This window comes from Providencia manganoxydans (assembly GCF_016618195.1).
GTDB lineage: Bacteria > Pseudomonadota > Gammaproteobacteria > Enterobacterales > Enterobacteriaceae > Providencia > Providencia manganoxydans.
The window spans coordinates 1,903,158-1,960,828 of the sequence record NZ_CP067099.1 but is presented as its reverse complement, the minus strand read 5'-3'; the positions used below and the strand labels follow the sequence as shown (position 1 = coordinate 1,960,828).

At 38.8% G+C, this 57,671-nt stretch carries 56 protein-coding genes and 1 tRNA gene (2 of these 57 cut by a window edge); 35 read left to right on the top strand and 22 right to left on the bottom strand.

Translation table 11 applies throughout. The features are described 5' to 3' along the window. Together JI723_RS08685 and JI723_RS08680 are read right to left on the bottom strand one after the other, a co-directional pair. On the bottom strand, positions 1 to 754 hold the 5' portion of the coding sequence (locus JI723_RS08685; protein ID WP_070927192.1) for an MFS transporter. It extends 497 nt beyond the left edge of the window; 754 of the gene's 1,251 nt are visible here — the first part of the coding sequence; it begins with the start codon at positions 752 to 754; its stop codon lies beyond the left edge, outside the window. An 83-nt stretch (positions 755 to 837) separates the two neighbouring features. Then, a complete protein-coding gene (locus JI723_RS08680; protein WP_272580007.1) occupies positions 838 to 1,755 on the bottom strand; it encodes a GNAT family N-acetyltransferase in 918 nt (305 codons plus the stop codon). A 412-nt stretch (positions 1,756 to 2,167) separates the two neighbouring features. Between JI723_RS08680 and JI723_RS08675 the strand changes: the two genes are divergently transcribed. The 5 genes from JI723_RS08675 to JI723_RS08655 all read left to right on the top strand — a co-directional run bounded on the left by JI723_RS08675 (position 2,168) and on the right by JI723_RS08655 (position 5,918). Beyond that, complete coding sequence (locus JI723_RS08675; protein ID WP_272580006.1) at positions 2,168 to 3,148, top strand: LacI family DNA-binding transcriptional regulator; 981 nt, start codon at positions 2,168 to 2,170, stop codon at positions 3,146 to 3,148. Positions 3,149 to 3,326: 178 nt separating this feature from the next. Continuing rightward, positions 3,327 to 3,887 carry a LemA family protein gene (locus JI723_RS08670; protein WP_070927923.1) on the top strand — a complete coding sequence of 187 codons (561 nt, stop codon included), beginning with the start codon at positions 3,327 to 3,329 and terminating at the stop codon, positions 3,885 to 3,887. Between the two features lie 21 nt (positions 3,888 to 3,908). Next, positions 3,909 to 4,952: a hypothetical protein gene (locus JI723_RS08665; RefSeq protein ID WP_337979926.1), complete on the top strand. Its 1,044-nt coding sequence runs from the start codon at positions 3,909 to 3,911 to the stop codon at positions 4,950 to 4,952. Position 4,953: 1 nt separating this feature from the next. Further along, a complete protein-coding gene (locus tag JI723_RS08660; protein ID WP_272580003.1) occupies positions 4,954 to 5,496 on the top strand; it encodes a LemA family protein in 543 nt (180 codons plus the stop codon). After that, complete coding sequence (locus JI723_RS08655) at positions 5,493 to 5,918, top strand: hypothetical protein (protein ID WP_337979925.1); 426 nt, start codon at positions 5,493 to 5,495, stop codon at positions 5,916 to 5,918. Before JI723_RS08660 ends, JI723_RS08655 begins: the two co-directional genes overlap by 4 nt. A 67-nt stretch (positions 5,919 to 5,985) precedes the next feature. On the opposite strand, the gene JI723_RS08650 is transcribed toward JI723_RS08655, so the two are convergent. Beyond that, positions 5,986 to 7,476 (bottom strand): amino acid permease, encoded by a 1,491-nt coding sequence (locus tag JI723_RS08650; RefSeq protein ID WP_319066550.1) that lies wholly within the window; start codon positions 7,474 to 7,476, stop codon positions 5,986 to 5,988. A gap of 720 nt (positions 7,477 to 8,196) precedes the next feature. Between JI723_RS08650 and JI723_RS08645 the strand changes: the two genes are divergently transcribed. Next, positions 8,197 to 8,772: a LemA family protein gene (locus tag JI723_RS08645; RefSeq protein WP_318705326.1), complete on the top strand. Its 576-nt coding sequence runs from the start codon at positions 8,197 to 8,199 to the stop codon at positions 8,770 to 8,772. Positions 8,773 to 8,924: 152 nt separating this feature from the next. Then, the gene (locus tag JI723_RS08640) at positions 8,925 to 9,902 is read left to right on the top strand and encodes a hypothetical protein (protein ID WP_337979924.1); all 978 of its coding nucleotides are present in this window, start codon (positions 8,925 to 8,927) and stop codon (positions 9,900 to 9,902) included. A 116-nt stretch (positions 9,903 to 10,018) separates the two neighbouring features. On the opposite strand, the gene yieE is transcribed toward JI723_RS08640, so the two are convergent. Further along, the gene (gene yieE / locus JI723_RS08635; protein ID WP_140178484.1) at positions 10,019 to 10,882 is read right to left on the bottom strand and encodes a DNA-binding transcriptional regulator YeiE; all 864 of its coding nucleotides are present in this window, start codon (positions 10,880 to 10,882) and stop codon (positions 10,019 to 10,021) included. Positions 10,883 to 11,109: 227 nt separating this feature from the next. Here yieE and JI723_RS08630 point away from each other — a divergent pair, with 227 nt between their 5' ends. Both JI723_RS08630 and nfo read left to right on the top strand, forming a co-directional pair. Then, a complete protein-coding gene (locus tag JI723_RS08630) occupies positions 11,110 to 12,189 on the top strand; it encodes a YeiH family protein (protein WP_319066553.1) in 1,080 nt (359 codons plus the stop codon). Between the two features lie 108 nt (positions 12,190 to 12,297). Next, complete coding sequence (gene nfo / locus JI723_RS08625) at positions 12,298 to 13,140, top strand: deoxyribonuclease IV (RefSeq protein WP_337979923.1); 843 nt, start codon at positions 12,298 to 12,300, stop codon at positions 13,138 to 13,140. 40 nt (positions 13,141 to 13,180) lie between these two features. Here the strand turns inward: nfo and fruK are convergent, their stop codons facing one another. Beyond that, on the bottom strand, positions 13,181 to 14,116 hold the full coding sequence (gene fruK, locus JI723_RS08620) for a 1-phosphofructokinase (protein WP_140178486.1): 936 nt from the start codon (positions 14,114 to 14,116) through the stop codon (positions 13,181 to 13,183). 211 nt (positions 14,117 to 14,327) lie between these two features. Between fruK and JI723_RS08615 the strand changes: the two genes are divergently transcribed. The 3 genes from JI723_RS08615 (at position 14,328) to yeiP (ending at position 16,999) form a co-directional block, all read left to right on the top strand. Continuing rightward, the gene (locus tag JI723_RS08615) at positions 14,328 to 14,765 is read left to right on the top strand and encodes a nucleotide triphosphate diphosphatase NUDT15 (protein ID WP_337979922.1); all 438 of its coding nucleotides are present in this window, start codon (positions 14,328 to 14,330) and stop codon (positions 14,763 to 14,765) included. A 165-nt stretch (positions 14,766 to 14,930) separates the two neighbouring features. Continuing rightward, entirely contained in the window at positions 14,931 to 16,175 is a 1,245-nt protein-coding gene (gene mtr, locus JI723_RS08610) for a tryptophan permease (RefSeq protein WP_319066554.1), read from the top strand. A 251-nt stretch (positions 16,176 to 16,426) separates the two neighbouring features. Continuing rightward, positions 16,427 to 16,999: an elongation factor P-like protein YeiP gene (gene yeiP, locus JI723_RS08605; protein ID WP_070927903.1), complete on the top strand. Its 573-nt coding sequence runs from the start codon at positions 16,427 to 16,429 to the stop codon at positions 16,997 to 16,999. 88 nt (positions 17,000 to 17,087) lie between these two features. On the opposite strand, the gene JI723_RS08600 is transcribed toward yeiP, so the two are convergent. After that, positions 17,088 to 17,432: a hypothetical protein gene (locus JI723_RS08600; protein WP_140178492.1), complete on the bottom strand. Its 345-nt coding sequence runs from the start codon at positions 17,430 to 17,432 to the stop codon at positions 17,088 to 17,090. 369 nt (positions 17,433 to 17,801) lie between these two features. Here JI723_RS08600 and JI723_RS08595 point away from each other — a divergent pair, with 369 nt between their 5' ends. Together JI723_RS08595 and mepS are read left to right on the top strand one after the other, a co-directional pair. Next, positions 17,802 to 18,386 (top strand): YrbL family protein, encoded by a 585-nt coding sequence (locus JI723_RS08595; RefSeq protein ID WP_337979921.1) that lies wholly within the window; start codon positions 17,802 to 17,804, stop codon positions 18,384 to 18,386. A 565-nt stretch (positions 18,387 to 18,951) separates the two neighbouring features. Next, entirely contained in the window at positions 18,952 to 19,533 is a 582-nt protein-coding gene (gene mepS, locus JI723_RS08590; RefSeq protein WP_070927900.1) for a bifunctional murein DD-endopeptidase/murein LD-carboxypeptidase, read from the top strand. An 87-nt stretch (positions 19,534 to 19,620) separates the two neighbouring features. On the opposite strand, the gene JI723_RS08585 is transcribed toward mepS, so the two are convergent. From JI723_RS08585 to rsuA, 3 genes are all read right to left on the bottom strand, one after another. Then, a complete protein-coding gene (locus JI723_RS08585; RefSeq protein WP_070927898.1) occupies positions 19,621 to 19,962 on the bottom strand; it encodes a YejG family protein in 342 nt (113 codons plus the stop codon). A gap of 658 nt (positions 19,963 to 20,620) precedes the next feature. Then, entirely contained in the window at positions 20,621 to 21,751 is a 1,131-nt protein-coding gene (locus JI723_RS08580; RefSeq protein WP_233445649.1) for a Bcr/CflA family multidrug efflux MFS transporter, read from the bottom strand. 123 nt (positions 21,752 to 21,874) lie between these two features. Further along, positions 21,875 to 22,579 (bottom strand): 16S rRNA pseudouridine(516) synthase RsuA, encoded by a 705-nt coding sequence (rsuA, locus tag JI723_RS08575; protein ID WP_070927894.1) that lies wholly within the window; start codon positions 22,577 to 22,579, stop codon positions 21,875 to 21,877. Positions 22,580 to 22,803: 224 nt separating this feature from the next. Here rsuA and radD point away from each other — a divergent pair, with 224 nt between their 5' ends. Next, complete coding sequence (gene radD / locus JI723_RS08570) at positions 22,804 to 24,564, top strand: DNA repair helicase RadD (protein WP_272579998.1); 1,761 nt, start codon at positions 22,804 to 22,806, stop codon at positions 24,562 to 24,564. Between the two features lie 378 nt (positions 24,565 to 24,942). Then, positions 24,943 to 25,224, top strand: coding sequence for a 50S ribosomal protein L25 (gene rplY / locus JI723_RS08565; protein WP_070927890.1), 282 nt, complete (start codon positions 24,943 to 24,945; stop codon positions 25,222 to 25,224). 87 nt (positions 25,225 to 25,311) lie between these two features. Here the strand turns inward: rplY and yejK are convergent, their stop codons facing one another. Then, a complete protein-coding gene (gene yejK / locus JI723_RS08560; RefSeq protein ID WP_272579997.1) occupies positions 25,312 to 26,310 on the bottom strand; it encodes a nucleoid-associated protein YejK in 999 nt (332 codons plus the stop codon). Between the two features lie 242 nt (positions 26,311 to 26,552). On the opposite strand from yejK, the gene JI723_RS08555 reads away from it, so the two are divergent. The 3 genes from JI723_RS08555 to JI723_RS08545 all read left to right on the top strand — a co-directional run bounded on the left by JI723_RS08555 (position 26,553) and on the right by JI723_RS08545 (position 28,664). Continuing rightward, entirely contained in the window at positions 26,553 to 26,780 is a 228-nt protein-coding gene (locus JI723_RS08555; protein WP_070927927.1) for a YejL family protein, read from the top strand. Between the two features lie 21 nt (positions 26,781 to 26,801). After that, complete coding sequence (gene yejM, locus JI723_RS08550) at positions 26,802 to 28,514, top strand: LPS biosynthesis-modulating metalloenzyme YejM (protein ID WP_272579996.1); 1,713 nt, start codon at positions 26,802 to 26,804, stop codon at positions 28,512 to 28,514. 73 nt (positions 28,515 to 28,587) lie between these two features. Further along, positions 28,588 to 28,664, top strand: a tRNA-Pro gene (locus JI723_RS08545). Between the two features lie 333 nt (positions 28,665 to 28,997). On the opposite strand, the gene JI723_RS08540 is transcribed toward JI723_RS08545, so the two are convergent. Further along, positions 28,998 to 29,417: a hypothetical protein gene (locus tag JI723_RS08540; protein ID WP_272579995.1), complete on the bottom strand. Its 420-nt coding sequence runs from the start codon at positions 29,415 to 29,417 to the stop codon at positions 28,998 to 29,000. Between the two features lie 277 nt (positions 29,418 to 29,694). Between JI723_RS08540 and JI723_RS08535 the strand changes: the two genes are divergently transcribed. Together JI723_RS08535 and JI723_RS08530 are read left to right on the top strand one after the other, a co-directional pair. Beyond that, positions 29,695 to 30,372, top strand: a complete 678-nt coding sequence (locus JI723_RS08535) for a DUF1345 domain-containing protein (protein ID WP_070927881.1) — start codon at positions 29,695 to 29,697, stop codon at positions 30,370 to 30,372. A 15-nt stretch (positions 30,373 to 30,387) separates the two neighbouring features. Then, positions 30,388 to 30,936 (top strand): DedA family protein, encoded by a 549-nt coding sequence (locus JI723_RS08530; protein WP_319066556.1) that lies wholly within the window; start codon positions 30,388 to 30,390, stop codon positions 30,934 to 30,936. Positions 30,937 to 30,980: 44 nt separating this feature from the next. Here JI723_RS08530 and JI723_RS08525 read toward each other — a convergent pair whose 3' ends face one another. After that, entirely contained in the window at positions 30,981 to 31,715 is a 735-nt protein-coding gene (locus JI723_RS08525) for a class I SAM-dependent methyltransferase (protein ID WP_272579993.1), read from the bottom strand. Positions 31,716 to 32,055: 340 nt separating this feature from the next. Between JI723_RS08525 and JI723_RS08520 the strand changes: the two genes are divergently transcribed. Next, entirely contained in the window at positions 32,056 to 32,475 is a 420-nt protein-coding gene (locus JI723_RS08520) for a GNAT family N-acetyltransferase (protein ID WP_070927877.1), read from the top strand. Positions 32,476 to 32,500: 25 nt separating this feature from the next. Here the strand turns inward: JI723_RS08520 and JI723_RS08515 are convergent, their stop codons facing one another. Further along, positions 32,501 to 33,034, bottom strand: a complete 534-nt coding sequence (locus JI723_RS08515) for a GNAT family N-acetyltransferase (protein ID WP_140178509.1) — start codon at positions 33,032 to 33,034, stop codon at positions 32,501 to 32,503. A gap of 261 nt (positions 33,035 to 33,295) precedes the next feature. Here JI723_RS08515 and JI723_RS08510 point away from each other — a divergent pair, with 261 nt between their 5' ends. Next, positions 33,296 to 33,556, top strand: a complete 261-nt coding sequence (locus JI723_RS08510; protein ID WP_070927874.1) for a DinI-like family protein — start codon at positions 33,296 to 33,298, stop codon at positions 33,554 to 33,556. A gap of 91 nt (positions 33,557 to 33,647) precedes the next feature. On the opposite strand, the gene JI723_RS08505 is transcribed toward JI723_RS08510, so the two are convergent. Next, positions 33,648 to 34,448: a MipA/OmpV family protein gene (locus JI723_RS08505; RefSeq protein WP_272579991.1), complete on the bottom strand. Its 801-nt coding sequence runs from the start codon at positions 34,446 to 34,448 to the stop codon at positions 33,648 to 33,650. A gap of 22 nt (positions 34,449 to 34,470) precedes the next feature. After that, positions 34,471 to 34,713 (bottom strand): hypothetical protein, encoded by a 243-nt coding sequence (locus JI723_RS08500; protein ID WP_272579990.1) that lies wholly within the window; start codon positions 34,711 to 34,713, stop codon positions 34,471 to 34,473. A gap of 318 nt (positions 34,714 to 35,031) precedes the next feature. Between JI723_RS08500 and JI723_RS08495 the strand changes: the two genes are divergently transcribed. The 4 genes from JI723_RS08495 to JI723_RS08480 all read left to right on the top strand — a co-directional run bounded on the left by JI723_RS08495 (position 35,032) and on the right by JI723_RS08480 (position 38,682). Further along, on the top strand, positions 35,032 to 35,709 hold the full coding sequence (locus JI723_RS08495) for a response regulator (RefSeq protein WP_070927867.1): 678 nt from the start codon (positions 35,032 to 35,034) through the stop codon (positions 35,707 to 35,709). Continuing rightward, positions 35,699 to 37,060, top strand: coding sequence for an ATP-binding protein (locus tag JI723_RS08490; RefSeq protein ID WP_272579989.1), 1,362 nt, complete (start codon positions 35,699 to 35,701; stop codon positions 37,058 to 37,060). Before JI723_RS08495 ends, JI723_RS08490 begins: the two co-directional genes overlap by 11 nt. An 88-nt stretch (positions 37,061 to 37,148) precedes the next feature. Next, positions 37,149 to 37,730, top strand: coding sequence for a cysteine hydrolase family protein (locus tag JI723_RS08485; protein WP_140178520.1), 582 nt, complete (start codon positions 37,149 to 37,151; stop codon positions 37,728 to 37,730). Positions 37,731 to 38,106: 376 nt separating this feature from the next. Then, positions 38,107 to 38,682, top strand: coding sequence for a DUF308 domain-containing protein (locus tag JI723_RS08480; protein ID WP_140178523.1), 576 nt, complete (start codon positions 38,107 to 38,109; stop codon positions 38,680 to 38,682). 479 nt (positions 38,683 to 39,161) lie between these two features. Here JI723_RS08480 and JI723_RS08475 read toward each other — a convergent pair whose 3' ends face one another. Then, positions 39,162 to 39,674, bottom strand: coding sequence for an anti-virulence regulator CigR family protein (locus tag JI723_RS08475; RefSeq protein WP_337979920.1), 513 nt, complete (start codon positions 39,672 to 39,674; stop codon positions 39,162 to 39,164). Between the two features lie 437 nt (positions 39,675 to 40,111). On the opposite strand from JI723_RS08475, the gene JI723_RS08470 reads away from it, so the two are divergent. From JI723_RS08470 to JI723_RS08455, 4 genes are all read left to right on the top strand, one after another. Beyond that, a complete protein-coding gene (locus JI723_RS08470; RefSeq protein ID WP_070927857.1) occupies positions 40,112 to 41,377 on the top strand; it encodes a mechanosensitive ion channel family protein in 1,266 nt (421 codons plus the stop codon). A gap of 295 nt (positions 41,378 to 41,672) precedes the next feature. Continuing rightward, complete coding sequence (locus tag JI723_RS08465) at positions 41,673 to 44,102, top strand: DMSO/selenate family reductase complex A subunit (RefSeq protein WP_337979919.1); 2,430 nt, start codon at positions 41,673 to 41,675, stop codon at positions 44,100 to 44,102. Positions 44,103 to 44,113: 11 nt separating this feature from the next. Further along, positions 44,114 to 44,731, top strand: a complete 618-nt coding sequence (locus tag JI723_RS08460) for a DMSO/selenate family reductase complex B subunit (RefSeq protein WP_008910766.1) — start codon at positions 44,114 to 44,116, stop codon at positions 44,729 to 44,731. 1 nt (position 44,732) lies between these two features. Next, the gene (locus JI723_RS08455) at positions 44,733 to 45,509 is read left to right on the top strand and encodes a dimethyl sulfoxide reductase anchor subunit family protein (protein WP_140178537.1); all 777 of its coding nucleotides are present in this window, start codon (positions 44,733 to 44,735) and stop codon (positions 45,507 to 45,509) included. Positions 45,510 to 45,595: 86 nt separating this feature from the next. Here the strand turns inward: JI723_RS08455 and JI723_RS08450 are convergent, their stop codons facing one another. Further along, complete coding sequence (locus JI723_RS08450) at positions 45,596 to 46,138, bottom strand: DUF924 family protein (RefSeq protein ID WP_070929291.1); 543 nt, start codon at positions 46,136 to 46,138, stop codon at positions 45,596 to 45,598. Positions 46,139 to 46,891: 753 nt separating this feature from the next. On the opposite strand from JI723_RS08450, the gene JI723_RS08445 reads away from it, so the two are divergent. Beyond that, positions 46,892 to 47,161: a hypothetical protein gene (locus tag JI723_RS08445; RefSeq protein ID WP_070929290.1), complete on the top strand. Its 270-nt coding sequence runs from the start codon at positions 46,892 to 46,894 to the stop codon at positions 47,159 to 47,161. Between the two features lie 75 nt (positions 47,162 to 47,236). Here JI723_RS08445 and JI723_RS08440 read toward each other — a convergent pair whose 3' ends face one another. Genes JI723_RS08440 through JI723_RS08420 form a run of 5 tightly spaced genes read right to left on the bottom strand, consistent with a single transcriptional unit; the run spans position 47,237 to position 53,407 of the window. Continuing rightward, entirely contained in the window at positions 47,237 to 48,979 is a 1,743-nt protein-coding gene (locus tag JI723_RS08440; RefSeq protein WP_272579984.1) for an acetyl/propionyl/methylcrotonyl-CoA carboxylase subunit alpha, read from the bottom strand. Continuing rightward, a complete protein-coding gene (locus tag JI723_RS08435; RefSeq protein WP_337979918.1) occupies positions 48,966 to 50,567 on the bottom strand; it encodes a 5-oxoprolinase subunit B/C family protein in 1,602 nt (533 codons plus the stop codon). Before JI723_RS08435 ends, JI723_RS08440 begins: the two co-directional genes overlap by 14 nt. A gap of 9 nt (positions 50,568 to 50,576) precedes the next feature. Then, entirely contained in the window at positions 50,577 to 51,383 is an 807-nt protein-coding gene (locus tag JI723_RS08430; protein WP_070929288.1) for a putative hydro-lyase, read from the bottom strand. After that, on the bottom strand, positions 51,380 to 52,153 hold the full coding sequence (locus tag JI723_RS08425; protein ID WP_272579982.1) for a LamB/YcsF family protein: 774 nt from the start codon (positions 52,151 to 52,153) through the stop codon (positions 51,380 to 51,382). Before JI723_RS08425 ends, JI723_RS08430 begins: the two co-directional genes overlap by 4 nt. A gap of 15 nt (positions 52,154 to 52,168) precedes the next feature. Beyond that, positions 52,169 to 53,407, bottom strand: a complete 1,239-nt coding sequence (locus tag JI723_RS08420; RefSeq protein WP_272579981.1) for an NRAMP family divalent metal transporter — start codon at positions 53,405 to 53,407, stop codon at positions 52,169 to 52,171. Between the two features lie 522 nt (positions 53,408 to 53,929). Here JI723_RS08420 and JI723_RS08415 point away from each other — a divergent pair. From JI723_RS08415 to JI723_RS08405, 3 genes are all read left to right on the top strand, one after another. Further along, positions 53,930 to 54,592, top strand: a complete 663-nt coding sequence (locus tag JI723_RS08415) for a GntR family transcriptional regulator (RefSeq protein ID WP_070929286.1) — start codon at positions 53,930 to 53,932, stop codon at positions 54,590 to 54,592. Positions 54,593 to 55,071: 479 nt separating this feature from the next. After that, the gene (gene gltP / locus JI723_RS08410) at positions 55,072 to 56,379 is read left to right on the top strand and encodes a glutamate/aspartate:proton symporter GltP (protein ID WP_140178551.1); all 1,308 of its coding nucleotides are present in this window, start codon (positions 55,072 to 55,074) and stop codon (positions 56,377 to 56,379) included. 498 nt (positions 56,380 to 56,877) lie between these two features. Then, positions 56,878 to 57,671: the 5' portion of a glycoside hydrolase family 6 protein gene (locus JI723_RS08405; RefSeq protein WP_319066576.1), read on the top strand. The gene runs 106 nt beyond the window's last position; the window shows 794 of its 900 coding nt (coding positions 1–794); it begins with the start codon at positions 56,878 to 56,880; its stop codon lies off the right edge, out of view.

The following is a 57,671-nucleotide window of genomic DNA, read 5'->3' as shown; positions in this document are numbered from 1 at the left end:
TAAAACCGGTTGCCGCAACGAACGGTGCAGCATAGGCATAATAGGCAGCAAGCGGGATAGAAATTAGCATCGCACAAATAATAAACACTAAGAAATGGCGTTGCTTTAACATGGCAAATGCATCAGCACATAATAAATCGCGCATAGCAACAGGTTTACCACGCTCTGGAGCAGGTGTGTGTGGCAACGTAAAGCTGTAGATAGCCAGAACTAATGAAGCGACCGCCGCTAATGTGAAGATTTCGATACTGTCTGACAGCCCCGTTCCCCCGACAATCAGCCCTGCGACAATCCAGCCAAATGTGCCAAATGCACGCACTACTGGGAAAGCTTTTTCGCTATTCGTTAAACTATAAAATGCAACGTTATTACTTAAAGCAATAGTTGGCATGTAGCACAGCATATAGCCAAAAATCAGCCACAATAACCAGCTGTGATCCGCAGTAAAAAAGTTAGGAATGATCCATAACAACACGGCCCCTATTAGATGTAATACGCCGAGTACTTTTTGCGAAGCGAAAAAACGGTCAACCACCATTCCGAGTACAAATGGTGATAAAATAGAGGCGATTGGACCGGTTGAATAAGCATCTCCAATAATAGCGGATAAACCATATTTGCCCATGACAACACCGAGCGTCACGTACCACGCGCCCCAGACAAAAAATTGTAAAAACATCATTAATGCTAACCGCGGTACCACCCATGAATAAGCAGTGTGCTTGCCCTCTTGAGCGATGTTGTTGATACCCATAAGACCCCCAACTATAATTTTTATACTCGCTATGACGTTATCACCTAATCGCATAGCAAATTATTTAGGATATATTGTTGTTATTAACCACTTTCAGGTAAAAAAGACGGCATAATTATGCCGCTGGGTTGCTGTGCATAGCCTTTGACTTGAGCAAGATGTAATTCACAGATCTTTGCTCCCCACTTTATTAAGGTTTGAGATAGTTCCAAACTTTCAACGGGCACTAGTACAACAGGTGTTGTGCCGCGATGATGATGATTTAGCATCCAATTCACTAAATCGAGGGCAACGTCATAACGATAACTACATCCAGGCCCTAACATACGAGATGCAGGATGAGCGACTGATGCGAGATACCCTTCAATGCGTCCATTCAATTCCCAAACCGCAATACGCCATATTCCACTGGTGTTGTGCAGAAAATATTCAATATCGCGTTTGCGCGAGATCCCCAATAATTCGGATTCAAGCTGCATAATGGCAGCTAAATCTTCAATTTGAGCATCACGTATTTTTCCATTAGTCAGTCGTGGGAACGCAGTTCCCTCAATAGGAACAGGGATAACCATATCTTGATAGATGGCATAAGGTGTAAAACCAGCTCGTCGATAGAGTGAATAAGAATCTAAATTTAGGGCGCTGGACAACAAACGGATCGGTAAATCCCCTGCAAGTTCATCGGCTTTTGATAGCAAGCGACTTGCAATACCTTTACCAAAATGATCAGGATGTACATTCATGATCCCTAAACCTAAATGCGTTTCTCTTAGATGGAAAAAGCAAGAGCCGCGTATCATGTCTTGCTCATCACGAGCAATCCAGTGATAACCATCATCTAATTTGTGGTAGACCTCGATAAACAATTCACAACTTTCTGGGCCCGCAGGAAATATTTTTCCAAGTCCATGCTGTTGATACCACTGATTAGTTGAATCATGGATTAATGCTGCCACTGCTTTGCGATCAGTAGGCTGTGCTATCTGTAATTGCAAATCCATCCATCACCTCTCACATTTTTAGTTTTTAAAATGAGGTTGTTACTAAATGGCAATATACACTTATGCTAAATATACTTAAATGAAATCGATTTCAGATTGAATGTAATCGATTTCATTTTTAAAATATAATCAATTTGTTTTTTTCAGCAACTAGCAAAGTGCTTATAAAGCAAGCAAAAAGATGAATTTGTAATCTACATCACAAGTTCAGTGCAATAAAATCTTAATAATTCGAGGGGCTGTGAGACGACAAATGACAAATGAATGAGTCGCTAGGGGCTTACATAAGTAAGTGACTGTGCGAGTGAATGAAATCGACAACACTGCGACTGGAAGTATGACGAGTATAGTCGTACTTTTGATCACGATGTAGCATACTGTGCATGACAATGAATAAAAGGAAAAACAAGCTATGTCGATAGATAAAGTAGCAAAAATCGCAGGAGTATCAAAAGCGACCGTTTCGCGGGTGCTTAATAATCAACACATTGTCAAACCTGCGACACGAGAAAAGGTTCTAACGGCAATTCAGCAATGTAATTATCAACCTAACCTACTCGCCCGCCAACTGCGTACTTCGCGTAGCCGTATGCTATTAGTTCTCGTTTCAAACATTACCAACCCCTTTTGTTCTTTGGTTGTTAGAGGCATTGAAGAAGAAGCAGAACGACATGGTTATCATATTTTGTTATGTAATTCCGAATCCAATCCTACCCGCGAATCGGCTTATTTAAGCCTACTTAGCGGTAAGGTTGTCGATGGTGTGATCACCATGGATGCGATAAGTTGTCTACCGGGACTAACCGATATGATCGGTGATTTTCCATGGGTTCAATGTGGCGAAGGTGATACTGATTTTAGGGCATCATCAGTGACCATCGATAATGCACAGGCCGCTATCGCAGGGGTGTACCATCTCGCTGCGAAAGGCCGTCAACGCATTGCTTTAATCAACAGTGATATGCGTTACCTATATTCACAGCAACGTGAACAAGGCTATCGAAAAGCTTTAACAGAACTTGGGCTCAATTATTGCCGAGTAGAATATATTGAAGAGCTGGATTATACCGGTGGCGCCAAAGCGATGCAGAAGATATTACAGGACGACCAACGACCTGATGCAATATTTGCGATATCTGATGTAATAGCAGGTGGTGCAATGAGCGTGCTCCACCAGCAAGGGTTACGTATCCCTGATGATATCGCCGTGATGGGTTTCGATGGCATTCCATTTGGTGATGTCACAGTCCCGCCCCTCACAACCATTATTCAGCCAATGCATCAATTTGGTGTTCGTAGTGTTCAATTATTACTGCGTAAAATTAAAGATCCCCAATTAGACGATTGCCATGAAGTTCTTGAATGGAAATTATTAGAACGTGGGTCTGCTTAATTTAACCTCTAATCGTTGTTCCGACTTTTTCTGATTGCAGGAAACATTCTGTTTTTATATTTTATCAATACATACTCAACATCATTGAAGTGCAGCTAGCGGACAAATGAGAGAAGTCAACAATACCGCAATTTGCAGTATGATGAGTAAGCGATAATTTTAATTAAAAGGCATCAATATGACCATTATCCTCACTGTTGTATTTATTATTTTACTCTTATTTATTGTTGGCTGGGGTATTTCTATCTATAACAGCCTAATCAGTACACGTAATCAAGTTGATAACCAATTTGCGAATATTGATGTTATTTTAAAACAAAGAGCAGATCAGATCCCTCAATTAGTGACTATTACTGAAAAAGCAATGGAACACGAGAAAAGTTTATTTACTTCGTTAAGTGATGCACGACAGCGTTATCTCAATGCCCAACAAGTTGATGATAAAATTTCAGCATCAAATGAAATGGGTCGTGTGCTGAGTCGTATTGTCGCCGTTGCTGAAAATTACCCTACATTAATTTCTGGGGAGCAATTTTCTCAATTGCAAATTGCCCTTAGCGAAGTTGAAGATAAGTTAGCTCAACGCCGCGAAGGGTTTAATGATGCAACAACTGAATATAATACGGCGATTCAAATGTTCCCAAATAGCATTATTGCTGGTTTCTTTAATTTTAAATTATTACCATTACTAGATATTTCAGATGATGAAAAAAAATATAACGGTATTCAATTCAAATAATCCGTATGTGACAGGCCATAAATGAATATATACTATTTTTTAGGTGCAATTTTAGGTGCACTTATTTTCTATTTAGATAATAGATTTTCTCAAAAGAAAAAAACGAACTGGGGGATTATTCCATTTATTTCGATAGTCTGGGGCACTTGGGTATATATTTCCCCTCAAAAGGGTGACTATCTCGACATAATTTACTATGCCGTGATTTTAATCGTCGCATTTCTTATCATTAAATTTGTTAGGCGATTAAGTAACAGTGCGTATGCACATTATCAGAAATTACAAAATGAAGGCGACACTAAATTTAGTGCATCCATTAAATCAATTTATATGTTTCTTCTTGCCGGCAGTTTAATGCTAGGCTTTTTTATTGATATTCGTATTTTCTTTCTTGCCTTTGTCTTAACCATCGTCTTTTATTTGCTCGAAAACACTCCAGAAAAACGTTTTCTGAAGTATCAAAAAAACCTCGCTACCTCAAAAATTCGTTCTGTCGCCATGGGGTTAGCCGAAATTGAAGGGAAGATCACAGCGGGAACACAACTTAGGAGCCAATTAGGTGGAAAAAGTTGCTATGGCTCGTTTTACTCTGAATATGCTATTTCAAAAAATATAGAAGGCAAAAAAAGCTATCGGCTGATCAAAAGTAAAAATGTCATACATGATTTTACCCTAACCGATGATACTGGGTCGATTAAAGTTGTTTGTGACCCTGAGCACTTTGTTTGCGCAGGCTTACAACCACATAGTGATTTTGAAAGTGGTAGTATCCGCTATAAAGAATATATCATTGAAGGCAACAAAAATTATTTACTGATAGGGACTGTAGATTCTGACAACGGCACCCCAATCATTACCCGCAAGCCTCCGCATCATTTATTAGGGCTATCCCCTTCTGCATATGTCACTCGTTGGAACAAAACCGGTCCATTTCGTAGAAATTTAGTCATCACCATTTCAATTGCTTTGATATTAGTAGCGTTTGTTTTCATTACGCCAATGGAGTACCACAATGGCTTGCTCACGCTGCATTTTAATCAGATCTCATTTCTAGGTGGCAAGTAATATGGGATTAATCGTTTTTTGGATCATCATTCTTCTGTGTTGTTATATGCTCATCCGCTATTTAGTTGGTACCTACAATAGCCTCGTTTTCTTAAAAAATAACTGCTACAAGGCATTTGCCAATATTGATGTGTTACTGAAAAAACGCTTCGATTTACTGCCTGCAATAGTGCAAATAGCCGATCAAGCGATGACACATGAAAAATTCTTGATCAATATGTTAGTCAAAAGCCGAGATACCTATATCTCTACTTCAGATCTTGATACTAAAATTAATACAGTAAACCAAACCGCTGCTTATTTTCAAAAAGCCATCATCATTGCTGAAAACTATCCCCATTTAGTTAGCAAAAATACCTTGCTGGAATTACAAAGCCAAACAAAACGTATTGAAGATCAAATTGCTGATCGACGCGAATTTTTTAACCAAACTGTGACGCTGTACAATACCGGTATTCAACTGTTCCCAAATGTTATTTTTGCCTTTTTGTTTGGATTCAAAATGATTTCTTTGCTCTATGCTCAACAGGAGCCTAAACGATGATCACAATCCCTTTCTCTTTATTTGGCTTTACTAACTGGATACTTGCAAAAAATGAACCTGCTATTGTGGTGATGCTTGCAACCTTCGGCATGCTATTAGGAATTATAGTAATAATAACCTTACTTAATGTCCTTGGCTTAAAACGCTATTCAGGCTATATCACCCTTGCTTTACTCTGCTCAGTATTTATTAGTTTAGTTATCATGATCCCTATGCTATTGCTCTTTAGGATTGAGGATACAATAAAATTTATTTTGGTTTGGATAGTGATCGTCGGTAGCTGCCTCACTTTTAGCCTATCTAACCAACGTTATATCGATATGTTTACTGAAGAAGCGACTAATACTGCGAATACAAAAAATCAACCAACATCAAAGAAACCACAAAATAATAAGAAAAATAAGCGTAAAAACAAAAAATAGTTAAAATACAAAAAAAGCCAGCTGATAAAATCAGCTGGCTCAATTCACACTCAAAGCTTAGTTAGTGCTATTTGTTTAGATTTTCGCGATAAGTTGGAAAATCCATCTCTTTATAACGCACAATCGATGTTTTCTTGGCAATCTTATAACCAAACCAAATTGCTAAGAATAATGGAATACCGATATAAGTTGCAGTTACACCTACCCAATCAATCTTATCTTCTAAGAATGCCTGATAGTTTTGTCCTAATGTGATCACCAAACAAAGTACAAAGGCAAAGATTGGTCCAAGAGGGAAAAAGCCTGAACGATAAGGCAGATCATTTAAATCCTTACCTTGCGCAATATAGCCTTTACGGAAACGATAGTGACTTATAGCAATCCCTAACCAAGCAATAAAACCTGTCATACCTGAGGTATTCAATAACCATAAATACACGGTTTGGTTACCAAACATCGAACTTAAAAAGCACAGCGCAGCGATCACGGTGGTTGCCAATAATGCATAACGAGGAACACCGCCCTTAGAAAGGCGAGCAAAAATACGTGGGGCTTTACCTTCACGCGCTAAAGTATAAAGCATACGAGTTGATGCATACATTCCTGAGTTACCCGCTGATAACACCGCCGTTAAGATAACCGCATTCATCACTGCGGCAGCAGATAGTAAACCTGCATTTTCAAACACTAATGTAAACGGACTCACACTAATATCTTTAACATCGTTACGCAGCAAATTTGGATCAGTATAAGGAATGATCAAGCTGATAATTAAGATAGCAAAAATATAGAACAGCAAAATACGCCAAAATACTTTACGCACAGCTTTAGGAATGTTTTTCGCAGGATCTTGTGATTCACCGGCTGCAATACCAATCAATTCAGTCCCTTGGAAGGAGAAACCAACGATCATGGCAACGCCAATCATTGCTGAAAAACCACCAGCAAATGGCGCATCACCGATAGTCCAGTTATGCCATCCTGCATTTTCAGCACCATTCATGATCCCAAAAATCATCAATACACCGACAACGATAAAAATAATAACGGTTGTAACTTTGATTAAAGAGAACCAATATTCCGCTTCCCCAAATCCTTTTACGGAAATGTAGTTAAGTAAGAAAATAATTGCTAAGAATATTGCACTCCAAATCCAACCGGGCGTATCAGGGAACCAATAAGTCATGACTAATTGCGCTGCAACCAAGTCAACAGCAATCGTAACCGCCCAGTTATACCAATAGTTCCAGCCTAAAGCGAAACCAAAACCTTCATCAACGTATTTCGCACCATAGGTAGCAAAGGAGCCAGATACTGGCATATAAGCCGCCAGCTCCCCTAAACTAGTCATTAAAAAATAAACCATTAAGCCGATGATGGCATAAGATAAAAGTGCCCCGCCGGGGCCTGCTTGAGCAACTGTCGCACCTGATGCGACAAAAAGACCGGTACCAATTGATCCGCCAATCGCAATCATCGCAAGATGACGAGCCTTTAGCTCACGGCGCAATTTATTCTGCCCACCGCTTTGTACCGTAGTGGTATGTTGTTCTGACATCTGTTCCCTGTATTTCTTCATTTAACTAATATTGAATGAATTCTAGCAAAACATCCTGTCATAACTAAGTAACTCTTGGCTGTTATAAGATACCTTCATAATCCAAACAAAATTATTAGCAAAATATTTATGTAAACCCTATCATTTTCGTACAAAAAATAAACTCTTTTATAGCTATTGAACGTTAAAGGTCACCAGCCTCAAAATAGCGAATATATTTGTTTTAGACACATTGATATACTTAGAAACACTCTTTTTATTAATTTTTATTTACACATTAAGAAATATTTATCATTATATTACCTAAATAATTAATAAATTAATTATGGTTCAGAGAAGCAATAATAAATTTATTTATAAAATACCAAATTTAATGACAAATGATTAGTCGAAATAGGTAAAATGTGCTCCTTTGTGCTCCTTTGTGCTCCTTAACGTTTAGTGCTATCTTATAGCAGAACTTATAAAATATGCATATAAAGAGTCGTTATGGTCACTATAAGCGATGATCGTATAATATAGACTCAGTATACCCAAATATAGCTAGGCTAATAGTGGATGAAGGACTTTCTCCGATAGAAATAGCATGTCTAACACACCAACCTAGTTCGCCGACTTCAATACGAAAACTTCCTAACTTGAAATATGATGAATATAAATAGTTCGAGACGATTGTATACTCATCATCTGAATAGATTATATATAAAGGAATAAAATATCATGAGTGATCTGCTTGTATTAATGCTAATTATCGCGCTTATTACTATTTTTTCAGTAAGAATGCATAACAATATTATCAAAAAATACAATCGAATGAGACAAGCGTGGGCTGACGTCATAGTACAAGTTCGCCAAAAAGAATTAGTTATTCCTAAAATTGAAAAAATTGTGAATGAACATAAAGAATTTGAGTCGACTGTTTTAACAGAAATTACTAAGATGCGCTCTTTAGCATCTGATTTAGATAAATCCCCTGAGACTGTTAGCCCACAAACTTTAAAAAATTACAAAGATAACTTTGATACTCTATTTAAGAGTATTAAGCTCACGGTAGAAAACTATCCAGATTTAAAATCAATCAATCTTTATCGTGACTTAGCAAATCAAATCTCCGAGCAAGAAGATAATATTAGTGCCGCTATTCGTATATACAACAGTAATGTTGCAGAATTTAATACGTCAATAGAAGAGTTTCCTAACAATTATATCAACAAAACCTTTACCAAAAAGAACCCAGGACAACCCTTTGAGCATGAGCAATCCTCTATCGATATCGGGTTTACTCCAACTTTTTAATGCGCTACTGACCACTGTGCATTATGTGAAAGCGTAGTAACGACCATTTACTTACACCAGTTACTGCGTTTTCTATGCGTCTAGCGATTCACCCGCTTGTCACCTAGCTACATTTTAAATTATTTAGGTATATACAGGTTCAATGTTAAAACATGCTATCAAGTAATATTAAAACTCAACAAGTTATTGATAAAATACAAGAACAGGTCAACAATGCCAAAAGCTATAATGACCTCACTGAAGCCATATTTATCGCAAAAGCTGAGAACAAAAAATTAGAATTCAATAATCTAGTGTTTCTAACTATTTGCCTTGTTTCTCTACTAGCCGTTGCTATTCTTTGGGCTAATGCCAATGAAAATGGTGGATTCAGCTGGTTCAGCTTAACGGGTATTTATATCGTACTCATTTCTATTGTTGGTCTTTTTTCATTACTCGTCATTTGGGGAAGAGAAAGTAATATTCCTCAATTAAATAGAGATATTTATCGAATGTGGGGGCTACTTGATAATAAGCTTAATTGCCACCCTACTCATAACGGGAACGTTAAAACAATGCTTAATGATTTTGAACAGTTTAAAAGAGGCAACTGTTCAAGAGAAATTGAATGGGAGTATCGTTCTTTAGCTGAAATATCAACATCATTTTATTTCTATAACTTTATATATACTGAACGAACGCGTACTACAAAAGGGACAAAAGAACTACATTACTATCGTTATGGGCTAATTTTACCGTTCACCGGTTTCAAAGATATTCACATTATTAGCGATGGAAAAACGCCCTGCAAAACTCACTATTCATTAGCATCAGCAGAATTTAATAAACATTTTAAACTCGGTGCTAAAGATCCCTTACTATTGAGTAAATTTTTAAAACCAATGGTCATCGAAGCGCTGGTTAATGCGACAAAAGAACTTGATAGCTTAAATGTGGAAATTAATGCAAATGAGATGATGTGTATTTCTTTTAGTAACGCCGATAGACTTTACTACACTCCTAATTATGGCTTAAATTCACCCGATAAGTTCCTCAACGAGCTAAACAAACCAGACTTGAAATTACCCATGCTAACCACCGCGATACAACTTTACAATACCTTCGTAAAATACTCCGATAAAAACTTTTAATTGCAACTTAATGTAATCAAAAAAACCGAGATCAGTAATCGAATTGAGCCTATAAGCGATTAAGTTAAGCCGTAAACACCCCAAGTTTACGGCACGACTATGTTGGAGGAATTTGGCTATTTGCAATAATCTAATAGATTTTTTATCGCATTAGATAAGTGTTTTTGACGATGATAAATGAGATACAGTGTTCGATGTAGCTGCAACTCATCCACGTTTAACTCGACTAATGAACCATTCGCGAGTTGCTCATCAATCACTCTTCGTGATAAACAGCTGATCCCCATTCCAAAACGTACAGCATGCTTAATTGCTTCCGAATTGCCGAGCTCCATAAAAATATGAAAACCGGGTAGATGTGCAAATAAAAGTTGATCAAGTACATCACGTGTTCCTGAGCCTCTTTCACGTAATACCCACGGAGCATCTCTTAATTCTTTTAACGTTAACGTTTTTCCCGCTAATGGATTATCTGGGGCTGCGAATATCACTAATTCATCTTTTAGCCATGGTTCAGTAATTAATTCAGGGCTATGACAAACGCCCTCAATAAGGCCTACATCGGCTCTAAATTCCATGACCGCTTTAATGACATCTTCTGTATTACTGATATTTAATTCTAACGGAATGGAGGGATGGTCATAGCGATACTTAGCTAATAGTTGCGGCAGCATGTAATTACCAATTGTTGTACTTGCGGCTAATCGTACCGCTCCCATCTCTTTTTTAAATAATTGTTCCACTTCTAAAGCTTGTTCCAGCAGTGCTAGTGCCTTTGGATATAACAACCGGCCATGTTCATTTGTAACAAGTCGTTTACCTACACGGTCGAACAGCTGCACGCCAAGTTGCCCTTCCAGATCAGTCAGAGAAGCGCTCACCGCAGATTGCGATAATGCAAGCAATTGAGAGGCTTGAGTTGTGGAGCCACTTTTAAGTACTTCCGTAAATACCTCAAGTTGCCTAAGTGTTATTCGCATACAGGTCGCTCCAAACATTGTTCGCTTGTGTTTGTAATAATATTGTTAATATTAATGATTTATTACCAAGTTACCAGAAGAAACTTTTAACCACTTTTTTTAATTGATTATACCAAAACAATCAATTTAAATTATTAAAGATTTTGTTATATGCTTATTCCAAAATTATCTATGCCCTGTATGATCCGTTTAACAAGCAGGTATCAGCAGTAACTAAAGGTACGATTATGGATAAAAGCAATACCAAAACACTCGTTCAACACACCAGCCATCCTGCATTAAAACTCATTCCTGGTGTGATTTTAGCCGGTATATTAACGGCAATTTCGATGTATTTAGGGGAACAACAATGGTTTATTGAGATAGGCTTAGGCGCACTTACCCTCGCCATCTTATTAGGAATTATCGTCGGTAACACCATCTATCCTGTTGTCAGTAGCCGCTGCGATGATGGGATCAAATTTGCAAAACACTATTTTTTACGTGCAGGGATCATTCTTTATGGTTTTCGACTCACATTTCAACAAATCACGGATGTCGGCGCTACAGGTCTATTGATTGATGCATTAACATTAGCTTCAACTTTTTTACTGGCTTTTTGGTTGGGGAAAAAAGTCTTTGGTTTAGATGATGAGACAACCTTTTTGATCGGTGCAGGTAGTAGCATATGTGGTGCAGCTGCCGTAATGGCCACAGAGCCAGTCGTAAAAGCATCGGCGAGCAAAGTCGCCGTCGCAGTTTCCACCGTGGTTATCTTTGGTACTATCGCGATTTTTGTTTACCCATGGCTATACCAGCTGAATGCCCATTTCGGCTGGTTCACTCAAACACAAGATACTTTCGGTATCTACGTTGGCTCAACAGTGCATGAAGTTGCCCAAGTAGTTGCTATCGGTCATACCATCGGCCCTGAAGCAGAGAATGCTTCTGTGATCACAAAAATGATCCGCGTTATGATGTTAGCGCCATTTCTTATTATCTTGTCAGCTTATTTAAGCCGCCGCAGTACCGCAATTAAAGGCTCAAATACAGAAAAAAGCAAAATCACTATTCCTTGGTTTGCCGTCATTTTTATCTTAGTCGCAGGATTCAACTCTTTTAATCTACTGCCAACCGTTTTAGTGCAATATATTATTACCCTTGATACCATTTTACTGGCAATGGCAATGGTTGCACTCGGCCTCACGACTCATGCCAGCGCAATCCGCCAAGCAGGTATTAAACCAATATTAATGGCACTTATTTTGTTTGCATGGTTAATCGTTGGTGGTTTTGCAATTAATGCACTTATTCAACTCTTCTTATAATATTTTTTCACTTTAATTTATGATTGGCCGCTTTGAGTGAAGCGGCTTTTTTTGTGTATTTCATTTATTGGTCTATTAATGGCATACTTCACAAAAAAGGAGTCAATAATGAAATATGTTGGAGCACACGTTAGCGCCTCTGGTGGCGTTGATCAGGCAGTCATTCGCGCTCATGAAATTAATGCCACGGCATTTGCGTTATTCACTAAAAATCAGCGTCAGTGGAAAGCCGCACCACTGAGCGAAGATGTGATTGAAAAATTTAAAGCAAACTGTGCTAAATATGGTTACGGTAAACATCAAATTTTACCTCACGACAGCTATTTAATTAATTTAGGGCATCCAGAAATGGAAGCGCTCGAAAAATCACGAGTGGCTTTTATCGATGAAATGCAGCGTTGTGAACAATTAGGGATTGATTTACTCAATTTCCACCCGGGCAGCCACCTAAAAAAAATTGATGTCGATGACTGCTTATTGCGTATCGCCGAATCTATCAATATTGCCTTAAATGAAACAAAAGGTGTTATCGCGGTGATTGAAAATACCGCTGGGCAAGGTTCTAATTTAGGGTACCGTTTCGAACATTTGGCTAGGATCATTGAAAACGTTGATGATAAGAGCCGTGTGGGTGTATGTATTGATACTTGCCATGCTTTTGCCGCAGGCTATGATTTACGCACAGAAGAAACCTGTGAAGAAACATTTAAACAGTTTTCTGATATTGTTGGTTTCAAATACCTCAAAGGCATGCATTTAAATGATGCAAAAAGTGAATTTGCTAGCCGTGTTGACCGCCACCATAGTCTTGGCGAAGGTAATATTGGCTACACGCCTTTTAGCTATATCATGAAAGACTCACGTTTCGATGGGATCCCATTAATATTAGAGACGATCAATCCAGATATTTGGCCGCAAGAAATTGCTTGGTTAAAATCACAGCAGAATTAAAGAATAAATCAAAGGCGGCATTAGCCGCCTTCAACACACTTTACAACGATTCCATCTCAATTTTAGCCATCATATCCGCTAATTTATTACGATTCTTTAACCCAACATCAGGTTGAGAAACGGATAGCGCTGATATCGCCGTCGCCATACGCAGTGTATGTGCGCTTGATTCACCGTTTAGTAACCCGTAAGCCAACCCTGCAACCATAGAGTCACCAGCTCCCACAGTGCTAATCACTTCACAATGGGGAGGTTTCGCTAACCAAGAGCCTGATGCATTCACCCACAGTGCGCCGTCTTCACCAAGAGATATCACCACATGAGAAATGCCTTTATCACGCAGCTCGTGTGCCGCTTCAATAACGTCTTTGAGTTCAGGTAATTTACGCCCCACCCACATCTCTAATTCATAACGATTAGGTTTCACTAACCAAGGCGACGCTTTTAGTCCCGCTTTAAGGGCTTCACGGCTGCTATCAAAAATAATACATGGGCATAATTGGCGCAGCCGAGTCATCCAGCGGGTGAATTCTTCAGGTTCGATCCCATTTGGCAAACTTCCGCTAACAACGACCATGTCAAAATGACCTAGCCAATTCAGCGATTCTGTGGCAAAACGGTTCCAGTCTTCTTTACTGACATCAAACCCTGAAAAATTGAAATCAGTTGACTCACCGTTATTTTCGGTAAGTTTAACGTTGATCCTAGTACGCCCCGGAACCATACAAAAACGGTTTGCCATACCATTATCACTAAAAAAGTGTTGGAACTCTTCTTGGTTATCTTTTCCCATGAAGCCACTTACCGTGATATCTATTCCCAAATCACGTAATACTTTTGCAACATTAACACCTTTGCCTCCGGCATTGAGGCTAGCAGTCTTCACTAAGTTGACTTCACCGACTTCGATTGATGGACATAGCCCAACCAGATCATAGGCAGGATTTAATGTAATTGTAGCAACTCGGCGAGTCATAACCTCGGATCTCCCTTATCGTTATAGTCATTTATACTCTAGAACACTTGGAGCATAGTCACTGAAAGTATCTGAGTATAGCAAGATGTTTTGCCCTACTTATACCATTAAAACACAATGGCTTCAGCGATATTTGCTGTTTTTCCTGATTGTTTTTTCATAATGAGCTGGCAAAATGTCACCACCGAAAAAACAGAAAGAAGAAAAACTTATGTCTAATATTGATCATGTTGTTGTGGGCGTTGGTGTGATTATTACCAATCCGCAAGGTCAAATTTTAATGGGTAAACGCAGTAGTCAGCATGCTCCTTACTGGTCGATTTTTGGTGGACATGTCGATGCTGGGGAATCTTTTGAAGATTGCGCTATTCGAGAAATAAAAGAAGAAATTGGTATTGATATCTCAGCTCCTACCGTTTTTGGCATTAGCAATAATGTCAACACTTACCGCCAAGAAGGTAAACATACGGTTTCCATCTGTATGCATGTGGAATATCGTGGTGATAAACAACCTCAGATTATGGAGCAAGACAAATGTGAAAGTTTAATGTGGGTTTCCCCTCATGAGCTTCCTGAACCTCACTTTGAAGCAAGTCACAATGCTATTGATCTTTGGCTTAATCACCGATTTTATCACCATCCCGCTTAACGCCTGCATTATTGTACAAATGCCAAATCCGTGTTTGTACAATAAATGGCCAACTCATTATATTTACTATCAAAATTGCCTTTTTATTCATTATTTATTGTTTACATTAATATACACTGCATGTATCATCAAGCTAGTACAAAGAAACATTACTCGGGAGTTTCCATGTCTGTTGATACAGCAAAAACAATTAAACAGCCCTCCATTCTAGGAGGCGCAATGATCATCGCTGGTACCGCTGTAGGTGCTGGTATGTTTTCAATACCCATGGTTACCTCTGGTGTCTGGTTTACAGGATCTATTGTCCTTTTAATTTATACTTTTGCTTGCATGTTACTCTCTGGCTTGATGATTTTAGAAGCCAATATGAACTATCCAGCAGGGGCAAGTTTCCATACGATGGTCAAAGACTTATTAGGCCCCGTGTGGAACTCTATAAACGGTTTATCGATTACTTTTGTACTGTATATTCTCACCTATGCTTATATCTCCGCGGGTAGCTCGATTATCTCTAGCAACTTATCCGACTATATGGAAATGCCACAAGCTATCTCCGGACTTGTTTTCGCATTGATAGTCGCTTTCTTTGTATGGTTATCAACCAGAGCCGTTGATCGTTTAAGCACCATTTTGATTGGTGGTATGGTCATCACTTTTGTGATGTCAATTGGCGGTATGGTAACAACAGCATCACCATCTATTTTATTTAACCAAGTAGAGAATGGTGATACACATTATTTACCTTATGCGCTTGCCGCTCTACCTTATTTGCTAACATCCTTTGGTTATCATGGTAATGTTCCTGGTTTAGTGAAGTACTACAATAAAAACAGCCGCTCAGTCGTTCTAAGTTTGGTTTACGGTGCGATCATTACTGTTGCTATTTATATTTTGTGGCAGTATGCGATCCAAGGGAACATCCCTCGTTCTGCTTTCGTACAAATTCGCGAAGAAGGCAACAATATTGGTGCTCTACTGAATCAAATGAACTTATCCACCAACAGTAGCTTTATTTCGCAATTTCTAACGCTATTTTCCTATATGGCCCTTGCAAGCTCATTCTTAGGTGTATCTTTAGGTTTATTTGATTTTATTGCTGATTTCTTTAAGTTTAATGATAACCAGCAAGGCCGTTTAAAATCAGCCTTAATTACTTTCTTACCACCCACTGTGTTCGCTTTGGTTTTCCCAAATGGCTTTATTTATGCAATTGGTTTTGCGGGACTAGCTGCTACAGTTTGGGCAGTGATTATTCCTGCTCTGATGGCAAGGGCGAGCCGTAAACGTTTCCCTAAAAACAGTTATAAAGCTCCCGGTGGTATGGGTGTGATTTGGTTTGTGATCCTCTTTGGTGTTATTAATGCTGTCGCCCACATTCTTTCTTTGCTAGGTTTATTACCTATTTATTAAATAATGTTTCCCCTCTCCTTGCCTGCTAGCGAGAGGGGTTAACCTCAATTTTATCTTATACTCTTCTTTGAAATTGATGCTTAAATTTTTCTCGTTGATATCCCTCTACTTAACGGCAATCTTAAAAGATATTATGTTTATCGATAACTGTCGTTTTTTTTACTAAAAAATAGGCTTAGTATCTTGCCTAATCGCCTATCTGCGAGTACTTTTGTCGCACTCTTTTTTGACAATTCTAAAGAAGGTTATTTATGGCAAAGGCCAATGAAATCAAACGTGGGTTTGCAGTCAATTACAATGGCAAACTGCTGCTGGTTAAAGATATCGATATTCAATCACCAAGTGCACGTGGTGCCAGCACTTTATACAAAATGCGTTTTACGGATATAAAAACAGGTCAAAAAGTTGAGGAACGTTTTAAAGGCGATGATATCTTAGAAACCATCTCCTTAACTCGCCGTGGTGTGAGTTTTTCTTACATTGATGGTGACGAATACGTGTTTATGGATAACGAAGACTATACACCATACCTATTTAAACATGCAGATATTGAAGAGGAATTATTATTCATTCCAGAAGAAGGCTTACCTGGAATGCAAGTTCTGACAATGGATGGGCAAGTATTAGCTCTCGAATTACCACAAACGGTTGATATGGTTATCGTTGAAACAACGCCAGCTATCAAAGGTGCTTCCGCAAGTGCGCGTACTAAGCCTGCAACTATGGCAACCGGTTTAACAGTACAAGTTCCTGAGTACTTAACTAGCGGTGAAAAAATTCGTATTCATATCCCTGAACGCCGTTTTATGGGCCGCTGCGAATAAAATCAGTATAACAATCACCTATGGGCATCTGCCCATAGGCCTTTTCTTAACCACTCACACAATGAAATTAAACAACTGACAACTCAAATTAATTATAATCCAGCGTATACATACCTAATTTTTTATCTTGATCTATCCATTTAAAACTTTGTGTGCCTTTATGGTTTGGTAGTTCATGCGTTCCTGTTTTTAATTTTTTGAATGACGTTTTTACCGTTTCTACTTTGCCTCGATCACTCCAGCAAGTTGTTTCAATTTTGTCTCCCATAGTACCAACTTGGCATGGAGGTACTACGATTGCCCCCACAAATGTAATAGTGGCACTACCGATAACATTTCGCTTTTCGGCATGGGCTGTATAAGTGATGAAATAGCTTAACGTGATGACAAACAATAAAGTCATTAAAGAAGGTTTATTTGCTGTAAGTTTCATGAAAAAAGTATCCGCTTAAAATTAGGTTATCGTCATTTGGTATAATTTATTTATATTAGGAATAGTTTTTTATTATCTATTACCTGATGACGAGGATCTTAATTCGAACGAATAGAATGATATTTAACTAATGGCCGCAGTTTTTTATTTTTCTCTAAATCTAAAGACTGAAGTAAAATTAGTGATATTAATCACAAAAAAATAATAACCACACATTTTGCAATTTTATTTTTTCATTTTCTATTAAAATTAGCCTTGGTATTTAAGAATAAAAAAATCTTCTTTACTTTCATTCACTTAATTTACACTTATTTCACTAGTTAATATGAAAAGTTTACTCGCAAAAAAATTGTTCTATCACCTTCTTTAATGATAGCAAGTGGCCGCCATCGTGCGTGTTATCAACATCCAGAACATGATGGTCTCTGTATCAAAGTACACCACCCTAATAAAGACGATCGTGAAACAATACGCGAAGTAAAGTACTATAAAAGAATTTACCGAAACACATCATCAATAAACGCTATCGCTCATTATTATGGTACGCAAGAAACTAATCTTGGTACTGGGTATGTCTTTCAGTTAATCAAAGATAAAACAGGAAATGTGGCAAATATACTCGACTATTATTTAAAAAATAAACATTCTTTTTTAAAACATCAAAAAAGCATGAAAATTGCCTATGAACTTTTTAAAAAAACAGTTTATAAAGATGCGATTGTCACTATGACGTTAAAACCCTATAACATCGTCTATCAATTAGGCTATAAACCTCACGGACAATTTTTTATCATCGATAACCTTGGCTGCGCTAATTTAATCCCTATTGACTATTACTCGTCAACACTAGCTAGAACCACCCTCACTCGTCGATTTACCGACTTCGAACAGCGTATGATGAGAGAATATCATGTCAAACTTTCCACAATGCAATCTGTTGAGTCAAAGGATTAATCAAAGCAATACAAAATACTGCGGTTAACGACTATGATTGTGGTTATTTTTTATAAGAAATTTAAACTTCTTTACAATTATGGGGTTGGAATATAAACCTGACAGAAATAAGGCAAAACTACCTTAATCAAAATGTGATCTAGATCGTTATTTTAACTGTATTATTTGCAAGCACTACACTCAAATCGCTATTTTTTTAACAAAAAACTCTCAAACCGCGATTTTTATCAGTATTTAATATAATGTTTTGTAAATTATGACCTGATTAACTCGCCATTTCAGTTCTGTTTATGTATGCTCTTTATGTTTGGTGAAATAAGTATGCAACTGCCAAACTCTAACGATGAGTTTCTAACAGGTTGTGGTTATGTTCACATAACTGATTTGCGTCTAATGCAACTCTCTATCTGGTTTTACTCATATACAAAATTTAGCTGTTCTGTATTAAACACTTTCTGTGAAAAACCACAGTAGCATTTCAGAAAATGCGTTTTTCACAGGGATAAGTTTACGTTTATTGTGTGGATAAAACACAGTACAAAAAAGGCAAGGGACATTAAGAATAATGGCAACATCTGAAAAATTTAAGCGCAACATTTTGCGCATTATACCAGCAATAGCGATTGCCGCGACACTCTCAGCTTGTACTACCCCTAATTCTTCAAAGAATGCTCAACGTACTACTCATTCTGAATCTCGCATGTTAAATAATTCATCTGATTCTTTAGCAATGGCCTCTCAAGACGAATTTGAGCAATTAGTTCAAAGTGTTGATACCAAGTCTAAAATCATGGATCAATATGCGAATTGGAAAGGTGTAAGTTATCGTTTAGGTGGAACAACTAAAAGCGGTGTTGACTGTTCAAGTTTTGTGCAACGCACATTCATCGAACAATTTGGCGTTGCTTTACCACGCACGACTTCGGAGCAAGAGTCCTCCGGTAAAAGCGTTAGCCGCAATAGTTTAAAAGCCGGTGATTTGGTTTTATTTAAAACAGGTCGCCGTATGAAACACGTTGGTATCTATATTGGCGATAATAAATTTGTCCATGCATCCACCAGCAGTGGCGTGATCGTTTCAGAAATGACCAACGAGTATTGGAACAAACGATACTATGCAGGTCGCCGTATTATCAATGGTTCGTAATCATTAAAAACAGCTAAATTCCTTGCCAATAAAAAAGCTTCCAAGTTGAATAAACTGGAAGCTTTTTTATTATATTCAGATTAGTTATTACGATGAATAAAAACCTGATTCCAATTCTGCAATAGCAACACCAGAGGCTTTTAAGCGACACATCGCAGCATGCTCATCACTGGCATGAATAAAGAGACAAATTTCTTTCTGCCATTCTAAAATTGCACTTTCAATCTGCAAATCAGATAACGACTCTGACAATTGCTTCATTGCAATACAATCTGTTGCACAGTCATGACTGAGTAATTTCAGCCCCACAAGTTTATCGCTAGCGAAATCATTAGTAGGCACCACCTCAACATGAGTTCCTATCTTTCCTGATAACCAGCGGTAACTTTGCGGCAGCCTGTGCACTACCGAAAGACCTGATTTTTCCACAACAATATCCTATTGCTACCTAACCATTATATTGTTCGTTGAACTAAATTACTTACCAAACAAAAGCGCTATAGTGTCATCTGCTATTAGTTAGCAAATTTTCGCTTTTTTATTCTCCCTTCTCTACTTTCATCGTAGAGGTTGGTAAGGACTATAAACCTCGTTCAAACCGAATTCGCTACAATCACAAAAAGTAACGTGATTGTTAAAAACCATACCTAAATATAACATTAAATATTATTCATGTCGTTAAATTTTTGTGACATAAATCATTGCATGCTTATTTCTTTACTTCAAGTGTTAAATTTTAAATTTTTTTTGATCTCAAAACTCAACACCAGCACTAATAATTAGTCATTTTTTTTACATTATTAAACGATTTTCAATAATAAACCGCCTAATTTTGAACAATAGTCATTAAATTTATCTTTTAATGACTAACTACTAAATAGCTTAGCTCAACACAGAAATTTAACAAATATTCATCAATTGATAATTGATTTAGATCATTTTTATACTGGAATTCTATTTTTACTGAATATAAATTCGGTTTTGCCGAGTAGTTGATTTTTACTTAACACTATTAGAATAAATATGGTGACTGACTGAAATGAAAACAGGAGGGAGATGTTTCATCCATGAAACATAAATACCAATTCTATTTCTTTATACGCTTAGCTAGAACAACAAATAGCATAGAGAACGCAACACACGCCACCATAGAGCCAACCATTGGCCATGCTGACTTAGCAGGGATCATCGATAACAACGTCCCAACCAACGCTCCTATTGAAAAACGGATCGTTCCCGCCAAAGATGAAACGGTACCTGCTATATGTGGATAATTGTCTAAAATCACCGCCATTGCATTGGATGTGATCATCGCAATACCACTGACATAAATAGCAACACCTAAGACCAATGCCCAAAAGCCAACGCCTAGTGCCGTCGTCACTAACAACCAAATTCCCATGGTAAATTGGACAATAATACCTAAATAAAGCAAACGCTCTGCACCAAATCGCCTTACATAACGACCATTAAACGTGGTCATAATAAATAAGAAAATAATATTAATGCCAAAGAAGTAGCCAAAGTCCTGTGGGGATACCCCATTTAGGTCGATATAAACAAATGGACCCGCGTTTAAAAATGAAAACATGCCTGCGAATGAAAATGAGCTGGCTAAGATATAAAACAACACCTGCTTGGCACGAAATAAGGTTGCAAATTGCCTTAACGTGGTCCCTAAATGAAAAGGTTGGCGTTTTTCAACGGGAAGCGTCTCTCGAATAAATAAACTGACTAAAACAACCGCAATCACCGCCGCGATACTAATGCTCCAGAAGATAGCGTGCCATGAGAACCAACGCATCATTTCACCGCCTAAAATAGGCGCTAATAAAGGAGCAATGGTCATCACTAATACCACGAAAGACATACTGCGTGAAAATTCATCACGCGTGAACATATCTCGCATTAAAGCGTTGATCACCACACTTGCCGCAGCAGCTGCAAATCCATGTAAAAAACGAAACCAAATCAAGGACTCGATTGACTCAGTTAACGCGCACGCCGCCGAAGCAATTGCAAACACAATAACGCCACCTAAGATGACAGGTTTGCGACCGATGCTATCAGCCATTGGACCATAAAATAGCTGGCCAATAGCAAAACCAAAAATATAGCTATTCAGTGTCATTTGGATGCGGCCTTCATCGACACCGAAATACTCACCCATAGCAAGGAAGCTTGGCAGATACATATCAATAGCTAATGGCATCAGCATTGATAATAAACCAAGTATTAATATCAACCCTAAATAGGATGATTTTTGTTGTTGCACTCGTTAGACTCCTATACCTTACTACATAGCGATATCAGCTACATACGACTTACCCTTACGCTATATTTAGCGTGGTACTGCAATACTGTTAATTTCTTCAGCAGTCAATTCACGGTATTCACCCGGAGAAAGCTGTGGATCTAACCAAATTTCCCCTATTCTTTCACGGTGAAGACCACATACATGGTTACCAACCGCTGCAAACATACGTTTTACTTGGTGATAGCGCCCTTCGCTGATTGTCAGTCGTACTTCTTTTGGGGTGATAATTTCTAATTGAGCAGGTTTAGTCGGATATTTTTCCCCATTTAGCATCACACCTGTCTCGAACCGTTGTGCAACGTCATCAGCAATATCATTTTCTAATTCAACGCGATATGTTTTCTCACAATGATGCTTAGGTGAAGTAATTCGGTGTGACCACTGCCCATCATCGGTAAGTAATACCAATCCTGTGGTGTCAATATCAAGGCGTCCCGCTGAATGTAATTTATCAGCCAATGGTTCATCAATAAAATAGAGAATGGTCGGGTGCGTTGGGTCATCTGTTGAGCAAATATAGCCTTGCGGCTTATGCAACATAAAATAACGAGGACCTGTGACATGCGTTAACACCACTCCATCATAAGCTACCGATTGTTCAGAACTCACTTGTAATGATCCCGATTTAACTATTTCGTCGTCAACAGTCACTTTCCCTGCGCGTAGCTCACGCGCCACTAGACTCCGGCTGATCCCTAATTGCTGGGACAAAAACTTATCCAGTCGCATAAATTCTCTTAATTTGATGGAATAGCAACTTGGTGTATATGCCATCCAAGCTGTTAGAAATAAAATTGAAAGGTTATTGTGATTATGTTCACATCTTTTATTATATCAATAACGAACTATAAGTGATAGCGTCACACAGCTAAGTCCTGTTTTTAGCTCAACTCGTTGTGTTAACTTAAATTTTACATTTAGCTATGCTCTATTTTTAAATAATACTGAATAATATGCCTTTCCAACTTCGTCCATACCAACAAGAAGCTGTCGATTCAACAATACGCTATTTTCGTCAGCATCGTGATCCTGCGGTTATTGTCCTTCCCACTGGTGCGGGAAAAAGTTTAGTCATCGCTGAACTTGCACGACTAGCACGAGGTCGTGTGCTGGTTTTAGCTCACGTCAAAGAACTTGTTGAGCAAAATCATGCTAAGTACCTTGCCTATGGCCTTGAAGCCGATATTTTTGCTGCTGGGTTAAATCGTAAAGAGTCACACAATAAAGTTGTCTTTGGCAGTGTACAATCTGTTGCTCGTAATCTTGATAACTTTAATGATAACTTTTCACTGGTCATCATTGATGAATGTCATCGTATTAGCGTGAATGAAAAAAGCCAATATCAACAAGTTATCAATCGATTAAGTCAATACAATTCAACCTTAAAAGTACTTGGTTTAACGGCAACACCCTATCGCCTCGGATCAGGTTGGATATACCAATACCATTATCATGGAATGGTTAAAGGCGATGACTCATGCTTTTTTCGTGAGTGTATTTATGAGTTACCATTACATTACATGATCAAAAATCATTTTTTAGTTCCTCCTGAGCGTCTTGACATGCCAGTTCTACAGTATGATTTTAGCCAAGTGTCACTCAGTTCATCCGGTATTTTTAATCAGCATGAATTAAACCTATCAATTAAAAAACAAAAACGTATTACCCCAACAATTGTCGCGCAAATTGTTGAGTATGCTTTACCGCGCCAAGGTTGCATGATTTTCGCCGCAACAGTTGAACATGCGAAGGAAATTTTAGGTTATTTGCCTCAAGAAACAGCCGCTTTAGTCACGGCAGATACCCCTGCTGCTGAACGTGAAGCGATTATTCAGCAATTTAAAAATAAACAATTGCACTTTTTAGTTAACGTTTCTGTGCTTACCACTGGTTTTGATGCGCCGCATGTCGATGTGATCGCTATTTTACGTCCAACTGAATCCGTCAGTTTATATCAACAGATTGTTGGTCGAGGGCTACGCCTTTCGCCTAATAAACATGAATGTTTGATTTTAGATTATGCAGGCAATCCACATGATTTGTTTCGCCCTGAAGTCGGCTCCAGCAAACCAAATTCGAGTAGTGTCCCCGTTCAGGTTTTTTGTCCTCTTTGTCAATTTGCCAATACTTTCTGGGGTAAATGCACTGAAGATGGTCATATCATTGAGCACTATGGCCGTCGATGCCAAGGCTGGGAGGAAAACGAACGTGGCGAAAAACAACAATGTGAGTTTCGTTTTCGTTTTAAACAATGTCCACATTGCGGTGCAGAAAATGATATCGCCGCACGTCGCTGCCAAAAATGTGATGAAGTGTTATCCGATCCTGATGATATGTTGAAGGCAGCATTAAAACTCAAAGATGCATTAATCATACGCTGTGGTGGCATGGCACTAACAACTGGGACTGATAATAAAGGTGAATGGTTGAAAATTAGCTATTATGATGAAGATGGTACCTCTGTTTCAGAACGTTTTCGCTTACATACTCCAGCCCAACGACGTGCTTTTGAACACCATTTTTTACGTGAACACTTGCGAGCCCCCGGTGTTCCGTTTAAATGGACAACAGCTAATGACATCATTACGCAACAAGTTGTATTACGTTACCCACAATTTATTGTCGCAAGAAAAAAAGAGAGCTATTGGGAGATCCGTCAAAAAATATTCGATTATCAAGGGCGCTTTCGCGTCGCTGACCAACTCTATTCGTAAGAGCGATTGACTTTTGATGTCCCTGATTTCGAATTAAGGGTATGTTCTCTTAACCTAGCAATAAAATGAGTAAAACGTGCTGTCATTCAATCTATAGTACAAGATCCAATCACAATGTTTCACGCAAATAATCATGTTCTAAATTTATTAAGGCATAAATCTATCTTTTACACCGTTTCTTAGCCGCTTTTGCACCGTAAAAATTCGCAGTCCCTAATATTGGTTAGATTATGATTGCTGTAACCACGGTTTTTAGTTAAAATGCTGCCCGCTTCAGTGTTTTCGCAATAGCGACTTTATGTCACGAAGCCAAATATCGAACCTGCTGCTGGGTCGCCTGTAGCAGGATTTTATTTTTTCTTGTATAGAGAAATAGTAATGTTAACTATCAATGCAATTGCACGTACAGAGCAGGGTAAGGGTGCGAGCCGCCGCCTGCGCAGAGCTAACCAGTTCCCAGCTATCGTTTACGGTGGTAATCAAGAGCCTATCTCTGTAACTCTGAACCACGATGAAGTCATTAACCAAGAAGGTAAAGCAGAATTTTACGAAGTTCTGAACCTGGTTATCGATGGTAAAGAAACTAAAGTCAAAGTTCAGGCAGTTCAACGTCACCCGTTCAAGCCAAAAGTGACGCACATTGACTTCCTGCGCGTTTAATTAAAGCCACAAGCCGAGCTTTAGAAATTTTCGGGACGCCGAGTAAATAACGCCGCAATTGCGGCGTTATTTATTTCTAGTAACATATTACTTGCTGCGACGTTGCAGTTGATCGCGTAAGTTAGGTGGAGTGCCTCGAATTGTCAAAGTATCCGTCACCGGATCCCAAAAAATACGCTCCCCCATTAACATCGCATCAAAACTTATCGTGATCCCACCACCACTGCCCGAAAACTTCGTCAGTTGCTTCAGTGTTCCCCTATCGGCCGGAAAACTTTCCTCAAGTTGATAATCATTTTGACGCGCGAAGTCACCGAAAGACTGTTCTTCAACAATAGGAAGTTCTTTAGATAGCGCTTGCAGCTCAATTTCCTCACCTGACTGCAATTGCTCTGTACAGTAATTATGCACTTGTTGGCGATAAGCTTGGCGGGTATTTTTATCCATTTGCGCATTATCACAAAAGTCATCTAACGCTTGCACTAAACCTTTATTTTGTACTTTAGCGTTTAATCCTTCCGATGCTGCCAAGAAATCCATAAAGAAATCAGAAACTTTACGCCCTACTCGCCCTTTTAAAAAAGTAAGATAACGCGATGATTCAGGATTGGTTTCCCACTCAGTCAAATCGATACGTGCCACGATATCAGCATGAGGGATATCAAGGTAATGCGTGGTCGATAGGTCAAGATTGTCGGTAACAAACATGCTGTCACAACTACTTAAAACAGCAATCAATAAATACTCAACCGCCAGATAACGATATTGGCAAAATAGAACCACGCCCCCTTCTGCGAAAGGATATTTAGCAAGTTCATCTTTTAAACGTACAGTCATCGCACGACTGAAGCCAAGGAATTCTTCTTCACCTTTGCGTAATAATCTCAGCGCATCTGCCAATTCGCTTTCTTCATTGAACTCACCAAAAGCTTTACTTTTAGCGCTGTATACACGGTGTAATTCTGCCATCATGTCTTGCACAACGTTATCGGTTGACAATAAAGAGTCGCGCAGCATCACTTCAAGTGTCTGTTCATCGCGTTTAATCAACTGATGTAAAGCTATCTGAGAAATTTCCAGACTCATTGTAGGCTCCTTGTTCAAGCAGAAATATTATCGCGCGTATTCAAACACTGATGCTATTTATCTGCAACCTAAACCGTCATTTATGCACATTTTTACACACTAACAATGAACTAATACTCACTCAAATAATCTTAATAATCATGATCCTCACTTAAATATAAATTTCTTGCGAAGAATGAAGAAAAAGATCCCGCTATACGCTATCATAGGTGAGCTTTTAATAATTTAGGATGTTAGAATTTATGCCACAGTCATCTCGCTATAGTGATGAAAAAGTTGAAACTTTGCTCGCTGAGCTTGTCAGCGTGTTAGAAAAAAACCATACTCCAGTAGATCTTTCACTAATGGTGTTGGGGAACATGGTCACCAATCTACTTAATACATCTGTCGCACCAGCGCAACGTAAAATGATTGCCGACTCTTTTGCCAACGCGTTACTGTCTTCTGTCAAAGAAGATCAGTCTCACTAATCGATTAACGAAATAAACAGTATGGTCACCCATCAGCGCTACCGTGATAAAGTCTCCCAAATGATAAGTTGGGGGCACTGGTTTGCACTTTTTAATATCCTGCTCAGCCTAGGGCTAAGTAGTAGCTATCTGTTTATTTTTGATTGGCCCGACACGCTCGCCGGGCGCATTTTTGCCTTCGTCAGTTGGATTGGTCATTTTAGTTTTGTCGTTTTTGCCTGCTACTTACTGATTGTTTTTCCACTGACCTTTATTGTTATGTCTCAGCGGCTGCTGAGGCTTATTTGTGTTGCGCTCGCCACCGCGGGTACAACCTTATTAATCTTTGATATTCGAGTCTTTAGCCAATTTGGTTTACACCTGACGCCACAGGTTTGGGATCTAGTGATCAACCCTGAAAAAGGGGAGATGGCACGCGAGTGGCAATTGATGTTTATCGCGATCCCTATCATCTTTCTTATTCAAATGCTTTTTGCAACTTGGAGTTGGCAAAAGCTACGCAGTTTGAATAGACAAACCTTTGGTAAACCACTCGCAGGGCTATTTATTGCCACCTTTGTGATGTCGCACCTTATGTATGCATGGTCTGATGCTAATTTCTATCGCCCTATTACCATGCAACGTTATAATTACCCGCTATCACAACCAATGACGGCTCGAAAACTGCTGGATAGATATGGCTTATTAGACTTATCTGAACATCAAAACCGTGTCTTCCAGCAAGGTAGCCCTACCGCTTTAAAACTTCAGTATCCATTGAAACCGCTTAGCTATTATGATCAAGGCATGGGTTATAATTTACTACTAGTCGTGGTTGATAACTTGGGTGATAAAACCCAACAAAATAACATGTCATCGCTAAAAGCGTTTAAAGAGATGAGTACTGACTTTACCAACCACTACACCACAGGTTTACGTAACGATAGCGCCCTATTCGGCCTATTTTATGGTATTTCAGCCAGTTATTTCGATAATATCCTTAATGAACGTCATGCTTCTGTACTGATTGAAGCATTGCAGCATCAAGGGTATCAATTTGGCCTCTTCTCAACAGATGGCTTTAATTCTCCATTATTCCGCCAAGCCATTTTAGCGGATTACTCATTACCAACCAAAGCGGCTGATAGTGATACACAAACCATCACACAATGGAGCGCATGGTTAAGCGGGTTGAAGAGTGAGTCACCTTGGTTCTCCTTCTTAAATATCAAAGGACAACCCGGCAGTAAACAAACCAATGACCAAATCAACCAAATTGTTGAAACATTGATCCGTGATGGTCGCTTGAAAAATACCATTGTAGTTATCACTGCAAATTATAATGGCGAGTCTGAAGCTGATGATTGGTTTAGCGGTAAGCAGTTTGATCGTAAAAAGATGCAAGTTCCTTTGTTTATCTATTGGCCGAATACCCCTAGCCAGGAAATTGATAAACTCACTAGCCATCAAGATGTACTAACAACCATCATGCAACGTTTACTGCATGTGTCCAATTCACCTGACGATTATAGCCAAGGGGAAGACTTGTTCAGTCCTGACCGCAAGTACCCTTGGGTCATTACAGGCAGCAATAACGATGTGGTGATCACGACAAATGATGCAACGCTCTATATGGACAAAAATGGCCAATTTAGCATCTATGATTTGCAAGGCAATGAAGTTAAAAATCAAAAACCTGATCTTGCTCAGTTACTGAAAATTTTTACCGAACTAAAGCGGTTTAATGAAAATTAACGCTTAAAAATCAATCAGTCGAGCAAGTGAAGCCTTGCTTTCATAAGCAAAATGAGTAGTATAAATCAAAGTTCGGCATGTAGCGCAGCTTGGTAGCGCACCGTCATGGGGTGTCGGGGGTCGTAGGTTCAAATCCTATCATGCCGACCAATTTTTTATAGAGAAACCAACCTGTTAGGGTTGGTTTTTTTGTGGGTAAAATTTGAGGTGGGTAAAAGTCGGGTTGGATTACGCTGATTTTGCCTTTCTTTTAGAGCTCATATTAGGCCCCGCGCAGAAATATAGATTAGTGTACAAGCCTATTATGATTCATGAGTAAGTTATAAAGGAAACGCACTCAGATTAAATCAACATTAACCATGCTTAATCAAATGGTGTTTCTGATTGGCATAATGAAAAATAGAAATGAAGTGATACTATTATTCTATTAATAGAAAAATAGTATATTAAGTAAGTTCAATATAATATTTCAGCATACTCAGGTTACTGGATCGCTTTGGTGGCCGGTGCTTCACAATATTTAGTCCATAGACCATCCACTTGGGCTTCTGTCAACAATTCATCTATCCCATCAATAACAGGTATAGAAATATTAATGGCACCATCGGGTCGAGTATATGTTTTGACAATAAAACGCTTATCTTCTGTTTTCCTTGAAAAATCATAATGTCGTGAAACAAATCCACAAACGTAGCCAACCTCTCCACCATTATGTGAGATTTTATTAAAATGGTAACTTACATCCTTAAATGTTTCTAATTTAGGATTTTCTAAATAACCTAATACTGTACGTTCAACACGTTCAATCATGTTGATGTCATCTTTATAATTTAATGTCATACCAAATAAAAAAGCAGAACCAAGAAGAAATAAAGCAATAATGACATAAAATATTTTATTCATAAAAAGACGATCTAAATAACTCACTAATAAAAAATTCACAAAACGAGGCTATAAAATAGTTTCGCTAGTATAACAATTTATTTGAAAACTACCTCAATTTTTAGCAATATAATCTATTGTATTAACCATCAGTTATTGATTAATTGAAGTTTATATATAGCAAAAATGTAACTTTATCCAGTATATCCCATCAATAAGAGCACCAGTAAATTCTCTACAACATCACTTCAACCATTTGATATAATAAAATTATTTTGTTCATGTTAAGGAATGCATCATGTTACGTTACATCTTTCGAATAGTTCATCTTTTTCATCATGCATTTCATTCAAGGCCTCGCTTTATTATTTCTTTATTTGTTGCAGTTGCGACTTTTGTTGCATTACTTCCCTACCAAAATACCATGATGTGCTTAATTCTAAGCTGGAACGCATTTGCTTGGATCTATTTATTATTTCTTTTTGCTCGCATAATTAATCGTAAAACTAAGAACATTCGAGAAATCACTAAAGTCGAAGATGAAAGTGCTCGTATGGTGATTTTTTTCCTCGTTGCTGGTTGTTGTGTCAGTTTACTGGTACTATTTTTTGCATTAGGTGGACATGGCGACTTTCCGAAAACCGATAAATTTGTGCCCTATGCACTCACCGCTTCTACACTCATTTCTTCATGGCTATTACTCCCTGCGGGCTTTACGATGCATTATGCGCACCTATACTATAGTAATGAAAATCAGCAACAACCATGGCTACGTTTTCCTGATGAGATCCTTGCCCCAACATATTCGGACTTTATGTATTTTTCTTTTACCATTGCTGTAGCATCGCAAACTGCTGATGTGGAAATCGCCTCAAGCCCGATGCGCCGAGCAGTATTACTTCAGTCCGTTATTTCATTTGTATTTAATATGGCAATATTAGGGTTATGTATCAATATTTCAGCGAGTTTCTTTTAGACTAATTAGGTAAAAATGACAGCAGAATTCACAAATTGGATCACAGAATATGGTTATTGGGCTACCTTTTTTGGTGCCATGATAGAAGGTGAGACCGCCGCTTTTCTATCTGGCGTTGCTGCTCATAACCAATTACTTTATTACCCTTGGGTGATGTTATTTGCCGCTTTAGGGGGCATAGTCAGTGATAATGTTTTATTTTACGTTGGTTACTTTGCTGGCTCTCAGATCTTACCTAAATTTCACCGTCATCAGAAAAAAATCAATCGTGTCCAACAATTGATCCGTCAACATGAAAATTTCATTATTATCGCTATTCGCTTTGCTTATGGCTTGAGAACTGTGGGCCCAATCATTATCGGAGCGAGTAAAGTTAATCCATTTAAATTTTTTATATTAAATATTTTGGGAGGAGCCTTATGGGGGGTCATTATTGTTTCTTGCGGATATTTTATTAGTTCAGCGATACTCGCCTTACCGATACACTCTTCTTTAACGTGGTTTTTACTTATCATTATTGCCGTAGTTCTCTTTATTTTTTTACGACGTCAATGGAAAAAATAGAAGCTCAACCCCTTATATGCTAAAGCTTCTATCTGATGATCAGTTTAAAGTGGTTTACGTACACTTAATAGAAACAACATTGGCCGTTCTTGCTCTTCTTCAAGTAACGGATTTTCTGCAATTTGCGCAGCTGTAGGCCCCCACTCATCTATTTCAATGATTTCAAAACCAGTTTTAACCAACATATTTATCCAACTGGATAACTTACGATGCTGTTTTATTACCCCTTCCGCAAACCAGTCCATCCTTCTATCACCTTCTATCTGATATTGATTTACAGGCCATGATTTATATCCTTCATTGTCAACACACCAACCTTGATGGATAGCCGCAGTAAAAATAGGATGTTCAGCAGAAAATACAAACTGGCCGCCAGGTTTAAGTGACTGGAAAACAGTTGAAATTAAAGATGAAATATTTACGATATAATGTAGTGTCAGCGAGCTATATACTAAATCAAATTGTTGTTTAGCTAACGAAAGTGTTTCTAAATCGGCTTGTTGATAAACTATATTATCATCTTGAGTAAGCTCGATCGCTCTTGCTAACATTTTACTGGATAAATCAAGTCCAGTAACCGATTTTGCCTGTTGCACACCCGCCCATCGGCAAAACCACCCATAGCCACAACCAAGGTCAAGCACGTTTTTAGCTGAAAGAGAGGGGAGTAATTGTTGCATTTTTTCCCACTCTGGCGCACCTGCTAAGCCATGAATAGAGCGAGGTAACGTTGCATAACCGGCAAAGAACTGTGGATTATCATAAATATTTTGTGACATGGTTAACTCCCTCGTTTATATGGAGTTATTATATGAATAAGTATAATTAATCATCAACTGCGTTTTTAGATACGCTATTCTCTTACTTGCGTTCATCTTGTTGATTTTTATCTTCTGCTGGGAAACCAGTAAAATAGATACCAATAATGGTGATTAACCATCCTACCTTTTTACTATTAAGAACTTGGTTAAATAGATTCATAACAGCCCCAATAAATTTATTTTTATCCTATGCACACTATCATTATTCATCATACTCAAATATTCTATTTAGCTATATTTACACAAATTTCAGTCTTTGTTGGCTGATATCGCGTTACTTTATCAATAGGAACTTGTTTTGAATCACTTCCGCCTTGCAACTCCACAAGATATTGATGGCTTAATTGAGATTGACAGTATAAAAACCCACGAACGTGCACTAAAAATTGCTCAGTGGGTAGCAGATAAAAATTGTTATTTAATTGAACAAGAAACACAAATTTATGCTTATGCTGTTTTGCATTATCACTTTTTTGATTTTGGATTTATTGAGATGTTGATGGTGAGCAAGCAATTTCGGCGTCTTGGTTTAGGCGTTGAGCTGATTAATCAGCTCAAACTCATTTGCACAACTAGCAAACTATTTACCTCCACTAATCAATCTAATACAGCTATGCAAGCCTTGTTAAATCATACACAATTTTTAGCTAGTGGAGTCATTGAAAACCTTGATGACGATGATCCTGAATTAATTTATGTCTGCAAATTAATAGATTAATTCACCAATAGACCGATTATTATTGCTATAGCAATGCAGGATCCATCACCACATCGGCAAGTTTTTGATTAAATTGTTGGTAAACTTGCCAATCAATAGTGGTTGGAAAGCTCAAAACCTCTAATTGATGTGGTGCAAACTCGGTATGGTAACTTGGATGAAAATGCTGATACTCATTTTGCTTAAAACCACAGTGCTGATAAAAACGTAATCTTTTTCGGCTTATTTCATCTATAACAGGGTCGATTTCTAAAATAATATTGTTCACTTGCTTACTCAGGAGTTGCAATATTTTTTGCCCATATCCATTACCTCGTAGATTAGAAGATATGGCAAAGTGCTCAACATAATAAAAATCATTAATTTTCCAGCACTCAACAAAACCTATAAATACCTCGTTCTCAGTAAAATAGTATAAATAATAATCTTGATGATTAAGGATCAATTGCCGCCCTTGAAAACTTCTTTTTTCATAAGCTGGAAATGCTGAATCATAGAGGTGATTGATATTGGCTATTTCTAACGTATCTTTACTACTCAGTCTTTTTACTATCAACATTACGTGCTAAACCCATTCTTATTTCGTTAAATAATGATGGTTAGCATACCCAAACCCAATCAGCTAGCAACTGGTTTTTTTTAATCTCATCAACAAGCCAATATCTTAACTTACTGTTTTTAATTAAATAAATTAACAGCCCCTCCATTATATTTTAGATGCCTTTCAAATTATAAAAAATATTATCATCCAGATATTGACTTTATCCCTCACTCAATTTAAAAATACTGTATATCAATACAGTATTGAGTTGAGGTGAATATGTTACGCATTGAAATTTTATTTGATAAAAATGCACCACAAAAACCAAGTGATGTGATGCTGCAAGCTCTAGAGGCTGAAGTCGCACGGAAGCTTAGTCCGCAATATCCCGATATGGTCACTCGCGTTGGTTTTAGTTCAGGTCAACGCATTAATATTTCAGGAACTAAATTAGCGCAAGATAAAGTTCGCATTGAAGAAATATTAGAAGAAATTTGGATGGATGATGGCTGGATCCCTGAACAAAATCCAGAGGAATAGCCCACACATTCAATACCAATGAAAGGAATGTGAGGTCATTAACTCAACATTCCTTTCATTATCAATAGATGCTTTAAATTATAATGATAGTCTAAAATGTATACCTAATACCGCCTAGACCTACCCAGCCTAAACGTTGTTCAGTGAGCGAACTTTTTGCTGCATCGCCAACAAGGTAATAAGCGCCAATGCCGGTATAAAGGATCATATTTTCATTGACGTTATAATTTAAAATCGCGCCGCTATGAATATCTTTAAATCCACTACCTGCATCGTACTCATTAAAACGTGAGCGATTAGCTTGTTGTTTAGAAACACCAAAATAGGCTTGATTATATGCTTTATTTCCCCACACGGTAGCCAGCGTATATTCAACATCCCACTTATCATTTATTTGATAGTAGCCTATCCCACCTAACTCTACATTCACCGTTCGACCAATATCACGACCACCATATTTACGATCTGAGGTTGCCATATCAACAGATGCGTATAATTGGTAATCCTTTATGCTGTAATTAATTTCCGCACCGACGGTCATTGAACCATCAAGATCCCCCATTCCTTTGAGATCTTCATTTTTACTTCCCAAAATACCAATTTTTTCATCACGACCTGCGTCATAACCGATTCGGCTAGAAAAAGTCAGACTTTCTGTTATTCCTATTGCCCACTCAACCCCCTCTAAACCTATGCTGAATACACCATAATCATCAGAAATGTACCCATAATTCAAATCAATCAGCGGTGAAAACAAATATTTACTTGATCCTTCATAGGCTGGCATAAAAGAAGCTCCGCCACCTAATACCAAAACACTTTCTCCTGCCATAGAGCTACTAAGCGGCAATAGCCCTACAACAATCGTTGCTACCGTTTTCAATCTTTTCATTAATAAATCCTAGATTATTTTATTAATATATTTTTTTACGAATAAAAGTTCTAATTTCTTTTATTGGGTTAAGATCGCTTTTTATTCCACCCGTGATTTTTCCAGTGGTAATACACTGCTTCTCTCTTTTACAGGTATTAATTTCTTTCAATGAAAGCATTGATAGTGATGTTTTTGATGTATGTTCAATATTTTTCCCGACTAAAACCGACGCAATGGAAATAACCATCACAAAAATAGGGATCTCAATTAGTTTTAATTTCATTTTCTTTATTCCAATAACTGAGTAGGTGCTAAGATAATAATCTTATTCATATTTCTTACCTTAAAAATTGGTTAAACCAACCTTAAGGATTTATTAAAGACGCCATTAGTTTTGTCGGGTTAACCTCTATATAATTCGAGATGCCGCTAAGCAATAAGTTAGTGAGGCGCTGACAAGATGAAAAACTGTGTGACGGGCACGAATAGACATCGTTTCTATCCACAAATGAAAAGTACGACAAATTAAAACATGACGATTATAATCGTTAATAAATGACTACCTATTGATACCGCGCTCTAGGTCTATAGAGGTGATAAAATGAATATCTTATTAGTTGAAGATGATCTTCAACTAGGCAAAGCGCTATGCCGTGGTTTAGAGTTGGCTGGCTTTAACCCGCTATGGGTTCGATTACTTTCTGACGCAAAACATCAATTAAATACACGTAATTTCGACTTGATGTTATTAGATTTAGGCTTACCTGACGGTGATGGCAATGAAGCATTAATCGCCTGGAGAAATTCGGGCCAGTCAATTCCAATTATTATCCTAACCGCTCGTAATCAAATGGATAATTTGGTAACTAGCCTAGATTCCGGTGCGGATGATTTTTTAACTAAACCATTTGCAATGCCTGAGTTGATTTCTCGAGTCAAAGCAGTCAGCCGCCGTATGGCTGGGTTTTCCTCTGAAATTTGGCAACTGGATAACCTCCAACTAAACCCATTAAACCATCAAGTATCACTGAATGAACAATTACTATTACTTTCAGGTAAAGAATATCAATTATTATATGAATTGGTAAAAAATGCCGATAATGTGGTGCGTAAGGCCGATCTCGAACAACGCTTATTTGGGCTAGATGATAAAGTTGAAAGCAATTCTCTCGAAGTCCATATTCATAATTTACGCCGTAAAATAGGTAAAGACCGCATTATCACGATCCGCGGTATTGGTTATTTACTCAAAAAAGAAGCGCAACCAAGTGAAAGTTAAATCCTTTTTTATCTATACTTTTTTCTTACAGATAAGCTCTGTCGTTTTATTGTGGGCGCTATTTGTTGGCTGGCTACAATTTTTCTATCTACCGGATATTGACGATGACTTTAATCGCCAACAAAAAATAGTGACTCAGGGTTTTGCGGATACGCTAGGTGCGGTATCTAACAATCCTGAATATTTTGACCAAATCGCTACCTCATTACAAAAAATGTATACCGATGCGATGGAGAATGGATTAGAGGTATCTTATAAACCTTTCGTTGTCGTTCGCAATAGCAAAAGTGATGTCCTTTATCGTAATAGTGATGAGATTAATATTTCAGCTGAAACGACATTCGAACATTTAAAAAAACAATACCCTGAATGGCATTTCACTGTTGCATGGAATAATACACACACTATCCAAGTGATCTTAGGTGAATCCTATTTTGATCGCAAATCGATAATCGGCAGTCCGGCTGAAGGGACAGCCATTCCCTTATTATTTATTTTAGGTCTTATGCTGATTGCCATCATTGTTACAGCTTATTTTAGCTTACGGCCATTAAGGCAAGCGGCAACCATTATTTCCAGCCGTCAGCCCGGTAACCTAACGCCAATAGCAGTAAAAGAACAATACAAAGAAATTCGCCCTATTATTACAGCAATTAATAATTTAATGTCTCGTGTTGATTCTGCGAATCAACGTGAAAAACGCTTTATGGCTGATGCTGCCCATGAGTTAAGAACTCCGATTGCCGCGGTTATTGCTCAACTCCATTTGCTCATGCAAATACAAAATATAAAAGAAAAAGAAGAAATTATTAAAGATATGCAGGCGACATTAAATCACGCAGCATCATTGTCCCACCAGCTGATTGATTTAGCACGCTTAGAAGCTGAAGATTTTCCCTTAAACAAAGAGCTCATCGACTTACCCGCATTAATTTCCCATATCACCTCATTACATGTACCACATGCAATTAACCAGAACATTGATATTGAGTTACAAAGTCCCAATAGTGTTCTAATTACCACCGATAAACTAGCCTTAAGCACCATTTTTACTAATTTGCTAGAAAATGCGATTAAATATAGTGATAAAAAAGGTAAAATCAAAATAACCATTAAGGACTTAACCCCTTTTGGAGCCACGATCACAGTACAGGACAATGGACGAGGAATACCCGATGAAAGTCGCCAACTTATTTTCTCTCGTTTTTATCGAGTACCTGGAACAACCGAAATTGGTAGTGGACTTGGACTTTCAATCGTACAAAATTTAGCAACCAAAATTAATGCGGTGATCCGTGTAACCGACGGCTTAGAGAAAAAAGGTGTGGGTTTCATTATTGATTTACCTTAATGTTGATATACTTTATGTTTCTACGTTGATATACCTACACATTGGGTGATTAAAATTTAGATAATAAGTATTCACTGAAGGAAAACACATGTCACAAGCTCTGATTATTATTGACTTGATTGAAGAAATAGTCGGTAAAAATGGTTTATCAAATACCAGCTATCAACAAACTCAAGAACGTAATGTGATTGAAAAATCTAATCAAGCAGCTGCTTATGCCCGCGAGAACGATATTCCTATTATTTGGGTCAAAGTTGGCTTCGCGGATGATTATCATGATATCCCTGCTGGCTCGCCAATGTTTAATCGCGCAAAAGCATTGGGGGCATTAAAACTCAGTAGTGTAGGTTGTCAATGGGTCAACGAATTAGATGTCCAGTTACGTGATCTGATTATGATAAAAAAAGGTGTTAGTGCCTTTACAGGCAATAAATTAGATCATTGGTTAAAGGAAAATAATATTAACCACATCTTGTTTGGAGGAGTGAGTACATTAATGGCAATTCAGAGTAGCGCCCGCTTGGCTCATGACCTCGGTTATCAAGTAACTGTCATTGATGAACTTTGTGCCGCAGCAACCCTTGAATTACATCAACAAAGCTTACAAGCACTCCAAGGAATGGCCACAATATCTTCACTATCAGAATTTTTGCAAGGGAAGATTAAATAGCCTTCAAACTTTATATTCCTTTCTCAAAGCCAGTGAGTTAATACTTCTGGCTTTCCTACAATTGAGTTATCCATTTAAATCAAAAAACATTAACTATCTATCTCTATCTTAAACTGACCATGAATTTTGGTTTCCTTCGCAAATCAGTTCAAATCCCAACAGATAAAACTCTAAACTAGAGCAATAATTCTACAGATGCGCCATTTATTGATTCAATTAGTCATGTTTAACGATAACAGCGAGTATTAGCAATAGGTATTTTTTATTAATTTTGTGAAATAGTTATTGAATTACCTACTAATGGTCTATATTTTTAGCATTAATTCTAATCACCCTATTCAATCACTCTTTATTTGATGTAAGGGAGTAATTTATTATGCTTAATCTCAATCAGAACCAACTCAAAAATCTTGCCGAATCACAGTTAAAGGGCCATAGAACCATTATTTATCTAGTTGCCTTGCTATTGTTAGTCGGGGGCGTAGTTTGTATTACTAATCCCATCGTATCAGGTATCGCTTTTAGCTCGTTAATTGGTGTCATGTTATTAATCAGTGGCGTTGCCGTAATTTTGAATATTGTTTTCAACCGCCTGTATGCCAATGTTTCAGTATTTTTTAGCTTAATCGCAGGTATTGCCTATCTTATCTTAGGTTATGCGTTTATTACTGATCCACTACAGAGTTTGCTATTTCTTGCGGTATTTGTAGCTGTGTTATTTATTATCGGTGGGGTAATCCGTCTCTTTGTTGGTGCTAAGTTATTTAGCTCAGCGGCGGGGATGATGAATATATTGATCGGTATCTTAGACTTTATCATTGCCTACATGCTACTTAGCGGTAACGCTCAAACATCAATTACCCTATTAACATTATTTATCGGGATCGAGTTACTATTTAGCTCTTTTAACCTATTCTTGCTAGCGGGTGCACTCAAGAAAAACGCCAAATAATGTAGTCATTGACGAAGTGGGATAAAAACGAGTTTTTTCCCGCTCCGTGTGACCAGTCGAAAATCAATAAATTGATTTTCCTCGTTTATTTCAAGACCGCCGACAAACCGAATACGTTTGTCAGCGGCCTGAAAGAGTATATTGATGGCAAGTGGTATTTTAATCTCACCCACTTGCCATCAAATAATTTTTAAATATTAAAAAATTATTTAGCCACATGCTTGACTTTACACTTCTAAAAGTTAGAATGCTCTCAAGTGATCTAGATCACAATCTAACATTTGGAGCTTCCATGAATACCATCAAAGAATTTATTAGCAATGTTCAAGAAGTCATTGAATTACTTGCAAAACGTTTTATGTAAGACCACGTTTTCCTATTACCTCATCTTTAGCGTTTTTTGACTCAAATTAACTTCAGTTATGATGAGTATCTGCATTTTTTGCAATACAGCCTTAAATGACTTTAAGGCTGTTTTTTTATTCAAAAACGTCCTCAATCACTTTCACAACCACTGCGGTCCCTATCGCCATTAGCACCAAATCACGGCCACTCATACGCCATTCATAACCATCATAAACAGGTAGACGTGATTCAAAATGCCTTGGTAAACGTCGCTTAGCAATACCGGGTGGAAAAGGTCTTCCCACAATAACCTGTTTTGCAATCCCCGGAGGTAAACGTGAATAGCCTGTCATACCATAATCAACTGCTATTGGTCTTACTGAACCAAAATTTAAATTAATATTAAATCCCGGTGATACTGGTTGCTGAACAACGATAACTTCATTTGGGTAATATCTCTTTTCATGATGCTTTTTGCCGCGCTCATTGTGTTTATGGTTGTGTGAGTTCTCATAATAATTTTTCTGACGCCCATTTCCTTCACCATGATGACCTTTTGGATCAGCTTGTGCAGTATAAGGTAATAGCCCGCTACTCATCATTAGTAGAGCAGAAAGTAAATACTTGCTAATTGCTGTTTGTTTCATGATTACGTCTCCCGCGACTCATTGCGCTTAAATTAGTCGGGCTGACAACTTTCAACAATCGGAATTTATCCCATAATACGTAATTATAAGTAAATTTGGACTTGATAAGGCCACGCTATTTATAATATCCTGCCTGATGATATATCTATTTATTTATAACTTATATTTATCTATTTTTGCTTATTTTTAACTTTTATTTTTAACTACCTTAGTTTTTTTAACCATAAACAATGAAGTGTTATTAAATTTATGTTATTGTTTCTCAGTAGGTTATCGCATTAAACACTTAATACATCTACTCTAAATAATTCGAGGTGTAGCTAAACGCTAAATGATGATCGCTAGGAGCGCTAGAAAACTCAGCGATTTGTACATCTATTGACTGCTTCAACTTGAACTATGACGAGTCTATTTGATGTCAATTAGAAGGAGAAAACATGCAGCAGCAACTGCTAGACTGGGTACGCCAGTTCAATCAAGATTATGCCGATATTGCTTCACTTCTCATGGTGCTAGGTTTGATCATCGTCGTCGCGCTGATCTTGCATTTCATCTTACATAAAATCATTTTACCTCGCATAGAAAAGCAAGGTCAGAAAAAAGGCCAAGGTTGGCAACGCCAATTAACTCAATTTAGCTTATTTAACCGAATCGCCTTTGTTATTCAAGGTGTTGTGGTTAATATCCAAGCGGTATTGTGGTTGCATGCAGGCTCTACTCCTCAACAGATTTTAACTGTTGCTTCGCAAGCTTGGTGTATGCTTTTCGGTTTGCTAACTTTTTACTCTGTTCTCGATATATTGCATAGCGTATTACAACGTGCAGCGAAAACAGCTCACTTGCCATTACGTGGTATTTTTCAAAGTGTCAAACTGATTGCAACAGTACTGGTTGCGATTATGATCATTGCATTGCTGATTGGTAAATCCCCTCTGATTTTACTCAGCGGTTTAGGTGCAATGACCGCCGTCATGATGTTGGTGTTTAAGGACCCAATCATGGGGCTGGTTGCGGGGGTTCAACTGTCCGCCAACAATATGGTTAATATTGGTGATTGGCTAGAAATGCCGAAATATGGTGCAGATGGCGCGGTTGTTGATATCGGTTTAACTACCGTTAAAGTGCAGAACTGGGATAATACGGTTACAACCATACCTACCTACGCGTTAATTTCTGATTCGTTTAAAAACTGGAAAGGAATGACGGAATCAGGTGGTCGCCGTATTAAACGCAGTGTTCGTCTAGATACCACCAGTATCCATTTCCTTGGGCAAGAAGAGATCGCTTCTTTAGAAAAAGCCAATCTGCTTGAACCTTATATGGATAATAAAATCTCTGAGATCAGCGTATTCAACTCTGCTATCCCTGAAGATAAAGCGACGCCACTTAATCAACGCAGACTCACCAATATAGGGACATTCCGTGCCTATGTTGAAGCCTATATGAAGTCACATCCAAATATACATAAAGGAATGACGATTATGGTTAGGCAACTTGAGTCAGATTCCAATGGTTTACCGATTGAAATTTACGCCTTCACTAACACAACGGCATGGGTAGAATACGAACGGATCCAATCAGATATTTTTGACCATATCTTTTCGATATTGCCACAGTTTGATTTACGTGTTCATCAGTCACCAACAGGTACTGATATGCGGGCTATCGGTCAACAAGTTTCACTATCCGATACTCACCAGTAATTAGTTAGTTTAGCTTATATAATTACAACTTAAGTAGTATATCTACAGAGGGGGAAACCCCTCTTTTCCTGCCTTTAATGCCCTCCTCTATATATTTAATGATATAACGATAGATAATTTAAATGTGACTATTCAGTCTAATCACCCAAAAACTCTTTATAAATTAAAGCGATAATAATCAATAGTCTTTCATTTATCAGGGATATTGTTGATGTAGGTCATGTTACTTATTCGCGACTTTTTTTAACATGAAAAGTAAGAAAGTGATATCGATCTTTACATATAGGCAATGCCAATGCATAAAACTACTAAAAATACTCATTTAGGAGAGTTGAGCAGGCGCGAATTTATTCAAGCCTCCGCAACAGTTGCAACCGCAGCAGCGGTCGCGGGCTCAATCAGTCTCCCTTTTGCTGCTCAAGCAAAAACACCAGAAATCATGCCTGATGAAATCAGTGAGAAAATCAGTTATAGCGCCTGTTTAGTGAACTGTGGTAGTCGCTGCCCACTAAAAGTTCATGTAAAAGATGGCGTTATCAGCCGAATTTCCAACGAAACCATGTATGACGATTCTACTTTAGGCGAACATCAAATTCGTCCATGTTTGCGTGGTCGTTCAGTACGCTGGAAAACATACAATCCTGACAGATTAAAATATCCGATGGTACGTGTGGGTAAACGTGGCGAAGGTAAATTCAAAAAGATCAGTTGGGATGAAGCCACCACTATCATCGCCGAAAAACTCAAATATACGATAGATAAATACGGTAGCGATGCTATTTATTATCAATATGGTACAGGCTCAACAGGAGCTAACCTACACGGACGCGCCGCTTGTAAACGTCTGCTTAGCCTAACCGGTGGTTTTCTCGGTGACTACGGCACCTATTCCTATGCACAATTAATGGAAATCACCCCTTATGTGTACGGTAGTGTTGAAGAATCATTATTATCTGAAATTCAAAACTCTGATCTCGTGGTGATGTTTGGTCATAACCTTGCAGAAACGCGTATGTCAGGTGGTGGTCAATTTTATGAGACTTTAAATGCGCTCGATAAGAGTAAAGCAAAAGTGATCATTATTGACCCTCGTCGTACAGACAGTGTCACGACACTTGGTGCAGAGTGGATCCCTATTTATCCGGGAACTGACGCCGCATTAGTGGCTGCATTAGGTTATGTGATGATCCAAGAAGGCTTAACTGATGAAGCTTTCTTGAAAGATTACTGTGTTGGTTGGGATGAAAGCACGCTACCTGATTCCGCACCACGCAATGCCTCTTATAAAGATTATATTTTAGGTAATGGACCTGATGGCATAGCGAAAACGCCTGAATGGGCAAGTCAACTCACCGGTATTTCTGTATCACGCATTATTCAACTCGCTCGCGAAATTGGTAACTCCAATCATGCATGGATTTCACAAGGTTGGGGGCTACAGCGTACAGAAAATGGTGAGCAAGCGTGTCGTTCTATCATGATGCTCCCTATCATGTCCGGTAATATTGGTCGTCCTGGTACCAACACGGGTCTTTGGGGCAACAGTGTCGCTTACCCTGTTGCAGGTTTCGGCTTACCAAACCCCGTTAAGGCAACCTTACCTTCATTTATGTGGACAGAAGCGATTGTTCGCGGTAAAGAACTGACCGCTGAAAATGGGGGTATTAAAGGTGCCGATAAACTGAATAACGATATTAAGTTTATGTGGTGCTATTCCAGTAACGTCATTGGTAACCAGCACGCTGACTTGAATAAAACCCATGAAATCCTTTCTGATGAATCAAAATGTGAGTTTATTTTAGTCTGGGATAATCATAATACTCCATCAGCACAATACGCTGACCTATTATTACCAGACGTAACCCCGGTTGAAACTAACGACCTTATCAATAACTCTTATGCGAGTGGTGCTTATCACTATCTCGTGCGCTTACAAAATGCAATAGAGCCTCTGTGGGAAAACCGCCCTAACTATGATGTCTTAGCTGAAATCGCTGAAAAAATGGGAGTTAAAGATCAATTCACCGAAGGTCGTAGCTATGAAGAGTGGATTGAGTTTTGCTACAACAAAACGCGTGAAAAAATGCCGCATTTACCTGAGTTTAGCGAAACAGATGGCGGAGGCATTATTGATCGTCAATTTGCTGACACCTCAAAATATATTGCACTAAAAGATTTTCGTGATGACCCTGTGGCAAACCCACTCAAAACGCCATCAGGCAAAATCGAAATCTATTCAGAACAATTAGCTGAACGCGTAAAAAACTGGGAGCTACCAGAAGGACAGCGTATCCCTGCTATTCCTGAATACTGTGTCAACAAAGAAGGTGTTGAACAGCAACGTAGTCAGCAAAAATTCCCTCTGTTAATGACAGGTTTCCACGATAAAGGTCACGTTCACTCAAGTTATTTTAACGTTGAGATGCTACGAGAGGCGATCCCGCATCAGTTTTGGCTCAACCCAGTTGATGCCCAAGAGCGTGGTTTAAATAACGGTGATATTGCAGAAATTTTCAATGACCGTGGTCGTATTCAGATCCAAGTTAAAGTTACTGAGCGCGTATTACCGGGGGTGATCGCTGTGCCACAAGGCGCATGGCGTACATTAGACACAGCAGGATTAGATACAGGTGGCTGTATCAACACCCTCACCTCACAAGTTCCTTCCCCATTGGCAAAAGGAACACCACAACATACAAACCTTGTTGAAGTGAAACGCGCTTAAGGAGTTAATTTATGAAACAGTATGGCTTTTATTTTGACTCCACAAAATGTACTGGCTGTAAAACATGTCAGGTCAGTTGTAAGGATGAAAAAGATCTCGATTTAGGCCCTAAATTCCGCCGAGTTTATGAGTTTGGTGGGGGGAGTTGGCAAAAACAAGACGGTATTTGGCAGCAAAATGTGTATAGCTACTATTTATCGATCTCTTGTAACCATTGTTCAAATCCCACTTGCGTTGAAGGCTGCCCGACAGGCGCCATGCACAAACGCGCGGAAGATGGCCTTGTGGTGGTTGACCAATCTGTATGCGTAGGCTGTCGTTACTGTGAGTTACGCTGTCCATATGGTGCACCGCAGTACGATGAAAAGAAAAAATTGATGAGCAAATGTGATGGCTGTTATGAACGTGTAGCCAAAGGCATGAAACCCGTCTGTGTTGAATCATGCCCACAACGTGCATTAGATTTTGATGATATTAATGTGCTACGTGAATTGCATGGCACTGAGTGTGGTATTGCTCCAATGCCAGACCCGAGTATCACAAACCCTAATATTGTCATCAAGCCACATAAAGATGCGAAACCATCTGGCGATAAAAGTGGCGAACTGAAAAACCCTGCGGAGGTGTAAAATGCATGAACTACCACTCGTTTTTTTCACCGTGCTGGGTCAGTCCGCTGCGGGTTTATTTTTGCTGGCTTATCTAAGCAAAAAAATGGGTTCAATTGATGAAAAACAATTGAAAAATGCCAATATCCTAGCCTTCATTGTCGTTGTGATTGGTTTAGGTATTGGTGGCCTACACGTTGGGCAGCCATTGCGTTTCTTCAATATGCTGCTCGGTGTTGGTCGCTCACCAATGAGTAACGAAGCATTTTTGAGTGGTGTATTTGTTGGTTGTGCAGCAGCGACACTGTTCTTTACTCTATTTTATAAAAAGCCACTACTGCGTGAGCTAGCCAATATTGCTACCGTAGTAACTGGTGTGGCTTTTGTTTGGTCAATTCCACAAGTTTATAATATTGCTTCAATTGCTAATTGGAACACTGGTTACACAACACTTCAGATGTGGATGACGATGCTAGTTGGTGGCGGTGCTTTAGCAATTGCTATTGGTGCTCGTGGTTTGGGGATTGCTTCTTTCTTAATTGGTGCTGTGGTTATTTTCGCTAGCCGTGCGGGATATCAAGCATTTCTTTCTGAAAGTGGACCGGCCCTAAGTGCAGAACAAACTGGTTTTTGGGGATTCCAAGTCGTTGTTTTGGTTATTGCATTAGCAGGTTTTGTCGGCATGGCATTAAAACAACGTGCGCCAAAAGCCACTTTAGCCACTTGTGCCGCCGCAGTACTACTTGCTGAACTAGCAGGCCGTATTGCCTTCTATAATTTGTGGCAAATCACCATGTAACTCCTCTTTTAATTTCATGTTAAACCAAAGAGCCTGCTGTTGCAGGCTCTTTACTGTAGATACCCCATTGATTCACCTATTTACTCTTAAAAAGACGAATTGGGTTGTTGGAGAAATGCGATCTCCTCTTTGGTCGATAAACGTCCAACTATCTCATTACGATGTGGATAACGACCAAAACGATCAATAATTGCCTTATGCTGCATTTCATAATTCAAGGTATTATCATCCCCTAAACCGCGAAATAGCTCCACCGCTTGTTGATGAATAAAACTGGATTCGGAATGCATAAAAGGCATCAAAACAAATTTACGTTGTGACAACGACAATAAGTTATAATCAGGCTGTTTAATTGCTTCTTGAGCCAGTACTAATGCCATTTGGTCTTGAGCAAAAGCTTTAGGTGTATCACGCCAAATATTACGTGAGAACTGATCGAGTACAATAATTTCTGCCAATCGACCACGAATCGAAATTCGCCAATATGCCAACTCCCCTTTTGCAGCCCGATCCAAAACGCCAGCAAAGCGTTGTGTAATCACTGCATCAAATTTTGTGCTTTTTTCAAACCACTGTTTTGGTGTTGACTCCTCAAACCAAAATGTCAAAACGTTTTCCATGGTATTCATTGTTGTTAGATACCTAAGTTTGTTAGTGATAAGTTATTTTTTATCGTAAATAAAACCGTTAATCATTGTCATGAGCTATCTCTTAAAACAACAATAATTAGAGAAATATTTTGTATTTTTGCGAACCAGTTCCAAAATATTCGAGTATCGATGCACGCAAATTAATCAACAAGTGATCATTTATTCTTTAAACACTTCCATTATTAATTATAAACTGATTGATTATATTTGATGTTCAATAACCATTAATTAATGCTGCTATCTGTTGATTTGGTATTTAATGCCAATTTATAATGAATTTTCACGCCATTACATACATTTGATGAATCCAATGATAAGATTTATTCCGTAGCCATTAAGTGTATTCTTTACTCATCTTAATAAGGCTAGTTTGGTGTCACCAAATAACTGAATTTATCAACTGTCAATTCGTCCGATACTCTAACGAATTGAGAGCACAGCTCTCGGTAGCAAGTGAACAAATCGCTAGAAGCATAGAGAACGATGTAACTAGTACAAATGGGAACATAATCGATAACGCTGCAAGTTGACGTATTACGAGTATATTACCTACAGCTCAGTGTTTGACCTAATATTTGGCTTTATACTCTAAATAATTCGAGATGCAGGTAGGCGACAAGCGAAGATAGATGGGGAGCATAGATGAACTATGTGACTCGGCGAGCATAGCGCAATCAACAACCCGGCATCTTGAAGTATGACGAGTATATATGTGTTGAAGGAGCAGTTTGAATGGCAGGACATATGGTACTCATTGGGTGGGCATTGTGGGTTAGCCCTTGTGGCACTGATGCCTGTGATGCACTTCCCGTCACTGAGTCCATTTTTACAGAACAACAATGTATAACGCGTAAATCCTACCTTGAGTCTAAAAGACCCAACCTCTATTTTATGTGCGGTGAAGTCTATCGTGATAGTGAAGAGATAAAAAAAGACGATCATCACAGCGTTCCTGCACCTAATCCGCCATTACGCTCGCTCCCTGAGCGCAAATCACGTTAAACTCACTTTAGGGGCGTTGTTTTTACAACTTTAAAAGCCCCTAGAAGAAAGTAAAATCACCACTATTTCGACGACTTAGCAAATTTCAGCAATCTTATTTTCTGCATCAATGTAATCGCCTTTGCGTGCAATATATCTGAGTGTACCCGCTCGATGCGCCATAACTTGTACTTCCATCTTCATCGCCTCCATCACCCCAATCACTTCACCTTGTGATACCTGATTACCGTCAGCCACCAGCCAGTTAAATAACACTCCTGAAATAGGTGCATTAACCTCATGTTCCTGATGTTCATTATTGGCTGTGGTTGTCACGGGTTCAGAAGATGATAATGATAAACCGGCTAACAACTGTACTGGCAATCCTAACTCGCAACGTTTACCGTCGATTTCAATAAAGGTACGTGTCAACTCACTATTATTTTGTGGTAATTGACGTTTTGTCGGCGCAATATCAACGTTAAATTCTGTTTCAATCCAGCGAGTATGCACTTTGAATTGTTCACAGAAGTCAGCGTGTTGCATAACAGCACGATGGAATGGTAGTACCGAAGCGACACCTTCAATCTCGAATTCCGCCAACGCACGGCGAGCCCGTTGAATAGCCTGCTCACGACTATTACCTACAACAATCAGTTTTGCCATCAATGAGTCAAATGTACCCGGTATTACTGATCCTGAAACAACACCACTATCTAAGCGGACACCCGGCCCTGTAGGAGCATCAAAACGCAAAATTGTGCCCGGTGTCGGTAAGAAACCATTGCCTGCATCTTCCGCATTAATGCGGAACTCAAATGCATGCCCTCTCGGTTTTGGTGTTTCAGTCATGCTTAATGGCAGCCCTTGAGCAATTCGCAGTTGCTCAAGGACTAAATCAATACCTGCCGTTTCTTCTGTGACTGGATGCTCTACTTGCAAACGTGTATTGACCTCAAGAAATGATAATTTGCCATCTTGGCTTAATAAGAACTCTACCGTACCTGCGCCGACATAATTGGCTTTAGTACAGATATCCACGGAAGCTTTAATGATCTGCTGTTGCAGCTGTTCGGATAAAAATGGTGCGGGGGATTCTTCGACTAATTTTTGATTACGGCGCTGTAATGAACAATCACGCGTCCCCACAACAACTACATGACCATGTTGATCTGCAATAACTTGCGCTTCGATGTGGCGAGGGTTATGTAAAAACTGTTCAAGGAAACATTCACCACGACCAAACGCTGCGGTCGCTTCACGAACTGCTGAATGGTATAGCTCTTCCACTTCCTCCATTTGCCATGCCACTTTTAGGCCGCGGCCACCACCACCAAATGCGGCTTTGATTGCAATGGGTAAACCATTTTCATGAGCAAATTCGACGACTTCTTGTGCATTCTTAACCGGCTCTTTCGTTCCCGAAACGAGTGGTGCACCTACCTGCATGGCAAGTTGACGTGCCTTAACTTTATCGCCTAATACTTCGATCGTTTCTGGATTTGGCCCTATCCAAATTAACCCTGCTTTTTTAACCTCTCGGGCAAATTCAGCTCGCTCAGATAGAAATCCATAGCCTGGGTGGACCATTGTCGCACCTGATTTTTTGGCAATATTAATCAGCTTTTGCATATCCAAATAGCTATCTGCTGGTGTATTACCTGATAGTCCATAAGCTTCATCCGCCATTTGAACATGCAGTGCACTCATGTCCATGTCTGCATAAACCGCTACAGAACCAAAACCGATATCACGGCAGGCACGGATAATACGCACCGCTATTTCACCACGGTTCGCGATCAACACTTTATGTTGGGTATTGTTATTAATTATAGGCATAAGCGTCACGGCTCCCTTCGCTCTCTTTAAAAGCTCTAATTGGGTTAAACTGTATTTTGGCATTAACGGGTATTTGCCCCGCCAAATCTAAATGGTATTCACAAACCGCACCGATCACTGGGTAGCCGCCGGTTAAAGGATGATCATTTAAGAACAAAACAGGCTGACCATTTGCTGGGATCTGAATAGCACCAATACAGGTTCCTTCACTCGGTAATTCTTGATGTTTTTCTCGTTCAATCGCAGTGTCCCCCAGAAGCCTTAACCCGATACGGTTAGAATCCGCAGTGACTTGCCATAATTGTGAAGTTAATACTTGAATGGCTTGTGAAGTGAACCAATCCGTACGCGGCCCTAAAATAATATCAAGAGTCACCACATCATCTGCGGTTGGATAAGCCAAACTAGGTGTCTCATTTAACGCAAGCGCCGTTTGTAGCTGCACTGATTTCACTGCTAACGTTTGTCCATTAACCAATGGCGATGGACCAACCTGCGCTAATGTGTCAAATGAACGGCTACCTAATATAGGAGCAACGTCAATTCCGCCCCGTATAGCCAAATAACTACGCACTCCTGCGCTGGCTTTGCCAAGACGAATAGTGTCTCCTTGAGCTAAATGGATAGGCTGATACTGTGATGCGATGTACTTAATGTTATCAGCTGTCGTAATTTCAACCTCACAACTGGCACCTGTTACTGCCACCAGCAAAGATTTATTCGCTTGAGCCTTAAAGCCACCTTGCGTGATCTCTAATGCGGCTTCATCGATAGCATTACCCACTATACGGTTAGCGGCGCGTAAAGCGCTTTTATCCATAGCCCCCGATTCTGAAATCCCCAGTTCGGATTGCCCTTTACGTCCAAAATCTTGCAGTAATGTTTGTAATCCAGTAGCAATGATCGTCAGATCTTTCGCAGCCGTATTGCTATCAAATATCGGAGTGCGTGGCAAACTATGTGTCACCTTCGTTTTAGCCGCATCAACATAATTAACGCGATAGCCCGGTTTGAGTAACGCAGGCTCAGTGCGTTGCAAATCCCACACAGCCGTTTCAGTGATCCCAATCAACTGCCAACCACCTGGACTTGCTTGTGGGTAAACACTGCTAAACTCCCCCGCCAAAGCCACAGAGCCAGCAGGAATACGGATCCGTGGTGATGAGCGACGAGGGACATTTAGCTGCGCATGTTGCGAAACCATATAAGCAAAACCGGGGGCAAAACCACAAAAAGCCACCTGATATTCATTTTCTGTATGTCTTTCGATCACTTCTTTAACAGAAATTCCGAGGTATTGCGCAACATCGCCTAAATCTTCCCCATTATAATGAACGGGGATCGTGACTAATTGACCCAGCTTCAAATCCGCAGTAGCTACATCCAGTTGTGATATTTTGCTAACTAACGAATTTACCTCTGTTGTTAACGGATTAAAACGAACCAAGACAGTACGAGCAGCCGGTATAATTTCTTCAATTGCTAACTGTTGTGACATGTTACGCAATAAATCAGTCAAGGCCATTGTCTCTTCAAGACTTTGTAGCTCAATCATGAAAGTACTTAAATTGACAGGTAAAAATCGCATTAGCCCCTCCTAAACATGATAAGCTGCATCAGGCACATCCGTAATAAACATATGACCCGGTGCATGGCTAAGTGCAAATGGTACCCCTGATTTCATGACTGCGGCCTGTGGTGTCACACCGCAAGCCCAAAATACTGGTATCTCGCCGCTTTGAATACGTACAGGATCACCAAAATCGGGCGCCATAATATCCGTAATACCGAGTGCTTCTGGAGCACCAATATGTACCGGTGTCCCGTGGACAGAAGGGAAACGGCCAGTAATACTGACTGCATCAGCAACACGCTCAGCAGGAATAGGACGCATCGAGACCACGAGTTCCCCTTGTAAGCGGCCCGCAGGGCGACATAAACGATTGGTTTTATACATGGGCACATTGGTATTATCGCTAATATGGCGTACATCAATACCCGCTTCCATCATTGATGTTTCAAATGTAAAACTACAACCAATTAAAAAAGTCACTAAATCAGGGTGATCACGATAAATCTCTGTCGCATCAGTGATCTCAGTTTCTAGCTTTCCATTTCGCCAAACACGATAGCGTGGAATATCTGTACGTAAATCAGCACCTTCTGCTAAAACAGTCTGCCAACTCCCCGCTTCACAAACATCTAATACAGGACAACTCTTGGGGTTTCTTTGCGCATATAACAGAAAATCAAATGCCCAATCACGCGGTAAGGCAATCATATTCGCTTGTGTCATACCCGCGGCAAGACCCGCTGTTGGCTTATCAAAGCCTTGGCGGATCGCCTCTCGGGCTGATCTTGCTGCTGCAATCGCGTGTTCCGAGGCTTTAAACAGTGTTGTCATAACGCCCCTCCCGCAAAAGCAGAGATACTCACACCATTTTGTTGCAATAACTCACGCACTTGCTGTGCCATCGCCACCGCGCCTGGGCTATCGCCGTGAACACAAATAGAACCCGCTTCTATCGGGGTAAATTGACCTTCAATGGATATCACTCCACCTTCATTCACCAGTTGCAGCATGCGTTGCGCAACTTGCACAGGATCATGTAATACCGCTCCGGCTTCTTTGCGTGAAACTAACGTGCCATTGGCATGGTAAGCTCTATCCGCAAAAGCCTCTGCAACCACTGTCAAACCACGCTCTTTCGCCCATTCAATCAATGGTGAACCCGCTAAAGCGACTAATATTAATTTTTCATCAACAGCATTAATTGCATCAATCACCGCCATGGCTTGACGTTTATCATGGGCAATCGTGTTGTACAGTGCTCCATGCGGTTTCACATATTGCACTTTGCACCCTGCCGCTGAAGCTAGCCCTTTCAGCGCACCGATTTGATAAATCACATCTGCAATTAATTCATTTGCAGCGATATCCATATTGCGGCGACCAAAACCGACTAAATCGGGGTAGCCAACATGGGCACCCACTACCACGCCATTTTGCCTTGCCGCTTTTAATGTTTTTAAAATCCCTTCAGGTGATCCGGCATGAAAACCGCAAGCAATATTCGCACTGCTGACAATGTTCAACATCGCATCATCATTACCCATTTGCCACTGACCAAAGCTTTCTCCGAGGTCACTATTTAAATCGATTATTTTTTGCATCCGTTTCATTGACCTCTATTTTAAGTAATTAAAGATAGCTTCTACTGACATCACGCCCATGTACCATGTTAATGCACAAATGATGACACCAGACCACAGCAACCAACGTGGATAGTGATACCCAGACATCAAATCAGCACGTTTCCAACCGATATACACAAAAATAGTTAAGCCAATTGGTAAGATCAGCCCATTAAAACCACCAGCAAACACTAATAAAGCGGCAGGTGCCGTCCCCATCATTAAATAAACAGCTAAGGAAATCGCGATAAAAATGATGGTTGCGATATTACGCTGTCTTTCTGTGACTGATTTTTTAAACGCAGTGATAAAACTCATAGAAGTATAAGCAGCACCAATAACACTGGTCAGTGCCGCAGCCCATAAAATCAAACCAAAAATACGTAATCCGAAATTACCTGCCGCAGCTTGAAAAGCTTGAGAAGCTGGATTTGCTGATTGTCCTGAAATATCAATGGTCACCCCACTTGCAACCACACCTAAAATGGCTAAGAATAAAATGTAACGCATTAAACCAACAACTAAGATGCCCTTGGTTGCAGCACTTGAGACAACCTTAATATTTTCGATACCCACAGCACCTTTATCGAGTAAACGATGCGCACCTGCATAGCAGATATAGCCACCTACCGTTCCACCAACAATTGTCGTGATCATCGCAAAATCAACTGTGTCAGGAAGTACACTCTGACGTAATGCTTCACCAACAGGTGGGTTAGATGCAAAAGCAACAAACAGAGTTAAACCAATCATTACCAGACCTAGCACAATAATGATCCGATCGATAAAGGTACTGGCTTTACGGGAAGAGAAAATATAGATTGCCAATAATGCGCTAATTAACCCTCCCCATTTTGGATCTAAGCCAACCAACGCATTTAACCCTAAACCTGCACCCGCAATATTACCGACGTTAAAGATTAATCCACCAAAAATAACCAGTACAGCCAGCAAATAGCCACTACCCGGTATAGTTAAGTTAGCAATCTCTGACGAATGCATTTTAGTTAATGTCACAACACGCCAAATATTTTGTTGTACAACAAAATCGATGATGATGGATGCAAGGATCCCAAAAGCGAATGCTGCACCTAAGGTAACGGTAAAGGTTGCCGTTTGAGTGATAAAGCCGGGGCCAATCGCTGAGGTCGCCATTAAAAAAATGGCACCTATCAATGAAGTTCGCCTATTTTTCACAAATTCTGCGGTATTGGTACTTTCTTGAGCTGCCATGTGCATACTCCTTTCGGATTGTTTTTGTCGTTATTGATGTTGTGATCGCCATGTACTCTAAATAATTCGAGGTGCAGCTGGGCGCCAAGTGAATGAATTCGCTTGGCGCATAGAAAATACAGTGACTACCGCAAGTCATCGTAATCACCATACCAACGAAAAGCGCTGCAACTTGAAGTATACCGAGTAGGAGGCAACTTTCGTGCCATTGTTCTACCAAGAGTAATTATTGTTAATTCATCTTCACTGGATTGTTGAACAATTAATAAGGAATGGTGAATTAACAAGCAATAAAAATCGTTTTTTGGTGTTTAAAAATCAAAGACTGATCACTTTTTTAACAAATCATGCAAATAATTAACATTAATTGAAACCAACGATTCGACAATACGCACCAAGTTAGTGCAAAAATCATAAATTAGCCTTAACAATGCACCAAAACGAGCCTTGATGCCTTTTAGGTTATATGTGAAGATAATCTATTGGCTGTGTATAACTGACTCTTTATAGTACAAAATACTTATGACTAAACGACCTGTAGCACAAACATTAGCTGTCACTATTGCAGAAACTATCCGCTATAAAATTACTATTGGCGTGCTCACACCAGGTCAACGTCTGTCTGAAGCTGCCTTAAGTGATGAACTGGATATTTCACGTAATACACTACGTGAAGTGTTTAGAGTTTTAACGCAAGAAGGGTTACTTACTTATGCACCAAATAAGGGCGTGTTTGTCTCTGTTCCTGATATGGCTGCAATTATCGACATCTATCAAGTCCGCCGTTTAGTGGAATGTGACTCCTTAATGCATGCTTACGCGATGCATCCCGCAGTGCAAAAAATGAAACATGCAGTCAGTGAAGCACGCGAACAAGAAAAAGTGGAAAATTGGATTGGTGTGGGGACTGCCAATATGAAATTTCACACTGCTATTGTGGAACTCTCTGATAGTGAGCGACTAATTAAGTTATATCGCAATGTCGCGGCTGAATTGCGCTTAGCATTTGGGCATCTTAACGACCCTAAAATTCTTTATGCTCCTTATATTGATAAGAACCAATTTATTTTAGAATTACTTGATACTGGTAAAAACCACGAAGCAGCCGAAACACTCCGACAATATTTAGATCTCTCAGAGCGCACATTACTTGCTGCTTATAAACGTAGTCAATCAAGTTATTAAACACTCGGTCTATTTTTATATTTAACAAATCTATATTTATCCTTCTTGGAACTAAATTTTATTTAATAATAATATTGTGCTAATTCTCACTTCTCAAAACCCTCTTCCGAATATTTACCACTTTTATTGTATTTATTGACTTTTTACTCACCACTTTTTACTGATACTTTTTTATCCACATGTTCATTTTACATACAAAAGAAACAAAAAAGTAACAACACTAAAACAATTAATTAATATTAAGCTTTACTCCTATCGCTTAAAAAATAATTTTTAATGTAAGAAATAGCGCATGACAGTATTAAATTGTTACAAATTAATACATATCAACAATAAAAAATAGTTGCCCACATCAATTACTCGACTAAATGACTCAATATTTACGATCTAACAGTTGTAGTTTTAACGAATATTCGCTATAAAATTTGCGCTAGTAAAAATACAAACATAAAAAATATTAATATAATTGAGATCCCATTATGACTTCAAACCACATTTCGACGAAGAAACCGTTTAAGTTTGGCCTCGGATGGCAAATTTTAGTTGCACTAATTTTAGGGGTTGTTTTAGGCGCTTTTCTGCATGAAAGCGTAGAATATAAAGATTGGTTAATTGTGAATGTATTATCACCAGCAGGTAAAATATTTATTCAATTAATTAAAATGATCGTCGTTCCAATTGTTATTTCAACTCTGATTGTCGGTATTGCTGGAGTTGGAAATACTAAACAACTCGGTTCTTTAGGTTTTAAAACCATTCTTTATTTTGAAGTAATTACCACTATTGCAATCATTGTTGGTATTAGCTTTGCCAATATTTTCCAACCTGGAGTTGGCATTGATATGTCACAGCTGACGCAGGTTGATATCTCTCAATATGAAAAAACAACTCAAGAAGTCGAAAGCCACCCTTCTGGTATTATTAATACCATTCTGACGATGGTGCCAAGCAATATTTTTGCCTCGATGGCCGGTGGTGAAATGCTACCCGTTATCTTCTTTGCCGTATTATTTGGTTTAGGCCTCTCATCCTTACCAAAAGAGAAAAAGCAACCTTTGCTAGATGTACTACAAACGTTCTCTGAAACTATGTTCCGTGTGACTAACATGATCATGCTCTATGCACCTATCGGTGTATTTGCCTTGATCTCAGTGACTGTGGCTAACTTTGGATTTACCTCATTAGTACCGCTGTTGAAACTAGTCGTCCTTGTTCATTGTGCCATCCTCTTCTTTGCTATTGTGGTATTAGGGTTAGTTGCACGTTATTGCAAAATTAACATTTTCACTCTAATGCGCATCTTAAAGGATGAGCTATTATTAGCCTACTCAACCGCCAGCTCAGAAACAGTATTACCACGTATTATGGATAAAATGGAGCAATACGGTGCACCTAAATCTGTAACCAGTTTTGTTATTCCAATCGGTTACTCATTTAACCTTGATGGCTCGACCCTTTATCAAAGTATTGCGGCTATCTTTATCGCCCAGCTCTATGGTATTGAGCTATCCATCGGACAAGAGTTGATTTTAGTATTTACCTTAATGATTACATCTAAAGGTATTGCTGGTGTACCGGGCGTCTCCTTTGTGGTACTGCTAGCCACATTAGGTAGTGTCGGGATCCCACTTGAAGGCTTAGCATTTATTGCCGGTGTTGACCGAATTCTTGATATGGCGCGTACCGCACTGAATGTAGTTGGTAATGCCCTAGCTGCACTGGTTATCGCTAAATGGGAACACAACTACGATGAACAAAAAGCACGTGAATATGAGAAAACATTTTAATCATTACATGCTTTAGGTAAAAAGGCCGAGATATTTCTCGGTCTTTTTTATTTATAATTTAAATAAGTTGATATTTCATTACATATATAGATAATAATGCAAATAAGAGTAAAAACCCATATATTTAAACATGTTAGTTTTATCATTTCGTATATAGGAAAAATATTATTTTACCTTCAATAAAAACAAAATCGTGACCTTCCACACACAAATATCAATACATTCCAGTAAGTATATTTACTTCACACTAAGGCCGTGTTAAAAATCACTTAAATCGACTAATAATATTTATATAACAATAAAATTAAATATAGCATCTATAATAAAAGATAAATATTATCTATTATTTGGCTTACATATCCTTAATTTTTACAACACCAATTTATTTTATTTATTAATAATAAATAAAAATCTGATAATGCTTTGCTAACAGGAATGGATATAATGAATAACAAAATTCTTTTATTTTTAATTTCATCTTGTTATATGGGAGATATTATGGCAACAAACTATTTTGTTGATCCTCAATCTTCCTCAGCATTATGGGTTGAGAAAAATAAAAGTGATCCACGAGCAGAACCCATTAATAAAAACATTGCCTCTGTCCCTACTGCTATCTGGTTATCTTCCATTCAAGAAAGTGAATTTGAATTAACACAGAAGATCACAAACTATATTGCACAAGCCGAAAAGCAAAAAACTGAATTAATGTTTGTTGTATACGGTTTACCCAACCGTGATTGCTCAGGACAAGCCTCCGCAGATAACAGTGCAGATCAACAAAAATATAAAACATGGATTGATACTCTGGCAAACACCATCTCTGACACTAAAATGACAATTATTTTAGAGCCGGATGCGCTAGCAGATATAAGTTGTCTAACAGAAGCACAGCGTTCAGAAAGGATCAATTTAATTAATTATGCTGTCTCAAAATTTAAAACAAAATCTCCAAATGTCTATGTCTATCTAGATGCAGGAAATATGAAATGGGTGACAGCAAAAGAGATGGCTCAATCGCTAATATCAGCAGGAATTAAAGATGCTTATGGTTTTTCTTTAAATATCTCTAATTATCACGCGACTGACCCAACCCTAAAATATGGTAACGATATTAATCAATATTTAACTGAGCTAGCTAATGTACAATCAAATATCATGATTGATACATCACGTAATGGCAATGGTGCTTCAGGACTGCCTAATGATTGGTGTAATTCAACAGGACGAAAAATCGGTGATAGGCCAAAAGATATATCCGCAACAGTTAAAACCGCTTGGATTAAACCACC

Coding starts and splice junctions, on each gene's coding strand:
- JI723_RS08680 (WP_272580007.1), bottom strand. CDS start 1,755: ATGGATTTGCAATTACAGATAGCACAGCCTACTGATCGCAAAGCAGTG.
- JI723_RS08675 (WP_272580006.1), top strand. CDS start 2,168: ATGTCGATAGATAAAGTAGCAAAAATCGCAGGAGTATCAAAAGCGACC.
- JI723_RS08670 (WP_070927923.1), top strand. CDS start 3,327: ATGACCATTATCCTCACTGTTGTATTTATTATTTTACTCTTATTTATT.
- JI723_RS08665 (WP_337979926.1), top strand. CDS start 3,909: ATGAATATATACTATTTTTTAGGTGCAATTTTAGGTGCACTTATTTTC.
- JI723_RS08660 (WP_272580003.1), top strand. CDS start 4,954: ATGGGATTAATCGTTTTTTGGATCATCATTCTTCTGTGTTGTTATATG.
- JI723_RS08655 (WP_337979925.1), top strand. CDS start 5,493: ATGATCACAATCCCTTTCTCTTTATTTGGCTTTACTAACTGGATACTT.
- JI723_RS08650 (WP_319066550.1), bottom strand. CDS start 7,476: ATGTCAGAACAACATACCACTACGGTACAAAGCGGTGGGCAGAATAAA.
- JI723_RS08645 (WP_318705326.1), top strand. CDS start 8,197: ATGAGTGATCTGCTTGTATTAATGCTAATTATCGCGCTTATTACTATT.
- JI723_RS08640 (WP_337979924.1), top strand. CDS start 8,925: ATGCTATCAAGTAATATTAAAACTCAACAAGTTATTGATAAAATACAA.
- yieE (WP_140178484.1), bottom strand. CDS start 10,882: ATGCGAATAACACTTAGGCAACTTGAGGTATTTACGGAAGTACTTAAA.
- JI723_RS08630 (WP_319066553.1), top strand. CDS start 11,110: ATGGATAAAAGCAATACCAAAACACTCGTTCAACACACCAGCCATCCT.
- nfo (WP_337979923.1), top strand. CDS start 12,298: ATGAAATATGTTGGAGCACACGTTAGCGCCTCTGGTGGCGTTGATCAG.
- fruK (WP_140178486.1), bottom strand. CDS start 14,116: ATGACTCGCCGAGTTGCTACAATTACATTAAATCCTGCCTATGATCTG.
- JI723_RS08615 (WP_337979922.1), top strand. CDS start 14,328: ATGTCTAATATTGATCATGTTGTTGTGGGCGTTGGTGTGATTATTACC.
- mtr (WP_319066554.1), top strand. CDS start 14,931: ATGTCTGTTGATACAGCAAAAACAATTAAACAGCCCTCCATTCTAGGA.
- yeiP (WP_070927903.1), top strand. CDS start 16,427: ATGGCAAAGGCCAATGAAATCAAACGTGGGTTTGCAGTCAATTACAAT.
- JI723_RS08600 (WP_140178492.1), bottom strand. CDS start 17,432: ATGAAACTTACAGCAAATAAACCTTCTTTAATGACTTTATTGTTTGTC.
- JI723_RS08595 (WP_337979921.1), top strand. CDS start 17,802: ATGATAGCAAGTGGCCGCCATCGTGCGTGTTATCAACATCCAGAACAT.
- mepS (WP_070927900.1), top strand. CDS start 18,952: ATGGCAACATCTGAAAAATTTAAGCGCAACATTTTGCGCATTATACCA.
- JI723_RS08580 (WP_233445649.1), bottom strand. CDS start 21,751: ATGCTGATGCCATTAGCTATTGATATGTATCTGCCAAGCTTCCTTGCT.
- rsuA (WP_070927894.1), bottom strand. CDS start 22,579: ATGCGACTGGATAAGTTTTTGTCCCAGCAATTAGGGATCAGCCGGAGT.
- radD (WP_272579998.1), top strand. CDS start 22,804: ATGCCTTTCCAACTTCGTCCATACCAACAAGAAGCTGTCGATTCAACA.
- rplY (WP_070927890.1), top strand. CDS start 24,943: ATGTTAACTATCAATGCAATTGCACGTACAGAGCAGGGTAAGGGTGCG.
- yejK (WP_272579997.1), bottom strand. CDS start 26,310: ATGAGTCTGGAAATTTCTCAGATAGCTTTACATCAGTTGATTAAACGC.
- JI723_RS08555 (WP_070927927.1), top strand. CDS start 26,553: ATGCCACAGTCATCTCGCTATAGTGATGAAAAAGTTGAAACTTTGCTC.
- yejM (WP_272579996.1), top strand. CDS start 26,802: ATGGTCACCCATCAGCGCTACCGTGATAAAGTCTCCCAAATGATAAGT.
- JI723_RS08540 (WP_272579995.1), bottom strand. CDS start 29,417: ATGAATAAAATATTTTATGTCATTATTGCTTTATTTCTTCTTGGTTCT.
- JI723_RS08535 (WP_070927881.1), top strand. CDS start 29,695: ATGTTACGTTACATCTTTCGAATAGTTCATCTTTTTCATCATGCATTT.
- JI723_RS08530 (WP_319066556.1), top strand. CDS start 30,388: ATGACAGCAGAATTCACAAATTGGATCACAGAATATGGTTATTGGGCT.
- JI723_RS08525 (WP_272579993.1), bottom strand. CDS start 31,715: ATGTCACAAAATATTTATGATAATCCACAGTTCTTTGCCGGTTATGCA.
- JI723_RS08515 (WP_140178509.1), bottom strand. CDS start 33,034: ATGTTGATAGTAAAAAGACTGAGTAGTAAAGATACGTTAGAAATAGCC.
- JI723_RS08510 (WP_070927874.1), top strand. CDS start 33,296: ATGTTACGCATTGAAATTTTATTTGATAAAAATGCACCACAAAAACCA.
- JI723_RS08505 (WP_272579991.1), bottom strand. CDS start 34,448: ATGAAAAGATTGAAAACGGTAGCAACGATTGTTGTAGGGCTATTGCCG.
- JI723_RS08500 (WP_272579990.1), bottom strand. CDS start 34,713: ATGAAATTAAAACTAATTGAGATCCCTATTTTTGTGATGGTTATTTCC.
- JI723_RS08495 (WP_070927867.1), top strand. CDS start 35,032: ATGAATATCTTATTAGTTGAAGATGATCTTCAACTAGGCAAAGCGCTA.
- JI723_RS08485 (WP_140178520.1), top strand. CDS start 37,149: ATGTCACAAGCTCTGATTATTATTGACTTGATTGAAGAAATAGTCGGT.
- JI723_RS08480 (WP_140178523.1), top strand. CDS start 38,107: ATGCTTAATCTCAATCAGAACCAACTCAAAAATCTTGCCGAATCACAG.
- JI723_RS08475 (WP_337979920.1), bottom strand. CDS start 39,674: ATGAAACAAACAGCAATTAGCAAGTATTTACTTTCTGCTCTACTAATG.
- JI723_RS08470 (WP_070927857.1), top strand. CDS start 40,112: ATGCAGCAGCAACTGCTAGACTGGGTACGCCAGTTCAATCAAGATTAT.
- JI723_RS08465 (WP_337979919.1), top strand. CDS start 41,673: ATGCATAAAACTACTAAAAATACTCATTTAGGAGAGTTGAGCAGGCGC.
- JI723_RS08460 (WP_008910766.1), top strand. CDS start 44,114: ATGAAACAGTATGGCTTTTATTTTGACTCCACAAAATGTACTGGCTGT.
- JI723_RS08455 (WP_140178537.1), top strand. CDS start 44,733: ATGCATGAACTACCACTCGTTTTTTTCACCGTGCTGGGTCAGTCCGCT.
- JI723_RS08450 (WP_070929291.1), bottom strand. CDS start 46,138: ATGAATACCATGGAAAACGTTTTGACATTTTGGTTTGAGGAGTCAACA.
- JI723_RS08445 (WP_070929290.1), top strand. CDS start 46,892: ATGGCAGGACATATGGTACTCATTGGGTGGGCATTGTGGGTTAGCCCT.
- JI723_RS08440 (WP_272579984.1), bottom strand. CDS start 48,979: ATGCCTATAATTAATAACAATACCCAACATAAAGTGTTGATCGCGAAC.
- JI723_RS08435 (WP_337979918.1), bottom strand. CDS start 50,567: ATGCGATTTTTACCTGTCAATTTAAGTACTTTCATGATTGAGCTACAA.
- JI723_RS08430 (WP_070929288.1), bottom strand. CDS start 51,383: ATGACAACACTGTTTAAAGCCTCGGAACACGCGATTGCAGCAGCAAGA.
- JI723_RS08425 (WP_272579982.1), bottom strand. CDS start 52,153: ATGCAAAAAATAATCGATTTAAATAGTGACCTCGGAGAAAGCTTTGGT.
- JI723_RS08420 (WP_272579981.1), bottom strand. CDS start 53,407: ATGGCAGCTCAAGAAAGTACCAATACCGCAGAATTTGTGAAAAATAGG.
- JI723_RS08415 (WP_070929286.1), top strand. CDS start 53,930: ATGACTAAACGACCTGTAGCACAAACATTAGCTGTCACTATTGCAGAA.
- gltP (WP_140178551.1), top strand. CDS start 55,072: ATGACTTCAAACCACATTTCGACGAAGAAACCGTTTAAGTTTGGCCTC.